The organism is Pseudomonas protegens (genome assembly GCF_003732485.1).
Lineage (GTDB): Bacteria > Pseudomonadota > Gammaproteobacteria > Pseudomonadales > Pseudomonadaceae > Aquipseudomonas > Aquipseudomonas protegens_B.
This window is the reverse complement of the sequence record NZ_MOAK01000081.1, coordinates 295,429-341,625: the sequence shown is the minus strand read 5'-3', so window position 1 is coordinate 341,625 and position 46,197 is coordinate 295,429. Positions and strand designations below refer to the sequence as shown.

40 protein-coding genes are annotated in these 46,197 nt (G+C 63.2%); 25 read left to right on the top strand and 15 right to left on the bottom strand.

Annotation, left to right across the window (positions count from 1 at the left end; all coding sequences use genetic code 11):
* The 9 genes from BLX41_RS25420 to BLX41_RS25380 form a co-directional block, all read left to right on the top strand.
* Positions 1 to 798 (top strand): glycosyltransferase (locus tag BLX41_RS25420; protein ID WP_259745165.1); only part of this gene is annotated, 798 nt, incomplete at its 5' end.
* Positions 791 to 2,092, top strand: a complete 1,302-nt coding sequence (locus tag BLX41_RS25415) for a cellulase family glycosylhydrolase (RefSeq protein ID WP_123727097.1) — start codon at positions 791 to 793, stop codon at positions 2,090 to 2,092. The genes BLX41_RS25420 and BLX41_RS25415, both read left to right, overlap by 8 nt.
* Positions 2,093 to 2,094: 2 nt before the next feature.
* Positions 2,095 to 3,312 carry a glycosyltransferase family 4 protein gene (locus BLX41_RS25410; RefSeq protein ID WP_123727096.1) on the top strand — a complete coding sequence of 406 codons (1,218 nt, stop codon included), beginning with the start codon at positions 2,095 to 2,097 and terminating at the stop codon, positions 3,310 to 3,312.
* Positions 3,303 to 4,403 (top strand): glycosyltransferase family 4 protein, encoded by a 1,101-nt coding sequence (locus BLX41_RS25405; protein ID WP_123727095.1) that lies wholly within the window; start codon positions 3,303 to 3,305, stop codon positions 4,401 to 4,403. Before BLX41_RS25410 ends, BLX41_RS25405 begins: the two co-directional genes overlap by 10 nt.
* A complete protein-coding gene (locus tag BLX41_RS25400) occupies positions 4,403 to 5,821 on the top strand; it encodes an O-antigen ligase family protein (RefSeq protein ID WP_123727094.1) in 1,419 nt (472 codons plus the stop codon). Before BLX41_RS25405 ends, BLX41_RS25400 begins: the two co-directional genes overlap by 1 nt.
* A complete protein-coding gene (locus tag BLX41_RS25395; RefSeq protein ID WP_123727093.1) occupies positions 5,818 to 6,639 on the top strand; it encodes an acyltransferase in 822 nt (273 codons plus the stop codon). Before BLX41_RS25400 ends, BLX41_RS25395 begins: the two co-directional genes overlap by 4 nt.
* Positions 6,640 to 6,648: 9 nt before the next feature.
* The gene (locus BLX41_RS25390; protein ID WP_123727092.1) at positions 6,649 to 8,058 is read left to right on the top strand and encodes a lipid II flippase MurJ; all 1,410 of its coding nucleotides are present in this window, start codon (positions 6,649 to 6,651) and stop codon (positions 8,056 to 8,058) included.
* A 21-nt stretch (positions 8,059 to 8,079) separates the two neighbouring features.
* Positions 8,080 to 9,006: a glycosyltransferase family 2 protein gene (locus BLX41_RS25385; protein WP_123727091.1), complete on the top strand. Its 927-nt coding sequence runs from the start codon at positions 8,080 to 8,082 to the stop codon at positions 9,004 to 9,006.
* 128 nt (positions 9,007 to 9,134) lie between these two features.
* Positions 9,135 to 9,389 (top strand): hypothetical protein, encoded by a 255-nt coding sequence (locus tag BLX41_RS25380; RefSeq protein ID WP_123727090.1) that lies wholly within the window; start codon positions 9,135 to 9,137, stop codon positions 9,387 to 9,389.
* 43 nt (positions 9,390 to 9,432) lie between these two features.
* Here BLX41_RS25380 and BLX41_RS25375 read toward each other — a convergent pair whose 3' ends face one another.
* A complete protein-coding gene (locus tag BLX41_RS25375; RefSeq protein ID WP_185073786.1) occupies positions 9,433 to 10,620 on the bottom strand; it encodes a molybdopterin molybdotransferase MoeA in 1,188 nt (395 codons plus the stop codon).
* A gap of 22 nt (positions 10,621 to 10,642) precedes the next feature.
* Positions 10,643 to 11,182, bottom strand: coding sequence for a molybdenum cofactor biosynthesis protein B (gene moaB / locus BLX41_RS25370; RefSeq protein ID WP_123727088.1), 540 nt, complete (start codon positions 11,180 to 11,182; stop codon positions 10,643 to 10,645).
* A 284-nt stretch (positions 11,183 to 11,466) separates the two neighbouring features.
* Here moaB and BLX41_RS25365 point away from each other — a divergent pair, with 284 nt between their 5' ends.
* A complete protein-coding gene (locus tag BLX41_RS25365; protein ID WP_015636515.1) occupies positions 11,467 to 11,688 on the top strand; it encodes a YgdI/YgdR family lipoprotein in 222 nt (73 codons plus the stop codon).
* Positions 11,689 to 11,761: 73 nt separating this feature from the next.
* On the opposite strand, the gene BLX41_RS25360 is transcribed toward BLX41_RS25365, so the two are convergent.
* The 6 genes from BLX41_RS25360 to BLX41_RS25335 all read right to left on the bottom strand — a co-directional run bounded on the left by BLX41_RS25360 (position 11,762) and on the right by BLX41_RS25335 (position 16,060).
* Positions 11,762 to 12,652: a pseudouridine synthase gene (locus BLX41_RS25360; RefSeq protein ID WP_123727087.1), complete on the bottom strand. Its 891-nt coding sequence runs from the start codon at positions 12,650 to 12,652 to the stop codon at positions 11,762 to 11,764.
* Between the two features lie 79 nt (positions 12,653 to 12,731).
* Positions 12,732 to 13,052, bottom strand: coding sequence for a transcriptional regulator (locus tag BLX41_RS25355; protein WP_123727086.1), 321 nt, complete (start codon positions 13,050 to 13,052; stop codon positions 12,732 to 12,734).
* A gap of 40 nt (positions 13,053 to 13,092) precedes the next feature.
* Positions 13,093 to 13,539 (bottom strand): S24 family peptidase, encoded by a 447-nt coding sequence (locus tag BLX41_RS25350; RefSeq protein ID WP_123727085.1) that lies wholly within the window; start codon positions 13,537 to 13,539, stop codon positions 13,093 to 13,095.
* A 111-nt stretch (positions 13,540 to 13,650) separates the two neighbouring features.
* Positions 13,651 to 13,887 carry a glutaredoxin family protein gene (locus tag BLX41_RS25345; RefSeq protein WP_102860924.1) on the bottom strand — a complete coding sequence of 79 codons (237 nt, stop codon included), beginning with the start codon at positions 13,885 to 13,887 and terminating at the stop codon, positions 13,651 to 13,653.
* 69 nt (positions 13,888 to 13,956) lie between these two features.
* A complete protein-coding gene (locus BLX41_RS25340) occupies positions 13,957 to 14,928 on the bottom strand; it encodes an acyltransferase family protein (protein ID WP_123727084.1) in 972 nt (323 codons plus the stop codon).
* 37 nt (positions 14,929 to 14,965) lie between these two features.
* On the bottom strand, positions 14,966 to 16,060 hold the full coding sequence (locus BLX41_RS25335; protein WP_123727083.1) for an acyltransferase family protein: 1,095 nt from the start codon (positions 16,058 to 16,060) through the stop codon (positions 14,966 to 14,968).
* Between the two features lie 213 nt (positions 16,061 to 16,273).
* Between BLX41_RS25335 and BLX41_RS25330 the strand changes: the two genes are divergently transcribed.
* Positions 16,274 to 18,229, top strand: coding sequence for a monovalent cation:proton antiporter family protein (locus BLX41_RS25330; RefSeq protein WP_123727082.1), 1,956 nt, complete (start codon positions 16,274 to 16,276; stop codon positions 18,227 to 18,229).
* A 50-nt stretch (positions 18,230 to 18,279) separates the two neighbouring features.
* Here the strand turns inward: BLX41_RS25330 and BLX41_RS25325 are convergent, their stop codons facing one another.
* Complete coding sequence (locus tag BLX41_RS25325; RefSeq protein ID WP_123727165.1) at positions 18,280 to 19,488, bottom strand: ammonium transporter; 1,209 nt, start codon at positions 19,486 to 19,488, stop codon at positions 18,280 to 18,282.
* Positions 19,489 to 19,821: 333 nt separating this feature from the next.
* Between BLX41_RS25325 and BLX41_RS25320 the strand changes: the two genes are divergently transcribed.
* From BLX41_RS25320 to BLX41_RS25275, 10 genes are all read left to right on the top strand, one after another.
* Entirely contained in the window at positions 19,822 to 20,136 is a 315-nt protein-coding gene (locus BLX41_RS25320) for an ElaB/YgaM/YqjD family protein (RefSeq protein WP_011062506.1), read from the top strand.
* 1 nt (position 20,137) lies between these two features.
* The gene (locus tag BLX41_RS25315; protein ID WP_123727081.1) at positions 20,138 to 20,527 is read left to right on the top strand and encodes a phage holin family protein; all 390 of its coding nucleotides are present in this window, start codon (positions 20,138 to 20,140) and stop codon (positions 20,525 to 20,527) included.
* A complete protein-coding gene (locus tag BLX41_RS25310) occupies positions 20,524 to 20,865 on the top strand; it encodes a hypothetical protein (protein ID WP_102860921.1) in 342 nt (113 codons plus the stop codon). Before BLX41_RS25315 ends, BLX41_RS25310 begins: the two co-directional genes overlap by 4 nt.
* A 212-nt stretch (positions 20,866 to 21,077) precedes the next feature.
* Positions 21,078 to 22,241: an EAL domain-containing protein gene (locus BLX41_RS25305; protein ID WP_123727080.1), complete on the top strand. Its 1,164-nt coding sequence runs from the start codon at positions 21,078 to 21,080 to the stop codon at positions 22,239 to 22,241.
* 239 nt (positions 22,242 to 22,480) lie between these two features.
* On the top strand, positions 22,481 to 23,812 hold the full coding sequence (locus tag BLX41_RS25300) for a deoxyguanosinetriphosphate triphosphohydrolase (protein WP_123727079.1): 1,332 nt from the start codon (positions 22,481 to 22,483) through the stop codon (positions 23,810 to 23,812).
* A gap of 824 nt (positions 23,813 to 24,636) precedes the next feature.
* Positions 24,637 to 26,307, top strand: coding sequence for a ShlB/FhaC/HecB family hemolysin secretion/activation protein (locus BLX41_RS25295; protein WP_259745178.1), 1,671 nt, complete (start codon positions 24,637 to 24,639; stop codon positions 26,305 to 26,307).
* Positions 26,308 to 26,408: 101 nt separating this feature from the next.
* On the top strand, positions 26,409 to 31,367 hold the full coding sequence (locus tag BLX41_RS25290) for a hemagglutinin repeat-containing protein (protein ID WP_123727077.1): 4,959 nt from the start codon (positions 26,409 to 26,411) through the stop codon (positions 31,365 to 31,367).
* Positions 31,368 to 31,616: 249 nt separating this feature from the next.
* On the top strand, positions 31,617 to 32,243 hold the full coding sequence (locus BLX41_RS25285) for a response regulator transcription factor (RefSeq protein WP_123727076.1): 627 nt from the start codon (positions 31,617 to 31,619) through the stop codon (positions 32,241 to 32,243).
* A 43-nt stretch (positions 32,244 to 32,286) separates the two neighbouring features.
* Positions 32,287 to 34,008, top strand: a complete 1,722-nt coding sequence (locus BLX41_RS25280; RefSeq protein ID WP_123727075.1) for a response regulator — start codon at positions 32,287 to 32,289, stop codon at positions 34,006 to 34,008.
* Positions 34,009 to 34,193: 185 nt separating this feature from the next.
* Entirely contained in the window at positions 34,194 to 37,145 is a 2,952-nt protein-coding gene (locus BLX41_RS25275; RefSeq protein WP_123727074.1) for an HD domain-containing phosphohydrolase, read from the top strand.
* A 3-nt stretch (positions 37,146 to 37,148) separates the two neighbouring features.
* Here BLX41_RS25275 and BLX41_RS25270 read toward each other — a convergent pair whose 3' ends face one another.
* Both BLX41_RS25270 and BLX41_RS25265 read right to left on the bottom strand, forming a co-directional pair.
* Positions 37,149 to 37,631 (bottom strand): GAF domain-containing protein, encoded by a 483-nt coding sequence (locus BLX41_RS25270; RefSeq protein WP_123727073.1) that lies wholly within the window; start codon positions 37,629 to 37,631, stop codon positions 37,149 to 37,151.
* Complete coding sequence (locus BLX41_RS25265) at positions 37,628 to 38,518, bottom strand: ATP-binding protein (protein ID WP_123727072.1); 891 nt, start codon at positions 38,516 to 38,518, stop codon at positions 37,628 to 37,630. Before BLX41_RS25265 ends, BLX41_RS25270 begins: the two co-directional genes overlap by 4 nt.
* Positions 38,519 to 38,683: 165 nt before the next feature.
* Here BLX41_RS25265 and BLX41_RS25260 point away from each other — a divergent pair, with 165 nt between their 5' ends.
* A complete protein-coding gene (locus BLX41_RS25260; protein ID WP_123727071.1) occupies positions 38,684 to 41,005 on the top strand; it encodes a hybrid sensor histidine kinase/response regulator in 2,322 nt (773 codons plus the stop codon).
* Here the strand turns inward: BLX41_RS25260 and BLX41_RS25255 are convergent.
* The 3 genes from BLX41_RS25255 to msrB all read right to left on the bottom strand — a co-directional run bounded on the left by BLX41_RS25255 (position 40,989) and on the right by msrB (position 42,428).
* Positions 40,989 to 41,450 carry a MarR family winged helix-turn-helix transcriptional regulator gene (locus BLX41_RS25255; protein ID WP_123727070.1) on the bottom strand — a complete coding sequence of 154 codons (462 nt, stop codon included), beginning with the start codon at positions 41,448 to 41,450 and terminating at the stop codon, positions 40,989 to 40,991. The two genes, BLX41_RS25260 and BLX41_RS25255, sit on opposite strands and share 17 nt — an antisense overlap.
* Complete coding sequence (locus BLX41_RS25250) at positions 41,447 to 41,932, bottom strand: glutathione peroxidase (RefSeq protein ID WP_123727069.1); 486 nt, start codon at positions 41,930 to 41,932, stop codon at positions 41,447 to 41,449. Before BLX41_RS25250 ends, BLX41_RS25255 begins: the two co-directional genes overlap by 4 nt.
* 103 nt (positions 41,933 to 42,035) lie before the next feature.
* Positions 42,036 to 42,428: a peptide-methionine (R)-S-oxide reductase MsrB gene (msrB, locus tag BLX41_RS25245; RefSeq protein ID WP_123727068.1), complete on the bottom strand. Its 393-nt coding sequence runs from the start codon at positions 42,426 to 42,428 to the stop codon at positions 42,036 to 42,038.
* A 223-nt stretch (positions 42,429 to 42,651) separates the two neighbouring features.
* Here msrB and BLX41_RS25240 point away from each other — a divergent pair, with 223 nt between their 5' ends.
* A complete protein-coding gene (locus tag BLX41_RS25240) occupies positions 42,652 to 43,863 on the top strand; it encodes a pyridoxal phosphate-dependent aminotransferase (RefSeq protein WP_123727067.1) in 1,212 nt (403 codons plus the stop codon).
* 301 nt (positions 43,864 to 44,164) lie between these two features.
* Positions 44,165 to 45,052, top strand: coding sequence for a protease HtpX (gene htpX / locus BLX41_RS25235; RefSeq protein WP_016965069.1), 888 nt, complete (start codon positions 44,165 to 44,167; stop codon positions 45,050 to 45,052).
* Between the two features lie 68 nt (positions 45,053 to 45,120).
* On the opposite strand, the gene BLX41_RS25230 is transcribed toward htpX, so the two are convergent.
* The gene (locus tag BLX41_RS25230) at positions 45,121 to 45,786 is read right to left on the bottom strand and encodes a thiopurine S-methyltransferase (RefSeq protein ID WP_123727066.1); all 666 of its coding nucleotides are present in this window, start codon (positions 45,784 to 45,786) and stop codon (positions 45,121 to 45,123) included.
* A gap of 102 nt (positions 45,787 to 45,888) precedes the next feature.
* Here BLX41_RS25230 and BLX41_RS33865 point away from each other — a divergent pair.
* The coding region (locus BLX41_RS33865) for a dioxygenase family protein (protein ID WP_185073775.1) at positions 45,889 to 46,197 on the top strand (309 nt) is incomplete at its 3' end.

Sequence of the window (46,197 nt, the reverse complement as noted above, 5' to 3'; positions counted from 1 at the left end):
CCGATCTGCCTGTACGAGGAAAAACAACTGGCCCGCAGCCTCAACCGGCTGATCACTCTGACCCACGCCGGTGGTGAGTGCCTGCGCCAACGCATGGGTCTGCGAGCGGAGCAGATGGTGGTGATCCCCCACGGCAACCTGGCGATCCCGGCACAGCCGCTGCCGCCGCTGTCGCCCTTGAAGCTGCTGTATTTCGGTTTCATCTACCGCGGCAAGGGCATCGAGGACCTGCTGGACGCCCTGGCCATGGCCTTCGCCCAGCAACCCGGGATGCGCCAGAACCTGCGCCTGACCCTGGCCGGCGGCAGTGAGCCGGAAATGGCCTTCGGCAGCGTCGGCAGCTACCTCGAGCAATTGCGCCAGCACATCCAGCGCCTGAATCTGCAGGACAACATCGACTGGCAGTTGGACCTGCCGGCCACGGACATCCCCAAGGTGATACAGGCCCACCATGTGATGGTCCTGCCCTATCGGGAGTCGAGCAAGCTGAAGGTCCTGGGCAAGCTGCGCGGCACCAGCGGCGCCCTGTCCTGGGCGGTGGCCTGCGGACGCGGGGCCATCACCTCCGACGCCCGCTCCTTCGCCGAAGAAGTGGCCCAGGACAACGGTGTGATCTTTCCCCAGGGCAACGTCGCGGCCCTGGCCGCCGAGCTCAGCCACCTGTGCACCAGCCCCGAACGGGTGGAGCGCTGGGCCGAACACGCCGGGGTGATAGGTGCCCGACGGGTCTGGAGCCATACCGCCGAACGCTTTGCCCGGGTGTTCGCGGATGCCTGTGGAGACGCTGCACATGTATAGGCTACGTAGATCGGGCAGCGTGCTGCTGATCCTGGCCTGCCTGGCCTGGCCGGCCCTGGCGGACAACAACCTGCGGGCACCGCGACCGGTAGTGTGGAAGGACTTTCTCGGGGTCAACGCCCAGTTCCAGTATTTCTCTCCCAGCGTCTATCAGAAACAGATGGATCGCCTCGATGCCCTGGGCCTGAACTGGGTCCGCCTGTCGATTCACTGGGCGATGATCGAGCCCAGCGAAAACGACCTGCAACTCGATGCCCTGGATGGCGCGATGACGGCCATGCAGAGCCGCCAGTACAACATCCTGGCCTACCTGGTGGGCTCGGCCCCCTTTGCCGCCAACATTCCCGCCGGCGCCAGCCCTTCCGACCAGTACCCGCCCAAGGACTTCAACGTCTTCGCCCAGCGCATGCGCATGCTCGCCCAGCGCTATCCCCAGGTGAACACCTGGCAGGTGTGGAACGAGCCCAATATCGTCTGGCTGCCCAAGGCAGACCCGGACGCCTATGACCGCTTGCTCGAGACCACCACCAACGCGATCCGCTCGGCCATTCCCGGCAAGCCCGTGGCCACCGCCGGCATGGCCTATTACAGCCAGATGCGCAGCACCCCGGGGCTGATGCTCGAGGACCTGCTGGAGCAGGGCCTGGGCAATGAGAATCTGATCGCCGCCTACCACCCCTATTCCGAGTATCCGGAAGGCGATGACGCCGCGGCCAAGGACTTCCTGGTACGGGGCAACTTCCTCAACAACGCCCTGCACGGCCACGGCGTGCAACAGGTCTGGGCCACCGAGTGGGGCTGGTCGAGCTACACCAGCGGCGAGCGTGAAATGCAGGCGATGATCGGCGTCAACGGCCAGGCCGACTACACCCTGCGACGCCTGGCGCTGATGGCGACCATGGACTACCAGCGAATCTTCCTGTTCAACCTGAGCGACCTTGATGCCCGCGCCAGCAACCGGGACCAGTCCTACGGCCTGGTGGACCTGGCGGGCGATCCCAAGCCGGTGTACGCCGCCCTCAAGCGCTTTCTCGACGTCACCGGCCCCAGCCTGACCCCGGACGACCCTCCGCCGCTGAGCAACGCCCCAAGCGATCTGTACAGCATCGCCTGGACCCGCCCCGACGGCTCCCATGTCTGGATGTTCTGGAGTGCCAGCGGCGGCAGCGTGCAGATTCCCGGGCCCAGCACCGCCGCGCTGTTCGACCCACTTGCCGGAACCCGTACCGACTTGAGGGGGCCGCAAGGCCTCAGCGTGCCATTGAAAACCAGCCTGCAACTCCTGGTGTGGTGAACATGAAGATCCTCTGGACCCTGCCCTACCTGCCCTGGCCCGCCACCAGCGGCGGCAAGACCCGGCAATATCACCTGCTGCGGGCCCTGGCTGCCCGCGGACATCGCATCACCTTGCTGGTGCAATCGAAAACCCCGCTGGACGAGGCCACCCGCGCCGCCCTGGAGCCCTGGCTGGAACGTCTGATCGTGCTGCCCCGGCGCCCCTTGCGCAGCCTCAAGACCCTGCTCTCGGTACTGTTCGCGCCCTATCCGATGCTGGCCGACGTCAATGGCCTGGCAGGGCCGCTGCAACAGTGTTTTCGCCAACTGCTGGGCGAGCCCTGGGACGTGATCCAGATCGAACACAGCTACAGTTTCCAGCCCTTTGAACAACCGCTGCAGCAATTGCAGCGGGACTTCGTCCTCACCGAGCACAACGTCGAATCGGCCCTGGGCGCCGCCAGCTATGACCGCCTGCCGGCCTGGTCGAAACCCTTCACCCTGTATGACCAGTGGCGTTACCGGCGCTGGGAGCGTCGGGTGTTCCAGCAGGCGACCCAAGTCATCGCCGTCACCGAACAGGATGCCCTGACCCTGGCCCGACTGAGCGGCAAGCCTGCCGCAGTGGTGGTCAACGGCGTCGACTGCGGACACTACGCCTCCGTCCAGCCGGACCTGAGCAGTCAGCGCCTGCTGTTTATCGGCAACTACGAATACAGCCCCAACCTGGACGCGGTGGAATGGGCCTTGGAAGACATCCTGCCGCGCCTCTGGGCGCTCAACCCGGACGTACGCTTCGCCATCTGCGGCTACGCCCTGCCGGACAGTTTTCGCCAGCGCTGGCCGGACCCGCGCATCGAGTGGCAAGGCTTCGTTCCCGACCTGCGGGACCTGCAACGACGCTCGGCGCTGTTCTTCGCCCCTCTGCGCCAGGGCGGCGGCTCCAAGCTCAAGGTACTGGAAGCCATGGCCGCCGGCTTGCCGGTGGTCACGACGGCCCAGGGCAGCTCGGGGCTGCAAGTGGAAAACGGCCGGCACTACCTGGGCAGCGAAGACCCCGGTGCCCTGGCGCAGATTCTCGCCGAAGTCCTGGCCGACCCCGAGCGCCTGCAACGCATCGGCGATGCCGGACGCGACTACGTGCTGGCCGCACACGACTGGACCGTTGCCGCCGCCCAACTGGAAGCGGTCTACCAGCAACTCCCCTCAGCCAAGGAAGAAGTGTCCGTATGCGCATAGGTCTGGATTACCGCCCCGCCGCGGGCTACAGCAACAGTGGAATCGGCCGGCAGAACCTGGCACTGGAAGAGGCCCTGCGAGCCAACCCCGAGGTCAGCCTGCAATTGTTCGGCGTGGCCCCCGAGGACCACCCCCTGCGCCGTCGCGTGCACTGTCCCCGCTGGGGCGCGCCTTTGCAGGGGGTCCATCGGCTACCCGGACGCCTGCGCTTCGAGGGCGGCTTTCTCCCCGGCGCGCTGCGCGAAGCTGGCATCGAGCTGTACATCTGCAACTTCAACATGGGCCTGCCCCTGGGCAAGAAACCCCAGGGGTTGCGCTATGTGCTGCAGCTGCACGACCTGTTCCAGCTGACCCTGAGCAACAGCCACGGCTCCCGGCTCAAGGAGCGGATCTACGGGCTCAGCGACACGCTGTCCATCGCTCATTCGGTGAAGCAGGCAGACCGGATCTGGACGCCCTCGCAGTACACCGCCGACGAACTGGTGAAACGCTTCCCGGGAGCCCGGGAAAAAGTCCGGGTACTGCCCAACCTGGTCAGCGGTTTTCACGGTGAACCCGCCGACATCAGCGACCTGCAACTTCCCGAGCGCTACTGGCTGGCAGTCGGCACCCGCGAACCGCGCAAGAACATTCCCTGGTTCGTCGGTGCCTGGCAGGCCGCCCGCCAGCAGTCCCCCGACGTACCAGAGCTGGTGCTGATCGGCGCCCCGGAACACCTGCCCGGCGAGCTGCGAACGCTGCACGGCCTGCACTTTCTCAGCGATATCAACGACCGCCAGCTACATGCCGTCTACCTCAAGGCTCTGCGACTGTGGCAGCCCTCCTACGCCGAAGGCTTCGGGCTGCCGGTGATCGAGGCCCTGAGCGTCGGCACCCCGGTGGCGGTGGCCAGTGGCTCGGCCCTGGACGAAATCACCCCGGCCTCCAGCCCGCGCTTCTCTCCGACCGACAGCACCGCCCTGAGCCAGCTGATGGTGCAACTGGCCAGTACCCCGACGGAAGATCCCGAGACACTCAAGGCCTGGGCCGCCGGTTACGCCGAGAGCGCCTATCGCCAGCGCTTCGATGAACTGCTCGAGGAGCTCAGGTAATGCCCATCGCTCTGCCGCTGGCGCTGACCTTCAGCCTGGTCTTCGGCGTCCTGATCTGGCTGCTGCCACCGTTGAAGGTGCTGGTGCTGATGGTCGGCATCGCGGCGGCGGTGACGGTGGTCCACCAGCCCCTGCGCGGGCTGCTGCTGTTCACCGTGCTGGCGACATTCCTGCCTTACTCGACGGTGCAGATCGGCCTGCGCACCACGATCTCCGAAGCCCTGCTGCTATCGGTCTGGGTCAGCATTCTGGTCCAGGGACTGTTCTCCAACCTGCCCCCTGCGCCCAGGCTGCTGCGCACCGAAAAGCTGCTGCTGGCGCTGATGGCGTTCAGTGCCTTGCCGTTCGTGATCGGTCAACTGACGGTGCATGCCGACGGCAACGGACCGGTGAACTGGGTGCGCTGGCTGCTCAATCTGTCGGCGCTGTTCCTGGTACGGCGTCTGCTACAAGAACCCAAGGCTCGGGAACAACTGGTCTGCGGCTTGCTGCTGGGCACCCTGTTGCTCCTGCTGCTGTCGCTTCCGGTGTTTCTGAAGAACGGCAGTGCCACCGCCATGACCCCGATCCTGGAAAAGCTCGGCTACGGCGGTATCGCTGTGCTGGGTGACAGCCTCAGCGCCCTGGCCAATCGCATGGGCTCGCCCTGGATGCACCCCAACGTCACCGGCGGCGCCATGGCGTTGCTTCTGCCCCTGGCCTTCTGTTTCGGCCTGACCCGTAGCGGCTGGCAGCGCAACCTGGGGCTGGCGGTGGCCTTGCTTGGAGCTGCCGGGCTCCTGCTCTCCGGTTCTCGGGGCGCCTTGCTGAGTCTGTTGATCGTACTGATCTGGATGGCCCGTCAGCGCGTGCCCTACACCGGGCGCATGCTGATGGGCGGCTTCGTCCTCGGCGCCTTGCTGCTAATGTCCTACCCTCCTTTGCAGGATCGCTTGCTGACCCTGTTCTCCTCCAACGATGCCAGCACCAGCGTGCGGGTCGACGAGTACTCGCACTTCCCAGCGGCGATGGCGATGTTCCCCTTCGGCATCGGCTTCAAGGTCGACCCTCCCGTGCCGGGCACCGGCCTGTGGGGCATCTCCAACCTGTGGCTGAACTTCATCTACAAGATCGGCGTGCCCGGCATGCTGCTGTTCGTCGCGGTGATCTGGAGCTGGTGGCGGGAAACCCGCGGCACCGGGCTGCAGGTCCCGTTGAACCGCGACAACGCCCTCTGGCTCGGCAGCGGCGCCGGCCTCAGCGCCGCTCTGATCAGCGGCCTGTTCGACCACTATTTCAGCTTTACCCAGGTGTTGATCGCTCTGTTCTGGCTGCTGCTGGGCCTCAATCTGCATGAAGCCAGGCGTTTACGGCTCAAGGCCGGGGTACCCGTGCCACGGGTTACTCCAGCCCCCCCTCCCTCAGGAATCCGCCCATGAAACATCGCCTTTTCCACTCGCAGAACCTGAAGCAGGCACTACCTGAATATGCGCAAAAGATGGGCGTGAGCCTTGAGGAACTGGAGGCGGCCTATCAGTGGATGCTGGAAAACGACGTGGTGTTCGAACAACCGCTCAAAGGCAACGTGCTGACCTACATCAGCTACCTGAACATCGAGTCGAAGATCGAGCCGCCTCTGCCCCGGCGTTTCTATGCCTTGCTGGGCCGCGAGGTCAAAGGCGCATTGATCCCCATGTACGGCATCAACTGGCCGACCCTGCGCGACCGCATGCTGCGAGTCTGGGAGCAGGTCTACAACATCCTCATCTGCAAGATCCCCAGCCACACCCTGCGCCTGTTCTGGCTGCGCATGGGCGGCGCGAAGATCGGCAAAGGCTCCAGCGTCTGGCGCAACACCGAGGTGCTTGGGCTCGACAGCCTGCGCATCGGCCAGGACAGCACCGTAGCCTGGCACTGCCAACTGGATGCCCGGGGCGGACTGATCATCGGCGACCATGTGACCATCGCCTCCCATGTGCTGATCATCGCCGGCGGCCATGACCTCAAGGAGCCGGAATTCTGGGCCGTGGGCGGGCCGATCTATATCCATGACTACGCCTGGATCGCCAGCCGGGCCCTGCTGTCCTTCGGTGCCGAGATCGGCGAGGGCGCGGTGGTCGGCGGGCAGTCGGTGGTGTCCAAGCCGGTGCCGCCCTATGCCATCGTCAGTGGTCCGGACGCGGCCATCAAAGGCGAGCGCTGCAGCAACCTCAACTACAAAGTGGGCGGCAAAGGCCTGTTCACTTTGTTCCACTAGGCCAGGCCCATGTTCGGCGCGACGCTGTGGCTGACCCTGGCCACGCTGACCGGACTGGCCGCCGGCTTTGCCCGGGAATGGCTACTGGTGGCGGCCTGGGGCGCCGGGGGGCAGAGCGACGGTTTCCTGGTGGCGATGTTTCTGCCCGAAGCCTTGCGCATGGCCCTGGCCGCAGGCCTGCTCAGCGCCGCCGCGCTGCCCCTGTATCAGCAACGCTCGGCCCCGGATCGGCAGGCCTGGCTCAGTGCCCTGGCCCCACGCCTGCTGCTGTGCGGGCTGTCACTGGCTGCGTTCCTGAGCATCGGCGCGCCGTTGTGGGTCCGCCTGATCGGCCCCGGACTGGGCAGCGACGGCTACGCCCTGGCCAGCGATGGCTTGCACTGGCTGGCCTGGTGCGCACCGGGTTTTGTCCTGCACAGCCTGTTCTGCGTGCCGTTGCAAGCCCGGGCGCGCTTCGTCCTGGCCGGCCTGGGCTCGCTGCTTTTCAACTTGCCGCCAGTGATCTACCTGGCCAGCTTTCATCATGATTCGACCCCCGACGGGTTGGCGGCCGCCTGCGTGCTGGGCAGTGTGCTGATGCCCACGGTGCTGCTGCCGAGCCTGCTGCGGGACGGCTGGCGCCCCTGGCGGATTCAGGGCGCACCCGGCGCCGGACGCGAGCTGCTGCAACGGATCGGCCCGCTGCTGAGCAGCAACCTGGCCAGCCAGGGCCTGGCCCTGCTGGAGCGCATGGCCGCGTCGCTGCTGGGGGAAGGTGCGGTCACCTGGATCAACCTGGCGCGCAAATTGATCAACCTGCCGCTGATTGCCCTGATGAGCCTCAACCAGGTACTGCTCGGACTGATGAGCGGCAGCGCCGGCGAACAGCGCCTGGGCCTGCTGCGCAAGGGCCTGAGCAGCGCCACCTTGTTGACGATTCCGGCAGTGGTGGGGTTGATCGGCGCAGCCGCGGCACTGGTACATCTGCTACTGCCCAACCAGGCCGCCGGCAGCCCCCTGCCGGAACTGCTGGCATGGTTTTCGGTGCCGCTGATGTTCGGCGCCTGGAACGCACTGCTGGCCCGCTACGCCTACGCAGCGGGGGATACACGCATGCCCCTGGCGTGCGAGCTCGCCGGCAGCCTGCTCAACGCTTTGCTGCTGGCCTTGCTGCCGTACTTCTTCGGCTTGATCGGCATCGCCCTGGCGGCCATCTGTGGCGTGATTCTCACCGGATTGCTGCTGATGCGACGCCAGCAACTGCTGGGACTGGTGCCCTGGCGCAGCCATTGGCTGATCGGTATCGGCGGTATGGCACTGGCCGCGTTGTTCCTCCATCCGCTGACCTCGACCTGGTGGCAACTGGGGTTGAGCAGTGCCTGTAGCCTGCTGCTGTTGCTGCTCCTCGCGGCCTGGCTGCGGCCCTGGCGCCGAACCTGACCTGAACCGGAGACATGGACAATGTCGACACTGCGCGTGGCCTGTGTGATCCCGACCTACAACGGCCGTCAGGACCTGGCCCGGCTGCTGGACTCCCTGGACATCCAGAGCGCGGCGTTCGATACCCTGATCGTCGACTCCAGCTCCAGCGACGGCAGCTACGAGCTGGCGCTGTCCCGCTGCCCCAGCGTGCTACGCATCGACAGCCGCGACTTCAACCATGGTGGAACCCGGCAACTGATGGTGGAGCGCAACCCCGACTACGACGTCTACGTGTTCATGACTCAGGACGCCTACCTGGAGGATACCGAGGGGATCGCCCGTATCGTCGCGCCTTTCACCGACCCGCAAGTGGGGGCTGTGTGCGGCCGCCAGCTGCCGCACTTGAATGCCAGTCCCCTGGCCACCCACGCGCGACTGTTCAACTACCCGTCGACCTCCCAGGTGAAAAGCCTGGCGGACGTGCCAACGCTCGGAATCAAGACCGCCTTCATGTCCAACTCTTTCTCCGCCTATCGGCGCGAGGCGCTGATGCAGGTCGGTGGTTTTCCCAAGCATGTGATCCTGTCCGAGGACATGTACGTGGGCGCCAGGATGCTCCTGGCCGGCTGGAAGGTCGCCTACGAAGGCCGCGCCTGTTGCCGCCACTCCCATAACTACAGCCTCAAGGAAGAGTTTCGCCGTTACTTCGACATCGGTGTGTTCCACGCCCGGGAGCCCTGGATTCGCCAGGCATTCGGCGGTGCCGGCGGCGAGGGCCTGCGCTACGTCAAGTCCGAACTGCAGTTCCTCGGCCCGCGGCGCCTGCGGCAATGGCCGGGGTCGCTGCTGCGCAACGGGGTGAAACTGGTCGCCTACAAACTCAGCCAACAGGAACGCTATCTGCCCCTGGGCCTGAAGAAAAACCTCGGCATGTACAAGCGCTACTGGGACAGTCCCTACGCCTGAACAGCACGTCCGACTCTTAAAGCGAATTTCCTGACCGAAGAATGAGAACTGCCTGAATTGACCCTTCGGAGCCAATCAGTGACTGTGCATGCCAGGCGCTGACGCCTTACACAGGGAAGTGCACAGTCATGAACGACAAGGTTTTTTATCCACGAGGGCATTCACCGCTCAACCGCATCAAGGACAGCCCCTGGCTGGCAGGCCCACCGGCCAGAGAGTTCGACTTGCCGCGCTCGCCCGAACCGTACCCGCCTCGCTCCAGGCTGTTATCGATACTCAAGCGCCTGGCCTGGTTTACGCTCACCGCCTCGATACTGGCTGGCCTTGTGACCTGGGGTTTGCACAGCCGTTTCGGCCTGCTGCTGTTACTACTGCTGCGCTGAACCGCGAGGCGCGGGCCCGGGGCTACACCGGGCCCGCGTCCGCTCAACCCAGCACTTCACTCAAGGGAATGAAGCTGACCCAATCGCCTTCCTCCAGGGTTCGGCCCTCCAGCACCTCTACCAGACCTTCCGCCCAGGCCGCGCTGCGCAGTACGCCCGAACTCTGGTTGCGATAGATGATCGCCCGCCCATTCTCCAGGCGTCCCCGCAGGTACTCGCGACGATTGCCGGGCTGGGGCCAGACAAAACCGGCCGGTACCTGGAAACTCAATGGTTGCACCTGCTGCACACCCTGGCGCCGCAACAGATAAGGCCGGGCCAGCAGGGCGAAAGTCACCAGGGTCGATGCCGGATTGCCCGGCAGGCCAATCACCGGCACCCCGCGAAAATGTCCAAAGGTCAGGGGTTTGCCGGGCTTGATCGCCAGTTTCCACAGGGCCAGCTCGCCGGCTTCCCGCAGGGCGATGCCGAGAAAGTCCGCCTCCCCCACCGAGACACCACCGGTGGACAGGATCAGGTCCACATTCCCCAGCTCCGCCAGGCGCTGACGGGTCGCGGCCAGGTCGTCGGGAAGGATTCCCGCGTCCAGTACGTCACAACCCAGACGCTGCAGCCAACTGCACAACAGCACTCGATTGCTGTTGTAGATCTGCCCCGGCCCCAGAGGCCGACCGGGCTCCACCAGTTCATCGCCGGTGGACAATACCGCCACCCGGACTCGACGCAGCACTTCCAGCTCGGCACATCCCAAGGACGCCGCCAGACCCTGCTCGATGGGCCCCAAGCGCGTACCGGCCGCCAGGACCTGCTCGCCCACGGTGGTTTCCTGGCCCTGGGGACGGATGTTCTGGCCGAGCTTCAGTGGCTCGGTAAAACGTACTCGCTGATTGTCCTGAACCTGGGCGTTTTCCTGCATCTCGACGCAATCCGCACCCGCGGGCACCGGAGCGCCCGTGAAGATCCGGGCACAGGTTCCCGGCTGCAAGGGCTCGGGGGACTGTCCGGCGAAAACCTGCTGGCTGACCGGCAAGGGCTCGCCCGTCCAGTCCTCCAGGCGCAAGGCGTATCCATCCATGGCGCTGTTGGGCCAAGGCGGCAGATCCAGGCTGGATACCAGCGCCTCAGCCAGTACCCGGCCTTCGCTGGCGGCCAATGGCAGCCGTTCACGTTCGACAATGGGCGCCGCCTCGGCCATGGCCAACAGACGCTCCAAGGCCTCCTCCACCGGCATCAAGGCCCCCTGCTTGCCCGGCTTACCCACGGGATTCACAGGGCGCCGCCTGTTTCAGATGAGGGACGAAGTTGCACGGCCGATGCCGTGAATCCAACTGCTCGGCCAGTATCCCGTCCCAGCCGGTCCGCACCGCATTGGTGGAGCCCGGCAGGCAGCACACCAGGGTGCCATTGGCCAGACCAGCCAAGGCGCGGGATTGCACAGTGGAAGTGCCGATATCCGCCACCGATATCTGCCGGAACAGCTCGCCGAAACCGTCGACCTGCTTGTCCAGCAGGCAGACCACCGCTTCCGGAGTACTGTCGCGACCGGTAAAACCGGTGCCGCCGGTGATCAACACCACCTGCACCACGTCATCGGCGATCCAGGTCGCGACCTGGGCGCGGATCTTGTACAGATCGTCCTTGAGCAACACCCGCGCAGCCAGACGATGGCCCGCGGCGCCCAGGCGCTCGACGAAAACCTGGCCGGAGGTGTCGGTTTCCAGGGTGCGGGTGTCACTGACGGTCAACACCGCAATGTTCAGGGGAGCAAAAGGTACATCAGCCTTGGCTTTCATAGGCTCGATCCAGAGGTAGGAGACACAGCCCGGTGTTATATCACAGCGCTTTGTTCCAGCGCCGCTGCGGGGCCGGCATTCACCTTGCCCCGGACTTCCGGCACAAGCAGCCCTGGCGTCGAGAAAGCCAGACCGTGGACGACCAGGCGCTGTGAGTTAAGCTGCAGCCGCCAACGCCTGCGATCCGCCCGGCAACGTGGCAGAATGTCCCTGGCCAAGGAACTTGCAGACGTTGTATACGTCTGAAGACCAGCACTCAAAAGTACTCATTTCGGAGACACACAATGACTCAACGGACCCTCGCCACTCTCATGCTCGCACTGGGCCTGGCCACTCTCGCCGGTTGCGCCTCGCCGACAGTGATCACCTTGAATGACGGTCGCGAAATCCAGGCCGTCGATACCCCTAAATACGACAAGGATTCCGGCTTCTACGAGTTTGAACAGCTGGACGGCAAACAGACTCGTATCAACAAGGACCAGGTTCGTACCGTCAAGGAGCTGTAAACCTGACGGTTGTCGATCTGAAAGCAATAAAACCCGCCTGGTGCGGGTTTTATTCGTTGTGCGCCACAGCTATTCACCACTGCAGGCTGATCCGGCTTTCGAACTCGCGCTCCTGCCCCGTCAGCGGATCAATGAAACGCAGGCCCTGGGCCAGCAGCTTCAGCGGTCTGGCATAGTCATCCTCGGCATCCTTGAGTACCTCGGGATAGAACGGGTCATTACAGATTGCCGCTCCCAGTGCACTCATATGCACCCGCAACTGGTGCTTCTTGCCCGTCACCGGATACAGGGCATAGCGCCACAGGTCGCCGTGTTTTTCCCTGACCTCGATGGCCGTTTCGGTATTGCTCGGCCCCTCTGCCTCCTGCATGCGGAAGAAGGGTTCACCGTCCACCAGCCGGCTTTTATGCAGCAGCGGAAAATCCAGATGCGGCAAGGCGGCGGCGATTGCCTCGTAGCGTTTTTCAATCCTGCGGGTAGGAAACAGCGCCTGATAGGCCGAACGGCTGTCAGGATTCGCGGAAAACAGCACCAGCCCGGCCGTGTGCCGGTCGATGCGATGCAAGGGCACCAGATGCGGATTGTCCAGACGGCGGATCAAGCGCCGCAGCAAGGTCTGCTCGACGTACTCCCCTGCCGGCGTCACTGGAAGAAAGTGCGGTTTGTCCGCCACCACCAGGTGCTCGTCGGCGTAGAGGATGGTTTCCTCCACCGCAATCACCTTCTCGTCCGGCACCTCGCGGAAGTAGTGAATCCGCAGGCCCTCGCGATAGGCCAACTCCAGGCTGATGGGCTGGCCCTGCCCATCCAGCACCCGGCCACGGACGATACGATCCAGCCATTGTTCACGACTGATGGCCTTGAAGTGATCACACAGGCAATCCAGCACCGTCGACCAGGAGCCGGGGGGCAGGTACAAGGTACTGGCCTGATGCTGTGCAGCGGAAAAAGGTGCGGATGACATACCAAAAGCTCGAAGGATCAATGCAAGGCGGCATTATCCAACAGCCGCCACAAGGAACCTAGGAACAGTTTCCAAGGTTTCAGGCACAGGACTGCTTGGCCTGGGCCGCCGCCTCGGTGTAATCCTTGAGCCAGCGCAGCACATCCACCGCTTCCCAGCGGCCCGGATCGTAGAGTGCGTACAGCAGCCCCTGGTAACCCACCACATCCAGTTGGCGGTGGTACCCCCCACGTTGGAACAGGGCTTCGATCTCGGCAAAACAGGTATTGAAGTGCAGCTTGTTGAAGGGCGTCTTGCCTTCGGTGACCAACCCATCCAGGCGCAACTCAAGCACCGCCTCGCGGACCACATCGGTGGACATGCTGTTCACGCTGTTTTTCAGTTGTTCGACATTGACCATCATTTATTCCTTTAACGGTTTGAAGCGTCCGCCACATCCATCAGGGCTGCTTGTGCCCCACATAACTGACAACCCACAACACCACGCCCCAAATCTCGATCGAGCCCAGTTCATCCAGCACCAGAGAGGGGATTGAAGGGCGCGCCGCCTTGAGCAACAGGCCACCACGAGGATCGGGGGCCAGCAGGCGCAGCGAATACTCATTGGTGCCCTGAGGACGTACCACAAGGTACTGGTCCACCACCGGGGCGGCCGAGCGATCGACGATCAGCCTGTCACCAGGGTAGATGCCGAACCCCAGCAGGTTGTCGTCGTCCACCAGCAGGCCATGGATCTGAGGAGCCCCCAGACCCAGGGTCCGATCCAGGGAAAACCCGCTACCGGTGGGCTCATTGGCCAGGGAAGCGCAGCCGCTGTCACCCAGTTCCAGAAAACAGGCTGGCAACGGCTGTGAGCGTTCGGTACCGGTCAGGAAAGTGAGAGACATGGCGAGACTCCTCGATAGCTGTATATGCATACAGTAAACGAATCGACGGATCTCGCCAATGAATTCCGACCACGGGCGACAGGCGGACGCCCGGATGATGCAAGCCAAGCGTCAGCGCAGGAACGCCACCACCTGCTCGGCGTCGAAGGGCCAGCCGAGCTCGGCGCCGTTGTCCACCCGGCGTAGCACCGGGATGCGCAGGCCATAGCTTTCGAACAGCTCCTGACTCTCGGCAATGTCCACCAGCTCGACCATCAGGCCGTGCTCCACCAGGGGCATCAATTCAGCTTCAGCCAGTTCGCACAGGTGGCAACCAAGGGTGCCGAACAATTGGCATTCAGGGGGCATGACAGTGCAACCATAAAAGAACAGGCCGTTATTCTAGGCCCGGGAGAAAAAGCCGTCGACCCGACACCTTCAGAGAATGAACCGTACCCGGCGGCTGGCCAGGATCAGCAGTGGCGCCACGCCAAAAGCCAGCACCAGCACCAGCCCCGTCATCGGGTTGCCGTAGGCCATGCCCAACGCCAGGGCAGCGTAGATGAACCAGGGGTGCACGTAGTACACCGCCGAAGACAGCTTCGCGGCGACATTGCTTTCGCTGCTCCGAACGTACACCAGCGGCAACAAGAACAGCGCCGGGGCGATCACCAGTAACGACAGTAGAAAGTCGAAGTTCTGCTGGACGTCGGCCCGCAGCGCGAAGTTCAACCCCGCCTCGACCAGGATCGCCCCCAGCCCCAGGATCAACCAGCACCAGACGCTGCGCCGGCTGAGGTGCCGTGGCAGTTGATGCCGGGCGCAGAGAAAGCCGATGGCCATGAACGGAAAGCCCATGAACAGGAAATTGCGCGCGGTGTAGTCGTTCTGGTTGAAATGCTGGGCCAACTCATTGGGCAACTGGAAATAGACCCGCGTGTACTGCAGGCACAGGCCACTCAGGAAGGCCAGCAGCGCCAGGCCGGCCAGGGGCCCAGAACCCCAGTTGCGCAGCACCAGCAACAGCACCCCGCCGCCGAGCATGCCCAGCAGGTACCACAGGTGGAAATAGCCGATCAGCAACTTCTTCACCACGCCCAGTACCCCGCCCAGGCTGAGGATGGTCGCCGGGTCGACGTATTGCGGGCTGTAGACCAGCATCCAGAACAGGTAGATCAACAGGCCACGCTTGAACCAGTGGGCAAAGGAGTGGCCGCCGCTGAGGGTCTGGTACAGGTAGTAACCGTTGATGATGAAGAAGGTCGGCACCGCCACCCGGAACAGGCCATTGCACAGCACATAGCCTGCCCAGTTGTAGTTGCCCCCCAACACTTTGCAGTGCAATGCCACCACCATCACCGCCAGCAGGACTTTCAGGGCGTCAAGATTTGCATTGAGGACTTTCGGCATCGATGGCTACCCGAATAAGCAGGATCAACCCTGGCAGTTACACCGGATCGTAATGTTTATGCTGGGGGGTGGAGCTGAAGCGGCGTTTGCAGTAGGCCGTGGCGCGCTCGAGGATCGGTTTCTCGTAGAACTGGTATCCCACCCAGCCATAGCAGACCACCGCCGTGATCATCAGCACACTGAAGACCAGGTTATCCACATAACTGGCAGGCCAGGAGCCGATCACCTGCCAGGCCCTGCCAACCACCCCCAGCACCAGCAGATGAGATAGATAGATGGTGTAGGACATATCACCCGTAGCCGTCAGAAACCCAGGTATTCGGATCAACTGCCGCCGTTCCAGCAGCGCCAGGGACAGCACCAGCGTGCCAAACGTCAGCCCCACCGCCAGCATTCTCGGCAACCCCTCGGTAAAGAACAGCTGATAACCATGGATCAGCGGCACACCCACCAGCAACGCCGCTGCCAACGCGCCCCAGACCAGCACCGTGGGTACCCTGGCGCTGTAGGGCCCATAGAAAAACAACGCCAGGGCACTGCCGGCCATGAATTCAAGAGCATAGGGATGCAGCATGATCCTCAGCGCCGGGGAGTAATCCTGCCAGCTCTGCAACAGGTTGAAGACCACCAGCGCCACCGCCCAAAGCAGCAGAATCAGTGGCAGGCGCCGCTCCTTGAAGAACAGGAACAGCGTGAACATCAGGTAGAACCACAACTCGAACAGCAGCGACCAGGCCACCATGACCAGCAGCACCTTGTCATTGGGCAGCAGCAGGAACGACAGCCACAGGTTCGAGCCGCCATGGCTGCTGTTCACCAGCCCCGGCTGCCACAGGTACACCCCCAGGGTGATGAAGAAGTACAACCAATAGGTCGGGTAGATCCGCGACAGGCGATTGAACAGGAAACGCTGGGTCTCGAGGCTCTTCTGGAAGCGTCCGCGGCTGACGATGACCATCACGAAACCGCTGATGACAAAGAACAGATCGACCCCGAGCTGGAAGAAGTCCAGCCATGCCGGCAACAGGATGTCGCCATCGGAGTACTTGCTCTCCACCGACATCATGTGAAACAGCACCACGCCCAGTACCGCGATGCCCCGCAACCCTTGCAGCGAATACAGACGCTCCATAAATCTCTCCGGCTCCTCACTGGCAGGTACCTGTCCACCCGCCCGAGCGCAGCTTTTCTCAACAGGCCTTGAGCATAGCGAAGGCTCGTGAATATGAGACATTCTCGATAAAGAATGACGTGAGTCAGAATCGTTTACCGCCAGCCGGGTAATCCTCGCGGCCTTTTTGCCTCTAGGCTTTGCCCTACCCGCCCCCTTGTCCGGAGATGCCCGTTGTTTGCCAATCTGCTGATCATTCTCGCTTCATCACTGGTGGTCATCGCGCTATTCCGGCGCCTGAGCCTGCCACCGGTCCTGGGCTATCTGTCGGTGGGGCTGATGGTCGGGCCCACCGCCCTGGACTGGGTCAATGACAGCGAGGACCTGCCGGACCTGGCGGAACTGGGGGTGGTCTTCCTGCTGTTTTCCCTGGGCCTGGAATTCTCCCTGTCGAAAATGCTCGCCCTGCGCCGCGTGGTGTTTGGCCTGGGCAGCCTGCAAGTGCTGTGCACCGGGTTGATCCTCGGCGTGCTCCTGGCCTTGTTCGGCATGCCCCTGACCGCAGCGCTGATGCTCGGCACCGGCCTGGCCCTGTCGTCCACCGCCATCGTCAGCAAGGAGCTGACCAGCCTCGGCGAGATCTTCAGCAGCCACGGACAGAACGCCATCGGCGTGTTGCTGTTCCAGGACGTGGTGGCGGTGCTGTTGCTGACCCTGGTGCCGGTCTTCGCCGGCAGCAGCGAGCACGCCTGGTACTGGGCCCTGCCCGCGACCCTGGGCAAGACCGTGGTGCTGTTCTTCGGCCTGCTGCTGGCCAGCCGCTGGCTGCTGCCCCGGCTGTTCCATGAAGTGGCCGCTTCGCACTCCGCCGAACTCTTTGTGCTGTTGGCCCTGGTGATCGTCCTGCTCACCGCCTGGCTCACCCACCTGCTGGGCCTGTCTCCGGCCCTGGGGGCCTTTCTCGCCGGCATGTTGCTGGGGGAAAGCCATTACCGGCATCAGATCGAGGCCGACATCCGCCCGTTCCGCGACATTCTCCTGGGGCTGTTCTTCGTCAGCATCGGCATGCTCATCGACCTGCAACTGTTCATCGACCACGCCCTGCTGATCACCGGCCTGACCCTGGCCCTGCTGCTGATCAAGGGTTCGGTGGTGGCTGCCCTGCTCAAGCTGCGCGGCAGTGACGGCGAGACCGCCTGGCGCAGCGGCCTGGCCCTGGCCCAGGGTGGTGAATTCTGCTTCGCCCTGATGGCGCAGATGCAACTGAGCCAGATGATCCCGTCGCAGATCAGCAGCCTGCTGCTGGCTGCCACCTTCTGCTCCATGCTGCTGACCCCGCTGCTGCTGCGCGCCGCACCGGTCATCACCGCCCGCCTGCACCGCAAGCCCAACCAGGCCGCCCAACTGGAGGAAATCAGCGCGCAGAATGCCGAGCTGCAGGGCCACGTACTGATTTGCGGTTATGGCCGGGTCGGCCAATCCATCGGCCGCTTCCTGCGCCATGAGCAGCTGCGCTACATCGCCCTGGACGATGATCCGGTGCGGGTCCAGGAAGCCTCGGCGGCGGAAAGCTGCGTGCATTACGGCGACTGCCGGCGCAGCGACCTGCTGGCGGCGGTAGGCCTGGAGCGGGCGCGACTGCTGGTGATTGCGGTGGATAAGACCGACATAGCGCTGAATATACTCAAGGCCGCGCGGCGCCTGGATCGCAATGTGCCGATCCTGGTACGGACCCGGGATGATAGCCAGTTGGCGGAACTCAAGGCCGCCGGCGCCAATGAAGTGGTGCCCGAGCTGTTGGAGTCGAGCCTGATGCTGGCCTCCCACGCCCTGATCATGCTTGGCCTGCCGGAACAACGGGTGCAACGCACCGTGGACGAGGTGCGGCATAGCCGCTATCGCCTGCTGCACGGCTTCTACCATGGGGCGCAAAGCAGCACCCAGGACAATCACGAACCGCCCACTGTGCAGATGCACGCGGTAAACCTCGACGCCGACGCCCACGCCTGCAACCGAGTGCTGCATGAGCTGGGGCTGGAAGCGCTGGGAGTGGATGTGCGCGGAATACAGCGCGATGGCCGCGATCTGCCCCTGAGCCCGACCTCGCGCCTGCAAGCCGGTGACCGGGTGCTGGTGTCCGGCACCCAGGCCGCGATCGAGGCCGGCGAAGCACGCCTGCAGGGCGGTTGAAGCCGCCCCGTCCTGGCCCTGAGCAGCTCGCGACCCTGGTCCGTGGCCGCTCAGTCCTGGCTCACGGCACCGATCTTGTGCAGCGACAGGTCGGCGCCGTAGTACTCCTGCTCCTGGCTCAGGCGCAGCCCGCAGACGGCCTTGATCACGCCATACACGGCGAATCCGCCGAGCAGCGCCACCAGCACCCCGAGGCCGGTGCCAATCAACTGGCTGGCCAGGCTGACACCGCCCAATCCACCCAATGCACTCTGGCCGAAGATCCCGCAGGCAATCCCGCCCCACACACCGCACAGGCCATGCAGCGGCCAGACCCCGAGCACATCGTCGATCTTCCAGCGGCTCTGGGCGGCGATGAAGCACCAGACGAACAAGGCCCCGGCAATCGCCCCGGTCATCAGGGCGCCCACCGGATGCATCAGGTCCGACCCGGCACAGATCGCCACCAGCCCGGCCAATGGCCCGTTATGCAGGAAGCCCGGGTCATTGCGGCCGACGATCAGCGCCGCCACGGTGCCACCCACCATGGCCATCAGCGAGTTCACCGCCACCAGCCCGCTCACCCCTTGCAGGGTCTGAGCGCTCATCACGTTGAAGCCGAACCAGCCGACAATCAGGATCCACGAGCCCAACGCCAGGAAGGGAATGCTCGAGGGCGCGAACGCCACCAGCTTGCCGTCGCGATAACGGCCGTTGCGCGGCCCCAGCAACAGCACCGCCGCCAGCGCCAGCCAGCCGCCCATGGCGTGCACCACCACAGACCCGGCAAAATCATGGAAGCTGGCGCCAAAATGCTGTTGCAACCAGGCTTGCACCCCGAAGTTGCCGTTCCACACCAGCCCCTCGAAGAACGGATAGACGAATGCCACGATCAGCACCGTGGCGCACAATTGCGGCACAAAACGCGCACGCTCGGCGATGCCACCGGAGATAATCGCCGGAATCGCCGCGGCGAAGGTCAGCAGGAAAAAGAACTTCACCAGACCGTAACCGTGGTCGGCACTGATCACCGCCGCCGGTTGCAGGAAGCTCACGCCGTAGGAGATCCAATAGCCTATAAAGAAATAGGCCAGAGTCGAGACGGCAAAGTCGCTGAGGATTTTCGACAGTGCATTGACCTGATTCTTCTGCCGGACCGTGCCCACTTCGAGGAAGGCAAAACCGGCGTGCATGGCCAGGACCATGACCGCCCCGATCAGGATGAACAGGGTGTTGGAACCGTGGACCAGGGTGTCCACAGCGCTTTGCAGATTTTCCATGGAGTAGGCAGATCCGAAATCGGCCATCATCTCCCGGGCTCCACGGCCGACCTTGCACCAAGTTGGCTCCGGGACGCGTCATTACGCGTAGTCGGTGAACCGTTTTGGCGCGCCAGGGGCCGCAGGCGAAACCACGGGAAGGCGATTGACCTGAGGTTGTGATTTTTTTGGCCAGGGTTTACGCGGGCTGCAGCGCCACCCTTGCTCGTTTTCGGCGCAAGCCTCACGTCTTGCGCACCAGGACAAAGCAAAAGCTGTACCAGACAATTACAGTGAACCTTCACTCGGGGCTCACACTCATAGCTCACACACGCAATCAACGGAGAAACAACCATGGCCAGCAAAACGGCGAAGACGGCTCAAGAAGTACTGATGGCGGATTTTCAGGCACTGGTCAGTGACACGGAGCGTCTACTGGAACACACCGCGACCCTGGCCGGCGACCAGGCCGATGAATTGCGCGAGCAGATCCACGACAGCCTGCTCAAGGCCCGGGAAACCCTGCAACTGACCGAGGACTCCCTGCGCCAGCGTGGCCAGGCTGCAGTCACCGCCGCTGAGGACTATGTACAGAGCAACCCTTGGCAATCCGTCGGCATCGCTGCCGGCGTCGGCTTTCTCATCGGCCTGCTGGCGACGCGGCGCTGATATGGCTATCGGCGAATCCACTTCGTCCGGCAGCGGTCCAAGCGCGTCCTCGCGGCGCCTGGGAGCTGCAGTCCTGGGCCTGTTGCACAGCCACGTCGAATTGTTCGGCATCGAGTTGCAGGAACAGAAAGCGCGCACCGTAAGCCTGCTGCTGTTCGCCGGCCTGGCCCTGGTGTTTGCCCTGCTGTTGCTGGTGGGGCTGTCGGCGCTGGTGCTGATCCTGCTGTGGGACAGCTATCGCCTGGCCGGGATCATCGGCCTGTGCGTGTTCTATACCCTGGCGGCACTGTTCTGCGGCCTGCGCCTGAAGTCGGCGATCTTTGATGAATCCTCGCCCTTCCACGCCACGCTCGAAGAGCTGGCCAATGATCGGGAGCGCCTGCTGCCATGAAGTTGCCGGACATTCCACAGAACACCTCACGCCGGGAAATGCGCAAGGTACTGATCCGCCTGCGCATGGAAATGCACCGCCAGGAAATCCGTCACGAGTCCCAGCAATTGCTGCAACCCCTGCAACGGGTTCGCGGCCTTGGGCAAAGCTGGCAGGAAGGCTTTGGCATCAAGCACGCTCCACTTTGGGGCGTGGCGGCGGTGACCCTGCTGGGGTTCATCACCGGCAAGGGTGCCAAAAGCGGCGGCACCAGCAGCCTCACCCGCCTGATACGCCTGGGCACCAGCCTGTTGCCACTGATCAGGCTGGCGCTGCAAGGCGCCTCGCGCAAACCCTGAGCGACCATCGGCAGCCGGCCTGCAACCGGCATCTGCTGATCTGGCTGCATTCTTGCTAAGCATCCCGGATCGGCCCCTTTACCCAGGGGCCGACCAAGGATGTGTGAAAACGCCGCATTGCCGAACGCCGCAGAGTTCACACAGCCTGACCCCCTGTCTGTCTAACCGACAGCCACAGCTTCCTACCAACAAGACTCTGATAAGGAGGCCCTGTGATCGACGGGCAACCGCTCGCCTGCTTCCAGCCATTCATCGATACCGCTACCGGGCGCATCGCCGGGGTCGAAGCCCTGGGCCGCCTGCGCCGGGGCAATGGGCAACTGGCGTCGGTGGGGCCGCTGTTTGCCGATCCCCGCAACTCTTCCAGCGCCTTGCGCCGCGTTGATCGCCTGGTCCGCGACGATGCTTTGCGCCGCCTCCACGAAGCCCCGGCGGACTGGTTCCTGAGCCTGAACATTTCCCCACGCTGGATCAGTCGGTTGCGGCCAGGCCAGCCATTGCCCAGCCTCAAGCAGTTGCAGCAAAACGATGTCGATCCTCGACGCATCGTCTTCGAGATCACCGAGCTGGGGGGCAACAGCCAGCGTCTGACCGAGGTGGTGGCGCGCTATCGCCAGGCGGGGGCGCGAATCGCCATCGACGATTTCGGCGCCGGCTACTCGCAACTGGACCGGGTGCTGGCGCTGCAACCGGACATCCTCAAGCTCGACATGCGCCTGTTTCAGGCCGCGGCCCGGGGCGGGCCCAGCAGCGATGTGGTCAAGGCCCTGGCACAGATGGCGGAAAAAACCGGCTGCTGGATCATCGCCGAAGGGGTGGAAACCGAAGCCGAACTGGATTTCGCCCTGGAGTGCGGTTCCCGTTATGTACAGGGCTTCCTGTTTGCCCGGGCCGAGGAACAGCTGTTCGCCAGCGATGCCTTTGTCCAGCCCTTCGCCCGCCTGCGGGAGCGCTATGTGCGGCACAAGCTGGCCGAACGCAACCGCCTGATGCGCATGCGCCAGCAACTGGCAGAGCTGATGAACCTGTTGCAGGCCTGGGCCCAGGCTCAGGCCACCATCAGCCAACTGCCCGCAGTGGAGGCCTTTCCCTGGCTGTTGCGTTTCTACCAGTGCGACCGCCACGGCACCCAACTGACGCCCAACCTGGAATGGCGCCACAACCGCTGGCAGGCCGACAGCAGCTATGTGGGCCACAACTGGTCCTGGCGCCCGTACTTCTATCACCTGCTGGCCGAAGGCTGGGAGGAGCGCCGCCTGACCCTGTCCAACACCTACCGCGACGCCACCAGCAACCAGTACTGCCTGACTGCCGGCCAGTTCTTCGACAACGGCCAGCGCCTGTTGCTGATCGATATCGACGCTGCCGGCTTGTAACCCCGCCCCGTTTGCCGGCGAAGGCGTTCGTCAGATGGATGCACAACTAGCGGGCCCTTTCGCCGGCAAGCCGGCTCCTACAGCTGGGGGCGCAGGCCAGGCCATTTCCGTGTAGGAGCTGGCTTGCCAGCGAAGGCGTCCGCCAGATGGATACATGAGCGCAGGCCATGCCCCTCTTGCGGCCACGCCCGGGAACCCGGAAGCTGGGCGCCTCAGTTTTTTTTCGGAGAGACCCCGCCTTGGATTGGCAGACCCTGCTCACCCGCGAACGCCTCGGAAAGCCAGTGCACAGCCCGGAAGAACTCGGCCGTAGCCCTTTCCATAAAGACCATGACCGCATCATCTTCTCCGGCGCCTTCCGCCGCCTGGGGCGCAAGACCCAGGTGCACCCGGTGTCCAGCAACGACCATATTCATACCCGCCTGACCCACTCGCTGGAAGTCAGTTGCGTCGGTCGTTCCCTGGGCATGCGCGTGGGCGAGACCCTGCGCGGCGCCCTGCCCGACTGGTGCGAACCCAGCGACCTGGGGATGGTGGTGCAATCCGCCTGCCTGGCCCACGACATCGGCAACCCGCCCTTCGGCCATTCCGGCGAAGACGCCATCCGCCACTGGTTCCAGCAGGCCGCCGGACGCGGTTGGCTTGACGCCATGAGCGAGGCGGAGCGCCTGGACTTCCTCAATTTCGAAGGCAATGCCCAGGGTTTCCGGGTCCTGACCCAGCTGGAGTATCACCAGTTCGACGGCGGCACCCGACTGACCTACGCCACCCTCGGCACCTACCTCAAATACCCCTGGACCGCGCGCCACGCCGACTCCCTGGGCTACAAGAAGCACAAGTTCGGCTGCTACCAGAGCGAACTGCCGCTGCTGGAACAGATCGCCCACAAGCTCGGCCTGCCGCAGTTGGAGGAACAGCGCTGGGCCCGGCATCCACTGGTGTACCTGATGGAAGCGGCGGACGACATCTGCTACGCCCTGATCGACCTGGAAGACGGCCTGGAGATGGACCTGTTGGAGTACGCCGAGGTCGAGGCCCTGCTGTTGGGGCTGGTGGGCGACGACCTGCCGGAAACCTATCGCCAACTGGGCCCGGGGGACTCTCGCCGACGGCGCCTGGCGATCCTGCGGGGCAAGGCCATCGAACATTTGACCAACGCTGCCGCCCGGGCCTTTGTCGAACAGCAGGACGCCCTGCTGGCCGGCACCCTGCACGGCGACCTGGTGGAGCACATGCACGGCCCGGCCAAGCGTTGCGTGCTCAATGCCAAGGACGTAGCACGGCGCAAGATCTTCCAGGACAAACGCAAGACCCTGCACGAGATCGGCGCCTACACCACCCTGGAAATCCTCCTGAACTCCTTCTGCGGTGCCGCACTGGAGCAGCACGGCGGCAAGACCCCGTCGTTCAAGAACCGGCGGATTCTCGATCTGCTGGGCAACAATGCACCGGACCCGAACTGGCCGCTGCACAAGTCGTTCCTGCGGATGATCGACTTCATCGCTGGCATGACCGACAGCTACGCCAGTGAAATGGCCCGGGAAATGACCGGACGCTCAAGCCCGCAATGACCCTCCTCCATCAAGTGCCTGGCCGCTGCGCCAGGCACTTGATATGACCTGCAACATCCAATCGACAACTAAGGGATTCCCCTAGACGGGCCGTCGCAACAACGACCCGCGAACTCCGGATATGCGCCGTGACAGGGGGCAGCACACTCGTGATTCCGGGCACCTCACTCAGAAACTTCAATCTAAGGAATACCCTGACAAACACTACTTCAATTAAAAACAGGCAAGACTAGAGCAACTACTCGAATAGAAAGAGCAACTAGCCATAAACACTCACCACTGTCATTAACGTTATCGTCTGGTCATCACAGAATTAAACACTTCAACTGGATTCAACCAAACATCCTACCTTTCAAAAATCCTCAAAATTCGCTACACCCCTTGCCAATCAAGGCCGGCAAGAAAATTTTGTTAGCCTTCTATGCATTTACAATTTACGTACAAATCGAGTTTTTGCTTTCGGATAGTCTCAATTTCATACAGAAACTTCCCCGCTGACCACCCCCGGAAAAATTAATTTCACACTGCGCTGTAACGTTTCGACCAGCACTCACTCAACCCTTTTGTCATGACCTGAATTTGCACTGAAGCACCCGGCTCTCACTCAGGAATTGTCACTCTCGAGCACTTGAAGATTGGCCCCCGATATAGATATCGACGGCGCCTCATATTCACGGTGCAGAACTTAAAGCGACGTCACTAGTTGAGCCTCACCGATCGGCTTTTCTGTTGTTCGTCACTTGGTCTTTTTACAGTAAGGATGCCAAGTGCCCTATTCATCACGCACTGACCGCTCCCTTCTCGCCCACACCGGCAACTGGTGCCTGGGACTGGTAGTACTGGGTCTGACCTGCCTGACCCCGGCCCTGGCCGACGACCTGCAACCAGGCCAGGAAGCCCTGCGCCTGCAGCAGCAACAGCAACGGGACCTGCAGCAGTTGCAACTGGAGCAGCGCCAGCGGCAGATGCAGCGCGGCAGCTTCAGCAGCACCCCGGCCACGCCCACCCTGCCGGAGCAGACCGCCAGCGACAGTCGCTGCTGGCCCCTGAGCGGCACCCGCATCGGAGGCGTCAGCCTGTTCAGCAAAACCCGGCTCAATGACTACATCAAGCCGTACGTGGCGCCGTGCATGGGGGTCAACCAGATCAACCAACTGCTGGCCGCCATCACCCGTCTCTACGTCGAGGCCGGCTACATTGCCAGCCGCCCCTACCTGGCCAGCACCCCGGCAGCCGGCCACAGCCTGGATATCCTGGTGGAAGAAGGCTACGTCGAAGCCATCGAATTGGCCGACCAGAGCCTGCCGGTGTCCTTGGGCGGTGCTTTCCCGGGCATGCTCGGCAAGCCCCTGAACCTGCGAGACCTGGAGCAGGGCCTGGATCAACTGAACCGCCTGCGCTCCCTGGACCTGACCGCCGACATCGCCCCGGGCAGCCAACCCGGCGCCTCGCGGATCATCCTGCGCTCACGCAGCAGCGCCGCCCGTTGGGGCCTCGGGCTGGGTGTGGATAACCTCGGCAGCGCCGGCACCGGCCGCGACCGGCAGTCGATCAACCTCAATCTGGACAGCCCGTTGCAGATCAACGACGCGCTGAACCTGAACTACAGCGACACCCTCAACCACGGCCCGCGCTACAGCCGCAGCAGCAGCCTGTTCTACTCGGTGCCCTACGGTTACTGGACCTACAGCCTGTTCGCCAGCCACGCCGAATACCGCGCCCCGCTCAAGCTGGCCCGCACCACCCTGTACAACAGCGGCCGCACCGACATGGTCAGCGGCCGCGCCGACCGGGTGCTGTGGCGCGACCAGAGCCACCAGCTCAGCGCCAACCTGCAACTGGCCTACAAGGACGTGGACAGCTACCTGCAAAAAGCCCACCTGCAGATCCAGAGCCCGACCCTGACCGTGGCCGAGGCAGGACTCAACCTGTTCTGGCTCAACAGCGCGGTATGGAACCTGGATGTCAATTACGCCCAGGGCCTGACCTGGTTCGGCGCCGATCGCGACTCGCAACAGCTGCAACGCAACCTGCCCCAGGCGCAGTTCCGCAAGTACCGCGCCGGCCTCAGCCAGTGGCGCAACGGCCAGTGGGGCGAGCAGCGCTGGCAGTGGCAGAGCCAGCTCTCGGCCCAGTACAGCCCGGACCCGCTGCCGGCCATCGAGCAACTGCTGGGCACCGACGATTCCGCGGTGCGCGGCTACCGCGTCAACAGTGCCTCCGGCGCCATCGGCGCGGTCTGGCGCAACACCCTGCGCCTGCCGCTCAACAGCGACCTGCCGGTCAAGATCACCCCACGCCTGGGCCTGGACAACGGCTGGATCAAGGCCGAGCACGGCGCCCAGAGCCGCCATCTCGGCGGTGCCAGCCTGGGCCTCAACCTGGCCTGGAAAAAACTCCAGGTCGACCTGGATTACCAACGCAGCCTCACCAACCCGCAGGGCTTTCGCACGGAGCCGGAAGTCTGGCTGGCCAGGTTCAGCCTGCAGATTTGATCAACCGCCGATTAGCCTGAAACACCCGATGAACCTGAGCAAAACGCGCCGTTGCACCCAAGAAAGCAACGCCCGGCTCACCCACTCAGCACGAGGTTCTCATGCCTGACAACACTCATAGATTCAACCTTTCACCCCAGGGCACATTGCGCTGGACCATCGCCGGCCTGCTGCTGGTGTCCCATCTGCCCCTGGCCCTGGCCGGCGGGATCACCGTGGTCGAAGGCCCCGGCGGCACCCCGCAACTGCAAAACCAGGGCGGCGTACCCATCGTCAACATCGTCGCGCCCAATGCCGGCGGCCTGTCCCACAACCAGTTCCTGGACTACAACGTCGGGCAACAAGGCGTGGTCTTGAACAACGCCCTGCAGGCCGGGCAATCGCAACTGGCCGGGCAACTGGCCGCCAACGCGCAGCTCCAGGGCCAGGCGGCCAGCGTGATCCTCAACGAAGTGATCAGTCGCAACGCCTCGCAGCTCAATGGCGCCCAGGAAATCTTCGGCCGCGCCGCCGATTTCGTGCTGGCCAACCCCAATGGCATCTCGGTCAATGGCGGCAGCTTCATCAACACCCCCAACGCCAGCCTGGTGGTGGGTCGCCCGGAACTCCAGGACGGCAAGCTGCAGGGGCTCAACACCCAGGACGCTCGGGGCCAGCTGGATATCCACGGCGGCGGTCTGCGCAATGCCGAAGGCTCGATCAACCTGATCGCCCCGCGCATCGACAGCAAGGGCAGCCTCGCCGCCCGGGACCAGTTGAACGTGACCGTTGGCCGCAACCAGCTCGACTACCCCAGCGGCAAGGTGCTGAAGGTCGACCCGACCAGCCACACCCAGGATCAACGCATCGATGCCAGCCTGTTCGGCGCCATGCAGGCCGGACGGATCAACATCGTCAGCACCGCCGCAGGTGCTGGAGTCCGGGTGGGCGCCGTCCAGGTGGATGGCCGCGACGGAGTCAAGCTGAGCTCCGCCGGTGATCTGGACATCCGCGGCGAGGCCGTGGCCAACAGCCTCGACGCCACGCGCGCGGGCGTGCGCAGCCAGGGCGATATCGAACTCCACGGCGCCAAGGACCTGACCCTGGCCGCCACCGACGTCAGCGGCCGCAACGTCAAGCTCGATGCCGGGCGCAACCTGACCCTGAGCAGTATCGAAAGCCGCAAGCTCCAGGAAAAACGCCAGCAGTGGGACAAGAGCACCATCGGCATCACCTGGGAAACCTACGACCGTACCGAGACCGACAGCGATACGCGCCAGCACGGTAACAAGGTAGTGGCCCAGCATGACGCCGAGCTGAATTCCGGCGCCAATACCCAGATCCAGGGCAGCAGCGTCGAAGCCGGCAATCGCCTGAGTGCCCGCAGTGGCGGCGACATGCAACTGACTGCCGCCACCGAAACCCAGACCCAGCGCGACCAGGGCCAGCACCGCAAGCACCTGTGGAAGGAAAACTGGGACAGCGCCAGCACCCAGCAGCGCAGCGTCACCAGCCAGCTCAAGAGCGGCAAGCAACTGCAACTCGACAGCCAGCAGAAACTGCGCCTTGAGGGCGCCGAGCTGCACAGCCAGGGCGACATCCAGCTGGCCGCCAAGGACGTCGACATCAACAGCGCCAGCCGTCGGCAGAGCCAAAGCAACCAGCGTTACTCCGGCGACCTGGTGGGCGGTGGCTTCTTCGGCAAGAACGCCGACGGCGACCAGGGCAAGACCGAGAACCAGGGCAGCAAGGTCAACGCCGACGGCAAGCTGATCGTGCGCGCCGACAGCGTGCGCATCAGCGGCAGCCAGGCCCGGGGCGGCACCCAGGCCAGCGTTATCAGTGAAAAGGGTTCGCTGACCATCGACGGCGTGCAGGACACCTCCCACCGCAACAGCCACAGCAAGGACAGCAAATTCTTCGGCATCGCCAAGGATGAGAACCGTCAGCAGCACAAGGACAGCACCACCGTCAGCAGCCAGGTGCGTTCGGACAGCAACCTCAAGTTGCAAAGTGCCGAGGACCTGACCATCAGCGGCTCCCAGGTCGCTGCGGCGGGGGCTCTGGACGCCAGTGCCAAGGGCACGGTCAAGGTCGTCGCAGCCGAAGACACCCAGCACGACAGCAGCAGCACCCAGAAGCGCGGTTTCGACGCCTACGCCAAGGAAAACGCCCCGGGCACCGGCCAGTACCGGGCTGGAGTGCGCTACCAGGATGAGCAGCGCAACGACAGCAGCGACACCACCCGGCAACAGGCCTCCAGCCTCACGGGCGGCACCCTGGCGGTCACTGCCGGCGAAGATCTCAAGGTACAAGGCAGCGACCTTGCGGCCACGGCCGGCGATGCCAGCCTGAGCGGCAAGAATGTCCAGTTGCTGGCTGCGGACAACAAAACCCAGAAGCACAGTGACAGCACCACCACCGGTGGCGGCTTCTACTACACCGGCGGCCTGGACCGCGCCGGCAACGGCGTGGAAGTGGCCCACAACAGCAGCCAGGACAGCAGCAGCAAGAGCACTGCCCAGACCAGCAACATCGCTGCCAGCGGCAACCTGACCATCAATGCCGGCAACCGCCTGAGCACCGAAGGCGCTCAGGTCAAGGCCGGCGGTGCATTGCAGGTCAAGGCCGCCGAGATCGACAACCAGGCCGCGCACAACAGCGAGAGCAGCAGCCACAAGGAGAACAACTGGGCGGTGGATGTCGGCGCCAACGTCGAATACAAGGGCGTCACCCGCCCCATCGAAAAAGCCATCCAGGGCGTGGCCCAGCGCAAGTTCCACCAGCCTGGGGTGCTCGATGCCCTGGAACAGCCCAATGTCGGGCTCGATGTGGATGTCAGCCACCAGAACCGCCAACGCAGCGAAAACGCCAGCACCGCAGTGGTCAGCCAGCTGAGCGGCGCCCAGGTCGCGGTCAAGGCCGACGGGCAACTCAAGGACCAGGGCACCCAGTACCGCGCCACCGACGGCGCCGTGCAGATCAACGCCGGCAGTCTGCTGGCCAGTGCCGCCAGCGATACCCACAGCAGCAGCGAACAGGCCGTGGACGCCAAGGTTGGCGTGCGGGTCTACACCAACACCGGTGAAGACCTGAACATCCGGGGCAGCGGTGCCGGTGGCAGCAGCAACGTCACCAGCAGCACCGAGAAGGCCCAGGTCGGCAGCTACGCCGGCAGCCAGGGCGTGGACATCAAGGTCGGTGGCGATGCCAGCTTCGAAGGCAGCCAGTTCAATGGCGGCCAGGGCGGCGTCAACATCAAGACCGACGGCAAGCTGGCACTCAATCAGGCCAATGACCGCCAGAGCAGCAGCAACTCCAGCCTGCGTGGCGATGCCTCCCTGACCCTGGGCACCACTCCGGGCAGCAGCGGCACCAACCTCAACGTCGGGGCCGGATTGCAACTGGATCACAAGAGCCTCGAGCAGCAGGACAGCCAGGCGCGGGTCGCCAGCATCCAGGGCCAGGGGCCGGTCAACCTCAAGAGTGCAAGCGACCTGACACTGCAAGGCACACAGATCGGCAACGCCGCACGTCCGGCCGGCGACATCACCCTGGACACCGGCGGCAAGCTCGACCTGCAAGCGGCGGTGGACACCCACCACAGCCAGGGCAGCAACCTCGGTGGCGGCTTCACGGCCGGCGGCAGCAAGACCAGCAGCGAGCAGAGCAGCGGCAAGAGCGTCAACCTCAGCGCCAACTTCAACATTGGCCGGGTCTCTGAAAACGACCAGAGCCAGCGTGGCGCCCAGCTCTACAGCCAAGGCCAGGTACTACTGGGCAGCGCAGCCGAGGGCGACAGCGCCATTCACCTGCAGGGCACGCGCATCGACGCCGCCAAGGTGGTGCTGGATGCGGCCCAGGGCGGCATCTACCAGGAGTCGGCGCAATCCACCCAGGCTCACAACAACTGGGGCCTGACCCTGGGCGCCGGTGGCAGCATGGGCAAGACCACCCTGGCCGACGCCAGTGAGCACGACTCGCCGAAAGTCGATCGCGGGATCAATGCCCGGGTCAAGATCGACGTCGATCAGCGCCAGAACACGACTCAGCACAACAGCCTGATCAAGGCCGATCAGGTGACCCTCAACAGTGCCGGCAATGTCCATCTGGCCGGTGCCAACATCGAGGCGCAACGGCTCGACGGGGCTATAGGTGGCGACCTCAACATCGAAAGCCGTCAGGACCGGCTGCGTAACACCCAGGTCAACATCGACGCCAAACTGGACGTGGCGAAAAACCAGCCGGGGCTGGTGAGCAAGCTGGCCAAACCCGCCGGTCCGCTCAAGGACAGCCTGCAGGCCAAGGCCGAAAAAGGCTTCGACAAGCACCGCGAGAAGCTGGAAAACGCCGTCGACAAAGGGGTGGAAAAGGTCAGCTCGGCCAAGGACAGCGTGGTCGCCAAGGCCAGCGACGCCAAGGAGCGCCTGGGGGAGAAACTCAGCCGCAGCGGCAGCTACGACGTCAACCCTGAACCACGCGGCGCCATTGGCAACGGCGTGGACAAGGCCAAGAACTACCTGGCCGACAAAGCCGACGCCGTGGGCAACCGTCTCTCCAGCCTGAAAGAGCGCTTCTGGCCAAAAACCAGCGACAGCTATTCGGTCAGCGAGAAGAACAGCGCCGGCAGCAAGGTGGCCAATACCGCTGAAGGCGTGCTGTTTGGCGACAAGAGCGGTAAGACCTCCTATACCCCGACCTTGAACCTGAACGTCAGCCACGAGAGCAAGAACCGCGTGGAACAGGCCTCGGGGATCACTACCCAGCAGGGCGTCAACCTGAAGGTCAGCGGCGAAACCCAACTCACCGGTGCGCGCATCGGGGCCAGCGAGGGTCGCGTCGAACTGGGGGGTTCCAAGGTCAGCAAAACCGACCTGGCCGGCTCGGAACTGCGCGTGGACGCCGGCGCCAACCTGTCCAAGTCACCGGTCAACATTGCCACGGGCAGCGTGGCCGAATTGACCCGCAAACAGGATGACGCCACCCAGAAGGACCAGTTGTTCAACCTCGGCCCGCTGCGTGTCGGCGGCCACAGTGACAGCCAGCTGCTGCAAGCCGGCATCGATCAGAAAACACCATGAGGCTCAGGCCGCCCTCCTCCCGGGGGGCGGCCTGCGATGGCATTCGCCAGCGCCTTTTAGCGACAGTCCCCAGCAGCCCGACGCACGTTAATCCGGCTTTAACTTCCCTTTAGTGCCAACTGGTTGTAATACCTCCCCTCATTCTGTGTAGGACCCGTCTTAGATTGGTTTTTTTCACACTTTCGCAATTACTTCCGCTCCATCAGCTGGGCTAGTGTTCGACCTTCCATTTATCGGCAGGAGACCAGCATGGGCTCAGTACTTATCGTTGATGATCACCCCGTAGTACGCCTGGCCATTCGCATTCTGCTGGAACACGAGGGCTATAAAATCTTCGGGGAAACCGATAATGGAGTCGATGCCTTGCAAATGGTCCGTGAGTGCGAACCGGATCTGGTCATACTCGATATCTGCATTCCAAAACTCGATGGGCTGGAGCTGCTGGAACGCTTGAGCAGCATGCCCAGATCCTTGCGAATCCTGGTCCTCACGGCCCAGTCGGCGACCTTGTTCGCTAATCGTTGTATGCGCGCCGGGGCCAGCGGCTATATCTGCAAACAGGAAGACCTGAGTGAACTGCTCAGCGCCATCAAGGCCATCTGCAGTGGCTACAACTACTTCCCCAGCCAGGCGTTGCAACTTGATCGGAGTGCTCTTGGTGCAACGTTGGAGTTGGCACAATTCAACTCGCTGAATGATCGGGAGTTGATAGTTCTGAAACTTTTTGCAATGGGCCAAAGCAATAAGGAAATTGCCACAGGCATGTTTCTCAGCAACAAGACCGTCAGTACTTACAAGAAACGCATCATGCAAAAACTCGCCACCACCTCCATGAATGAACTGGTGGACATGGCCAAGCGCAATGAACTGATATGAAACACCAGGTCCTGATGCCCCGACCGGGCCGAGCACCCCAGCGATGATCGAGGCCCTGCTCTCGCCATCCGGCGTTTTCTCACTGCTGGTCCTGCTGCTGGCGTCATGCCTGAACCAGGCCCGACTCTACCGACAACTGCGCCGGCACCGGCAACAATCAGGGGTACTGGAACAGACAGTGGCCGCCCTGGACACAGGCAAGCGCCAAGCCGAAGAAGCCGACCGACGCAAAACCCAGTTCCTGGGGCACATGGGCCATGAAATCCGCACTCCGCTGAACGCCTTCATCGGTCTGCTGGAACTGATGCTGCAACAAACCAGGGCCCAGTCGCAAAACCATGCCTCCCTGGAGCTGGCCCTGGGTGCTGCCAGGGATCTGCGTGAGCTGCTCGGGGACCTGCTGGACATCAGCCGGATCGAATCCGGCCACCTGCAATTAAACCCGGCCTGGATCAGCCTGCGGGACAGTGTCGATGGGGTGATGGAGATGTTCCAGGCCCTGGCCCGCCAGAAAGACCTGGACCTCAACCTTGAGTTCAAGGCCCCCGAACCAGAGCCCCTGGTGCTGCTCGACGCCCTGCGTTTCAAACAGGTGCTGGCAAATCTGCTGAGCAACGCGATCAAGTTCACCCACCAGGGTGCGGTCCAGGTCAGATTGCAACTGCAACCTGCAATGCTTACGGGGCACTACCAGCTGAAACTGCAAGTGCTGGACAGCGGCATAGGCATTCCCCGGGAGGAGCGGCAACGGCTGTTGCAACCCTTTGCCCAGGTTGACCCGCACAGCCAGTCGCCCCGGGACAGTACCGGGCTCGGGCTGCCCATCAGCCATCAGCTGTGCCTGCAGATGGGGGGCGAACTGAGCCTGCACGGACGCCGCGGCCCCGGCAGCGAAGCCCGGGTGGAGTTGCCCCTGGCCGGCAGGATGGAGGCCGCCAAGGCCAGCCCAGCCCCCATGCCCCGGGCCAACCACTTGCCTCTGGACATCCTGCTGGTGGACGACCATCGCGCCAGCCTGACACTGCTGCAGGAACAACTGGAGTCCCTCGGGCACCGGGTCACCTGCGCCGCAGATGGGTTGCAGGCTTATGAGCAATGGCAAGAAGGCGATTTCGACCTGCTGATCGTCGATTGCAACATGCCCTTGATGAATGGCTATCAACTGGCCGGGGCCATCCGCCGGAACGAAGCGCTACAACAGCGGCCGGCGGTGACCCTGCTCGGTTGCAGCGCCAGCGGCGACTCCCAGACGATCCAGCGCTGCCTGGATGCCGGCATGCACGACTGCCTGCTCAAACCCCTGGACCTGAACCTGCTGAGCCAGAAACTGGAGACATTCAAGACGCCGCCCAGGGCGGACAGTTTCAGCCTGTCGGCCCTGCATACCCTGACCCGTAACCAGCCTCTGTTTGTCTTGCGCATGCTCAGGGAGCTCCTGAAGTGCTGCCGCGAAGATCGCCTCGCCCTGGGGCTCATTCCGGCCAGCGATCCCCAGGCGTTGCAGACCCTGGCACACAAGATCAAGGGCTCGGCGCAGATGGTCGGTGCCACCGCTTTACAGGCCCGTTGCCAAGCTCTGGAACGGGCCTGCCAGAACAACGCCGGGATTGAGGCCTGTAGCGCCGCCATCAGCGCCCTGGACCTGGCCCTGCTGCGCGTTATCCAGTCCCTGCTGCAGCATCTGGATCAGCATCCGCAACAGGCGTCGCCAGCCTCCTCCCATGCCGCGAATCCAGGGGTCTCGGACCTCGCGGACGGTCAATGATCAAGCCTCTTGCCAGGCACATATCAAAAGGCCAGTATTCCAGCCCTGTGATCCACCTCCATGAGGTCCGTGCCCACGGACTTCTCGATACCCTCAACCTCCAGGCGGGGCCAAGGCAGAGAGTACCGGCCTTAACTATGCTTGGTTATTGAGCCATGCCTGATGTGCCCCTGGAGAGAATTGGAATGCCGAGCACGCCACCGCCTGCACAACGTCGCTTTCCTCTTCATATCCATATCAGTGCGATGTTCACCCTGCTGCTGCTCCTGACTGGCGTGGTGCTGGGTATCTACAACTACCAGCAGACCACCCGCATTATTCTGGGCAGCAGTGAAAAGCTCTTCCTGCGCATCGAACAGGATGTGCGCAGCGACCTGAAATCCACCTACAACCCCATACGCCACCTGCTCAGCCTGCTCGCGGACAGCCCGGCAGCCCAGGCTTCGAACCTGGAACAGCGCCTGGCGCTGCTCAGGCCGTTCAGCCAGTCGTTGCTGGATAACCCGGACCTGGCCTCGCTGTACCTGGGATATGCCAATGGCGATTTCTTCATGGTACGGCCACTGCGCAACGCCGAGATCAAGGACAAGCGCCACGCACCACCGGACAGCGCCTACGAAGTCTGGAGCATCGAGCGTAATGCCAGCAGCGGCCAGGTTCACTCCCAATCGCTGTTCTATGACGCCGGGCTGTCCCTGATCGACCGTCTGGAACACTCCGACGAGCACTACGACCCGCGAACCCGCGACTGGTTCTCCAGCGCCCGGAGCGACGCCGACCAGATCACCACCCGCCCCTATGTGTTCTATTCCACCCTCAACGTCGGCACCACCCTGGCCCGGCGCAGCGGCAGAATGGCGGTGATTGCCGCCGATCTGACCCTCGAACAACTGTCATCGACCCTGGCCAAGCACCGGGTCACACCGGCCACCGAAGTGGCGCTGCTGGATGACCAGGGCAACGTCGTGGCCTACCCCGAAAGCCACAAGCTGCTGCTGGAGCAACGTAGCGCGCGCCTGATCAAGGGCAACGACCTGAACCCGGTGCTCGACGCCCTGTTGCAGGGGCAGACCGCTGACGGTCACTTGCAGGCCCTGGGCCGCAACTGGATAGTCGCCAGCAGCCATATCGCCGAAGGCGGACCCGGCGGGCTGCAACTGGCATTGCTGGTGCCCGAGGACGAACTGCTGGCCGACGCCTATCGCCTGCGCTGGCAAGGGGCCTTGATCACGCTGACCACCCTGCTACTGTGCCTGCCCCTGGGCTGGCTGATCTCGCGCATTCTGGTGCGGCCACTGCACGCCCTGGTGCAGGAGGCGGATGCCATCCGCAGCTTCAATTTCGACTACCCGGTGTCGCGGCGCTCGCCCGTGCTGGAGGTGGACCAACTGGGCCTGTCCATGGCCCGGATGAAGGAGACCCTGGCCAGTTTTTTCGAGATCAACGCCAGTCTGTCCGCCGAAACCCGCTTCGATCCCCTGCTGCAACGGGTGCTGTTCGAGACCGTGAAGATCGCCCAGGCCCAGGCCGGGCTGATCTACCTCTCGGAAAGCAAGGGTTCGCGCCTGGAGCCCTATGGCCTGATCATCGATGGGCAACTCCAGGACCTGCCGCGCTTCAATATCGCCACCAAGGACCTGACGGACCCGAGGCTCCCGGACTGGCTGCATCAATTGACCGACAACGACAACGTGGTCACGACCCTGGGCTTCGAACAGGCCGGCAGCCTGCAACGCGTGCTGCTGGCCCTGGACAGTCCCAGCGCCCATCTGGTGGGCATCCGCTTGCGTAATCGGCACAACGAAACGGTGGGCATGCTCCTACTGTTCCTGGTGGACAGCGGCACCGAGGCCGACCTGGACAAACTCAGCCCGGACCGTATCGCCTTTATCCAGGCCGTGTCCGCGACCGCCGCGCTGTGTATCGAGAGCCAGCGCCTGCAGAACAAGCAAAAGCATCTGCTGGACGCCTTTATCCAGTTGCTGGCCGGGGCCATCGATGCCAAGAGTCCCTACACCGGCGGCCACTGCCAGCGCGTGCCGGCCCTGACCCTGATGCTGGCCGAAGCCGCTGCCGCCAGCCAGGACCCGAGGTTCGCTGCCTACCAGCCCAGCGACGACGAGTGGGAAGCCTTGCATATTGCCGCCTGGCTGCATGACTGCGGCAAGGTCACGACCCCGGAATACGTGGTGGACAAGGCCACCAAGCTGGAAACCCTGAATGACCGGATTCATGAAATCCGCACCCGCTTCGAAGTGCTCAAGCGCGATGCCTGGATCGACTACTGGCGGGCCGTGGCCGAAGGCGCCGAGGCATCCGCCCAGGCCGCCGAGCGCGACGCCCGCCTGCAGGCCCTGGACGAGGATTTCGCTTTTGTCGCGCGTTGCAATCTGGGGGCCGAGTTCATGGCCGAGGCCGACCAGCAGCGCTTGCAGAGCATCGCTCAGCGCACATGGAGCCGGACCCTGGACGATCGTCTGGGGGTTTCCTGGGAAGAACTGCAGCGCCAGCAACGCCGGCCGGCCCCCAGCCTGCCGGTGCAGGAGCAGCTGCTGGCGGACAAGCCGGAGCATCTGCTGGAGCGCAGCGCCGTGGAGATCATGGCGGCGGACAATCCCTGGGGCTTCAAGCTCCAGATGCCGGCCCACAAGTACAATCGTGGCGAGCTGTACAACCTGAGCATTCCCCGGGGCACGCTGACCGCCGAGGAGCGCTATGTGATCAACCACCACATCGTGCAGACCATCATCATGCTCGAGCACCTGCCCTTCCCCAGCCACTTGCAGAACGTGGCGGAGATCGCCGGCGGCCATCACGAGAAAATGGACGGCAGCGGCTACCCCAAACAGCTCAAGCGCGAGCAGATGAGCCTGCCGGCGCGGATGATGGCGATTGCCGACATTTTCGAGGCCCTGACTGCGGCAGACCGCCCCTACAAGAAGGGCAAGACCCTGAGTGAAGCGCTGAACATCATGGCCATGATGTGCCGCGACGCCCACATCGACCCCGAGTTGTTCGAGCTGTTCATCCAGCAGCGGATCTACCAGCGCTACGCCGAACGCTTCCTGGCGCCGCAGCAGGTGGACCCGGTGGATCAGGACGCGCTGTTGCAGAAGGCGGGCTTGAGCGCCCGCTAGACGTCAGCAGTCGCTCAAGCGCAGGAAGATCGCTGCCAGTTGTTCGATCCCGGCCTGGTCCGCCACGCAAAAGCGGGCCAGCTTGGGGCTGTCCAGGTCGAGCACGCCGATCAGCCGGCCGTCCTTGAGCAAAGGCACCACCAACTCGCTGTTGGAAGCACTGTCACAGGCAATGTGCCCGGCAAAGGCATGCACGTCTTCCACTCGCTGGGTCTGCAGGGTGGCCGCGGCAGTGCCGCAAACGCCACGGCCAAAAGGAATCCGCACGCAGGCGATCTGGCCCTGGAACGGCCCGAGCACCAACTCCTGGTTGCGGTTGAGGTAGAACCCCGCCCAGTTCAGGTCATCCAACTGGCTGAACAGGAACGCCGAGAACTGCGCCGCATTGGCGATAAAGTCGCGCTCATCGGCCAACAGCGACTCCAGCTGTGCGCACAGCAGCCCATAGCCATTGAGGCCTTGGCCGGCGCTTTGCAAATCGATCATGCTTTTTGCTCCAACAACTGCAAACCCACCCAATAGCGGGCAAATTGATAGGCACAACGGCCGTTACGGTTACCCCGGCCCGTGGCCCAGCGCACCGCCAGAATGTCCAGGGCCTCGTCACGCTGCCACTTCAGGCCCGCCTTGCTCGCCAACTCGCCGATCCAGTGCTCCACCACATTGAGGAAGTGTTCCTGGGTGAAGGGATAGAACGACAACCACAGGCCAAAGCGATCCGACAGGGCGATCTTGTCTTCCACCGCTTCGCTGGGATGCAGTTCGCCATCGACGCGCTTCCAGTTCTCGTTGTCGCTTTCCTTTTCCGGCACCAGGTGCCGGCGGTTCGAGGTGGCGTATAGCAGTACGTTTTCCGGAGCCTGCTCCAGGGAGCCGTCGAGTACGCTCTTGAGCACCCGATAGTCGCCCTCGCCGGCCTCGAACGACAGGTCGTCACAGAACAGCACGAAACGCTGGGGCAGCTTGACCAGTTGCTCCACCACCCGCGGCAGGTCCGCCAGGTGATCTCGCTCGATCTCGATCAGCCGCAGGCCGCCCTTGGCGTGCTCGGCCAGCAAGGCGCGCACCAGGGAGGATTTACCGGTGCCACGGGAGCCCCAAAGCAAGGCATGGTTGGCCGGCAGGCCATCGAGGAACTGCTGGGTATTGCGCGCCAACTGCTCACGCTGCTTGTCGACCCCGATCAGGTCGCTCAGGCGCATATCCAGGCTGACTTCCAGGGGCAGCAGGAAGCCGCTGCGGCCTTCACGCTGCCAGCGCGCTGCCAGGCATTGGTTCCAGTCGATGCTCTGGCGCAAGGTGGGCAGCAGCGGTTCGATCCGGGCCAGGACGGCATCGGCACGTTCAAGAAATGCATTCAATCGGGCATCCACGACTTTTCCTCAGGCACGTTCAAGGTAATGATGCGTCACACAGACCAAACGCCGTCCTGATCAAAGGGTCTATCGCCTTATCAGCTGCTGCCAGGCCGGGCCGGCAACCAAAGATGATCAGCTATGCTTGCGCAGCGAAGGGAAACGAAAGTGGTTCAGCCCCCCATGGATATCAAGTTCACCAACCGCCTGTCCTATAAACAGGCCCGGCTCACCGTGCTGGTGGGTTTCATTCTGGGGACCGCGCTCAGTCTGCTGCAAATCGGCATCGATTATGCCAGTGAAGATGCTTCCATCAATCGTGAAATTCAGTCACTGCTGGAAATCAGTCACAACCCGGCATCACGCATTGCCTACAACATCGACTCCGAACTGGCCCAGGAACTGACCCTGGGCCTGCTGCGTTCCCCGGCAATCATTCGTGCGCAGCTCATCGACAACAACAATACCCTGCTGGCCAACGTCGAACGGCCCGCGCAACAGAGTCGCTACCGGGCCCTCAGCGACTTCCTGTTCGGTGCCGACCGGCAGTTCGAGGACCGTCTATACCTCAGCCACCTGCCCGAGGAGTCCCTCGGCACCCTGCACCTGGAGGTCGACACCTATGCCTTCGGCAGCCGCTTCCTGCGCCGCGCCGAGGTCACCCTGATCAACGGCTTCGCCCGTAGCCTGATCCTCACCGGGATTCTCCTGGCGCTGTTCTATGTGATGCTGACCAAGCCTCTGGTGGGGGTGATCCGCGAACTCAGCAGCCGTGACCCGCGCAGCCCGCAACAGAACAAACTGGAGTTTCCCCACGGTCACGAGAACGATGAAGTCGGGGTACTGGTCAAGGTGGCCAACCAGCAATTCGAAATCATGGCCACCGAGATCCAGCAGCGGCGCAATGCCGAGAACCGCCTGACCGAATACCTCGGGCAGCTGGAAAACATCGTCTCGGCACGTACCACCGAGCTCAAGGCCAGCAACGCCCGGCTCAGCCAGTCCAACGAGGAGCTGGAAGTCGCCCGACGCACCGCCCTGGACATGGCCCAGGCCCGCGCCGCATTCCTGGCCAACATGAGCCACGAAATCCGCACCCCGCTCAACGGCCTGCTGGGGATGATCGCCCTGTCCCTGGACAGCCCGCTGAACCCCGAACAGCGCCAGCAACTGTCCATCGCCCACGACTCCGGCAAAGTCCTGGTGGAGCTGCTCAACGATATTCTCGACATGTCCAAGTTCGACGCCGGGCAGTTGGAGCTGGAGCGCATCCCCTTCGACCTCGGGGTGCTGGTGGAGGACACCGCCAACCTGTTGTCGCAGAACGCGGCAGCCAGCGTGGAACTGGCCTGCCTGATCGCCCCGGACTTTCCGGCCCTGGTGCTGGGGGACCCGATGCGGGTGCGGCAGATCGTCAGCAACCTGCTGTCCAATGCCCTCAAGTTCACCCGCTTCGGCCGGGTCGATGTGCGCCTGAGCACCCAGGGCGACGGGGTGCGTATCGAGATCTGCGACACCGGCATCGGCATCGCCCAGGAAGCCCAGGTGCGGATCTTCCAGCCCTATACCCAGGCGGGCGCCGGTATCACCCGCCAATACGGCGGCACGGGGCTGGGGCTGGCCCTGACCTACAACCTCTGCGAGGCCATGAACGGGCGCTTGAGCATCAGCTCGGAAGTGGGCTTCGGCAGTCAGTTCTGCGCCGATCTGCCGCTGCCCTGCCACACCCCGGCCATTGCGCCGCCGGCACTGTCCGGCAAGATCATCGCCATCACCGACGCCGGCAGCGGCCTGGCTGAACTGCTGGGTTCCCTGCTGCCGACCTGGGGGCTCGACTACCAGCGTTACGACATCGAGGACTCGCTGGCCGGGCGCGACCCCGACCTGCTGATCACCGACTGCCCGGAATGCCTGTTCGGCCTGCGCCCGGCCATTACTGCCCCGATCCTGCTGGTGACCGCCTATGGCAGCTTCTTGCCCAGCGAAGAGGCCAGCGCCCTGGCGCCGCTGCAGCAACAGGCTCGTCCCCTGGCGCGCAACGCCTTGTATCAGACCCTGCGCCGCTCGTTGCTGGCGGAAACCATTACCCTCAATGACGCCCAACTGGAAATGCCGGCGCAGATCCGCCGGGCAGACATCCTGCTGGTGGAGGACAACCCGGTGAACCAACTGGTGGCCAAAGGCATGCTCAGCAAGCTCGGGTGCGCCGTGACTGTGGCCGCCCACGGCGCCGAGGCCCTCAACCAGCTGGAGCACAACCGCTTCGACCTGGTGTTGATGGACTGCAACATGCCGGTCATGGACGGTTACGAGGCCAGCCGACAGATCCGCCGCAGCGGGCGCTGGCCGGACTTGCCGATCATTGCCCTGACCGCCAACGCCATGCCCGAGGAGCGCGAACGCTGCCGGGTGGCGGGCATGAGTGACTACCTGGCCAAGCCATTCCGTCGCGAGGAACTGATCGCCCTGCTGGATCTGTGGGTGCCCACTACGACAAGGCTTTGATCTGCTGCAGCAGGTGATCGAGGCCGTCGCGCAACTGATCCAGACTGTTGAGGTCGACCCCGCTGTCGCACAGCAGCGCCGCCTTGAGCGGCGGCACCTGATCCCGTAGCGCCAGGCCTGTTTCACTCAAGCTCAGGTGCACTTCCCGCTCATCACGCCCTGAGCGTTGACGTTGCACCAGTTGCAACTGCTCAAGACGCTTGAGCAGCGGGGTCAAGGTGCCGGAATCCAGGGACAGACGCTCCCCCAGGGCCTTCACCGTCGGCTGCAGCACAGGCGCCGCCTGCCACTCCCACAGCACCAGCATCACCAGGTACTGCGGGTAGGTCAGGCCCAGACGGTCGAGCATCGGCTTGTAGCCACGAACCACGGCCCGCGAGGCGGCGTACAGCTTGAAGCACAGCTGGGAATCGAGTTTCAGTGCATCCACCGACAGGTCATTCATTTGAGCAGGGCTTCAATCTCGCGGCTCAGGTCCTGGGGCTTGGTCGCCGGCGCGAAGCGCTTGACCAGCTTGCCGTCCTGGCCAATCAGGAACTTGGTGAAATTCCATTTGATGCCCTGGGAACCCAGGACCCCGGGTGCACGTTTCTTCAACTGGACGAACAGCGGGTGGGCGGCGGCGCCATTGACTTCGATCTTCTTGAACAGCGGGAAGCTGACGCCATAGTTCAGCTCGCAGAACTCGGAAATCGCCCCTTCGTTGCCCGGCTCCTGCTTGCCGAACTGGTTGCACGGGAATCCCAGCACCACCAGGCCCTGGTCCTTGTAGGTCTGCCACAACTCCTCCAGCCCTTTGTACTGGGGGGTGAAGCCACACTTGCTGGCGGTGTTGACCACCAGCACGGCCTTGCCGGCGAAGTCCGCCAGGGTCTTCTGTTCACCCTTGATGGTGGTGCAGGGAATAGTCAGCAGCGAGTCGGTCATGGCAGCAATTCCATTCAAGATGAGAGACGGTAAAAATAGCGCTCAATTAAATTGTGCGCAATTTAATTGACCGAAAGGCGACTCCGAAGAATCGCCCTGGTACTTAACGCGGAACCAGATCCAGGCACACCGAATTGATGCAATAACGCAAGCCGGTGGGCGGCGGACCGTCCGGAAAAACGTGGCCCAGGTGGGCATCGCATTTGGCACAGACCACTTCGGTGCGGATCATGCCGTGGCTCACGTCGCGAATCTCGACCATGGCACTGTCGGCGATGGGTTCAAAGAAACTCGGCCAGCCACAACCGGAATCGAATTTGGCCGTGGAGTCGAACAGCGGCTCATTGCAGCAGATGCAGTGATAGACCCCATCGGTCTTGGTGCCGTTGTACTTGCCCGAGAAGGGCCGTTCGGTGCCCTTGAGCCGGCAGACGTTGTACTGCTCCGGATCGAGCATCGCCCGCCATTCTTCCAGGGTTTTTTCCAGCTTTTCCATGGTCCTTCCTCTGCAACGGAAAAAGCCCGATCTGTATCTTTTCCACGGATCGGGCGGCACGTATGATTGCGCCTCGTCAGACGCCAGTCTGGCAGCCGCGTTACACCCATTCAAACGGATTTTGCCGCGCCGGTGCGGGCTACAGGCCGGTGTGACACGGCAGAATTCCCAGTACGGTAGTTCATCCTCCGCCTGGATCGTTCATTTTCGGGAACACATCGCCATGCAGGTCAGCAAATCGAACAAGCTCGCCAACGTCTGTTATGACATTCGCGGCCCAGTGCTCAAGCACGCCAAACGCCTGGAAGAGGAAGGCCATCGCATCCTCAAGCTGAATATCGGCAACCCGGCGCCCTTTGGTTTCGAAGCGCCGGACGAAATTCTCCAGGACGTGATCCGCAACCTGCCCACTGCCCAGGGCTACAGCGACTCCAAGGGCCTGTTCAGTGCGCGCAAGGCGGTGATGCAGTACTACCAGCAGAAGCAGGTGGAAGGCATCGGCATTGAAGACATCTACCTGGGCAATGGTGTTTCCGAGCTGATCGTGATGGCCATGCAGGCGCTGCTCAACAACGGCGACGAAGTGCTGGTCCCGGCCCCGGACTACCCGCTGTGGACTGCGGCAGTGAGCCTGGCCGGCGGCAACCCGGTGCACTACCTGTGCGATGAGCAGGCCAACTGGTGGCCTGACCTGGCCGACATCAAGGCCAAGATCACCCCGAACACCAAGGCCCTGGTGATCATCAACCCGAACAACCCCACCGGCGCCGTGTACCCCAAGGAAGTGCTGCTGGGCATGCTGGAGCTGGCCCGCCAGCACAACCTGGTGGTGTTCTCGGACGAGATCTACGACAAGATCCTCTACGATGACGCCGTGCATATCTGCACCGCCTCCCTGGCGCCGGACCTGCTGTGCCTGACCTTCAACGGCTTGTCCAAGTCCTATCGAGTGGCGGGTTTCCGCTCCGGCTGGGTGGCCATTTCCGGTCCCAAGCAGCATGCGCTGAGCTACATCGAAGGCATCGATATGCTGGCCAACATGCGCCTGTGCGCCAACGTGCCCAGCCAGCACGCGATCCAGACTGCACTGGGCGGCTACCAGAGCATCAACGATCTGGTGCTGCCACCGGGCCGCCTGCTGGAACAGCGCAACCGCACCTGGGAGCTGCTCAACGATATTCCCGGGGTGAGCTGCGTGAAGCCCATGGGCGCGCTGTATGCCTTCCCGAGGATCGATCCGAAGATCTGTCCGATCCACAACGACGAAAAGTTCGTCCTCGACCTGCTGCTCTCGGAAAAGCTCCTGGTGGTACAAGGCACGGCCTTCAACTGGCCATGGCCGGATCACTTCCGCGTGGTGACCCTGCCGCGGGTGGATGACCTGGAGCAGGCCATCGGTCGGATCGGCAGCTTCCTCAAGTCCTACCGCCAGTAACGGCAAAAACGCAGTGCGATCCCTCTCTGATCGCACTGCGATTAATTCAGCAACACATCTTCACTGCCCTGCTCCACGCCCCTTCTATAAGCTTGCACTTTCCGTCCTGCCCACTGTCACAGGTCTGCACCGCAGCCGGGTAACGGCCGCCCTGGCATTGGCTCATGGCGTTGCACTAGAAGCGTCTAGCCCCGGCCTGTGCGACACAGTTTGAAATAGAAGCCGTATTGAATAGGCGGTTGTCGCACCTTATATACCCCGCAGTACGCTACATCTTTAGCTTGAGGAGATTTCTACAACCATGATGCGAATCCTGCTGTTTTTGGCCACTAACCTTGCGGTCGTGCTGATTGCCAGCATCACCCTGAGCCTTTTCGGCTTCAACGGGTTCATGGCGGCCAATGGGGTTGATCTGAACCTCAATCAGCTGCTGATTTTCTGTGCGGTCTTCGGTTTTGCCGGTTCGCTGTTCTCGCTGTTCATCTCCAAGTGGATGGCGAAGATGAGCACCAGCACGCAGATCATCACCCAACCGCGCACCCGCCATGAGCAATGGTTGCTGCAAACCGTTGAGCAACTGTCCCGCGAAGCTGGGATCAAGATGCCCGAAGTGGGTATTTTCCCGGCCTACGAGGCCAACGCCTTCGCCACCGGCTGGAACAAGAACGACGCCCTGGTGGCGGTCAGCCAAGGCCTGCTGGAGCGTTTCTCGCCCGATGAAGTCAAGGCCGTGCTGGCCCACGAGATCGGTCACGTTGCCAACGGCGACATGGTGACCCTGGCACTGATCCAGGGCGTGGTGAACACCTTCGTGATGTTCTTCGCGCGGATCATCGGCAACTTCGTCGACAAGGTGATCTTCAAGAACGAAGAGGGCCAGGGCATTGCCTACTACGTGGCGACCATCTTCGCCGAACTGGTCCTGGGTTTTCTCGCCAGCGCCATCGTCATGTGGTTCTCGCGCAAGCGTGAATACCGTGCCGACGAAGCCGGTGCCCGCCTGGCCGGCACCAACGCCATGATTGGCGCCCTGCAGCGCCTGCGCTCGGAACAGGGCCTGCCGGTGCATATGCCCGACACCCTGAACGCCTTCGGCATCAACGGTGGCATCAAGCAGGGCCTGGCTCGCATGTTCATGAGCCACCCGCCGCTGGAAGAGCGTATCGACGCCCTGCGTCGTCGCGGCTGATCAGCCAACCGGAAACACCCAAAAGGGCGACGCGAGTCGCCCTTTTGCATGGCGCGAGAAAATACCTGTCAGCGTCCGCCCTGCTTTTCCAGACGATAGACTCGCTCCACCAGCCGCGTGACTCCATTCTGAAGAAACTTCCAGCTCTCCCCCAGAATGTCGCGCTCAACCTCGACCTCCAGCTGCCAGGCACTCCCCAGCCGCTGACGGACTTCATCGTCGAGTACCGCGAATGGCGGACCGTCCAGCTGGGACTGATCGTAATCCATGGTAATCAACAGCCCCTTGCAGCCCGCGGGCAGCAGAGCATTGAGGTGCGCGGCGTAGCGCTGACGCATTTCGGGGGGCAAGGCGATCATCGCGGCACGGTCGTACAGTGCGGTACAACCCGCCATATCCTCGACAGTCAGGGCAAAGAAGTCACCGCACCAAAGCTGGATCGGGCCATGGGCATAGACCTTGAAACCGCCTTGCTGGCTGAGCTGCGGTTCTAGATTGTGCTCGCGAAAGAAGTCCTCAACGGCCTTCTCCGCCAACTCGATGCCCAGCACCTGAAAACCCTGGTTGGCAAGCCAGATCAGGTCCAGGCTCTTGCCGCACAGGGGCACCAGCACCCGCGCGTCCGTGGGCAGGCCCAAACCCGGCCAGTACTGTTGCAGGTAGGGGTTGACCTCTGCCAGGTGAAAGCCGATCTGATCGCGCTCCCAGCGCTTGTGCCAAAAGTCCGCGTGCATGAGAAGTCCTTAAAATTCGATCAAAAAGCCCTAAAACTTATATTAGATTTAGATTAATGATCTGATTGAAGATGGCGCATCTTAACCTTCAGGACCTTCTTCATGCTTCCCAGCCTGTTTATCTCCCACGGTTCTCCCATGCTGGCCCTGGAGCCTGGTGCCAGCGGTCCTGCCCTGGCCAACCTGGCAGCACAACTGCCACGTCCCAAGGCGATCCTGGTGGTTTCAGCCCATTGGGAAAGCCAGGATCTGCGGGTCAGCGCCCACCCTCACCCGGAAACCTGGCATGACTTCGGCGGCTTCCCCGCCGCGCTGTTTGCCGTGCAATACCCGGCTCCCGGCGATCCTGAACTGGCGGCGCAAGTGGTGGAGTTGCTCAAGGCCGAGGGCCTGCCGGCACAGCTGGACAAC

Excerpts from the sequence above, each read along its gene's own strand:
- BLX41_RS25270 (WP_123727073.1), bottom strand. The coding sequence starts at position 37,631 with ATGATCGATTTGCAAAGCGCCGGCCAAGGCCTCAATGGCTATGGGCTG.
- BLX41_RS25325 (WP_123727165.1), bottom strand. The coding sequence starts at position 19,488 with ATGGAAAATCTGCAAAGCGCTGTGGACACCCTGGTCCACGGTTCCAAC.
- BLX41_RS25275 (WP_123727074.1), top strand. The coding sequence starts at position 34,194 with ATGCCGAGCACGCCACCGCCTGCACAACGTCGCTTTCCTCTTCATATC.
- BLX41_RS25240 (WP_123727067.1), top strand. The coding sequence starts at position 42,652 with ATGCAGGTCAGCAAATCGAACAAGCTCGCCAACGTCTGTTATGACATT.
- BLX41_RS25290 (WP_123727077.1), top strand. The coding sequence starts at position 26,409 with ATGCCTGACAACACTCATAGATTCAACCTTTCACCCCAGGGCACATTG.
- BLX41_RS25345 (WP_102860924.1), bottom strand. The coding sequence starts at position 13,887 with ATGCCCCCTGAATGCCAATTGTTCGGCACCCTTGGTTGCCACCTGTGC.
- BLX41_RS25355 (WP_123727086.1), bottom strand. The coding sequence starts at position 13,052 with ATGGTCAATGTCGAACAACTGAAAAACAGCGTGAACAGCATGTCCACC.
- BLX41_RS25350 (WP_123727085.1), bottom strand. The coding sequence starts at position 13,539 with ATGTCTCTCACTTTCCTGACCGGTACCGAACGCTCACAGCCGTTGCCA.
- BLX41_RS25365 (WP_015636515.1), top strand. The coding sequence starts at position 11,467 with ATGACTCAACGGACCCTCGCCACTCTCATGCTCGCACTGGGCCTGGCC.
- BLX41_RS25360 (WP_123727087.1), bottom strand. The coding sequence starts at position 12,652 with ATGTCATCCGCACCTTTTTCCGCTGCACAGCATCAGGCCAGTACCTTG.
- BLX41_RS25310 (WP_102860921.1), top strand. The coding sequence starts at position 20,524 with ATGAAGTTGCCGGACATTCCACAGAACACCTCACGCCGGGAAATGCGC.
- BLX41_RS25340 (WP_123727084.1), bottom strand. The coding sequence starts at position 14,928 with ATGCCGAAAGTCCTCAATGCAAATCTTGACGCCCTGAAAGTCCTGCTG.
- BLX41_RS25380 (WP_123727090.1), top strand. The coding sequence starts at position 9,135 with ATGAACGACAAGGTTTTTTATCCACGAGGGCATTCACCGCTCAACCGC.
- BLX41_RS25385 (WP_123727091.1), top strand. The coding sequence starts at position 8,080 with ATGTCGACACTGCGCGTGGCCTGTGTGATCCCGACCTACAACGGCCGT.
- moaB (WP_123727088.1), bottom strand. The coding sequence starts at position 11,182 with ATGAAAGCCAAGGCTGATGTACCTTTTGCTCCCCTGAACATTGCGGTG.
- BLX41_RS25230 (WP_123727066.1), bottom strand. The coding sequence starts at position 45,786 with ATGCACGCGGACTTTTGGCACAAGCGCTGGGAGCGCGATCAGATCGGC.
- BLX41_RS25320 (WP_011062506.1), top strand. The coding sequence starts at position 19,822 with ATGGCCAGCAAAACGGCGAAGACGGCTCAAGAAGTACTGATGGCGGAT.
- BLX41_RS25415 (WP_123727097.1), top strand. The coding sequence starts at position 791 with ATGTATAGGCTACGTAGATCGGGCAGCGTGCTGCTGATCCTGGCCTGC.
- BLX41_RS25405 (WP_123727095.1), top strand. The coding sequence starts at position 3,303 with ATGCGCATAGGTCTGGATTACCGCCCCGCCGCGGGCTACAGCAACAGT.
- BLX41_RS25255 (WP_123727070.1), bottom strand. The coding sequence starts at position 41,450 with ATGAATGACCTGTCGGTGGATGCACTGAAACTCGATTCCCAGCTGTGC.
- BLX41_RS25395 (WP_123727093.1), top strand. The coding sequence starts at position 5,818 with ATGAAACATCGCCTTTTCCACTCGCAGAACCTGAAGCAGGCACTACCT.
- BLX41_RS25400 (WP_123727094.1), top strand. The coding sequence starts at position 4,403 with ATGCCCATCGCTCTGCCGCTGGCGCTGACCTTCAGCCTGGTCTTCGGC.
- BLX41_RS25390 (WP_123727092.1), top strand. The coding sequence starts at position 6,649 with ATGTTCGGCGCGACGCTGTGGCTGACCCTGGCCACGCTGACCGGACTG.
- BLX41_RS25285 (WP_123727076.1), top strand. The coding sequence starts at position 31,617 with ATGGGCTCAGTACTTATCGTTGATGATCACCCCGTAGTACGCCTGGCC.
- htpX (WP_016965069.1), top strand. The coding sequence starts at position 44,165 with ATGATGCGAATCCTGCTGTTTTTGGCCACTAACCTTGCGGTCGTGCTG.
- BLX41_RS25375 (WP_185073786.1), bottom strand. The coding sequence starts at position 10,620 with ATGCCGGTGGAGGAGGCCTTGGAGCGTCTGTTGGCCATGGCCGAGGCG.
- BLX41_RS25250 (WP_123727069.1), bottom strand. The coding sequence starts at position 41,932 with ATGACCGACTCGCTGCTGACTATTCCCTGCACCACCATCAAGGGTGAA.
- msrB (WP_123727068.1), bottom strand. The coding sequence starts at position 42,428 with ATGGAAAAGCTGGAAAAAACCCTGGAAGAATGGCGGGCGATGCTCGAT.
- BLX41_RS25280 (WP_123727075.1), top strand. The coding sequence starts at position 32,287 with ATGATCGAGGCCCTGCTCTCGCCATCCGGCGTTTTCTCACTGCTGGTC.
- BLX41_RS25315 (WP_123727081.1), top strand. The coding sequence starts at position 20,138 with ATGGCTATCGGCGAATCCACTTCGTCCGGCAGCGGTCCAAGCGCGTCC.
- BLX41_RS25335 (WP_123727083.1), bottom strand. The coding sequence starts at position 16,060 with ATGGAGCGTCTGTATTCGCTGCAAGGGTTGCGGGGCATCGCGGTACTG.
- BLX41_RS25260 (WP_123727071.1), top strand. The coding sequence starts at position 38,684 with ATGGATATCAAGTTCACCAACCGCCTGTCCTATAAACAGGCCCGGCTC.
- BLX41_RS25410 (WP_123727096.1), top strand. The coding sequence starts at position 2,095 with ATGAAGATCCTCTGGACCCTGCCCTACCTGCCCTGGCCCGCCACCAGC.